This is a genomic window from Andreprevotia lacus DSM 23236 (assembly GCF_900176275.1).
Taxonomy (GTDB): domain Bacteria; phylum Pseudomonadota; class Gammaproteobacteria; order Burkholderiales; family Chitinibacteraceae; genus Andreprevotia; species Andreprevotia lacus.
In genome coordinates this window covers 1-57,671 of sequence record NZ_FWXD01000020.1, presented here as the reverse complement: position 1 = coordinate 57,671, position 57,671 = coordinate 1, and the positions used below count along the sequence as shown (strand labels likewise).

The window sequence follows — 57,671 nt, the reverse complement described above, 5'->3', positions numbered from 1 at the left end:
AGCACAAGCTGTGCGCCACGGTGCAGATGCCGCTTGCAAAATGCCAGCTTCGAACAGGGCGTGTGCATTTTGCATTTTCCAGCCACATCGGCCGAGCCCGCGACAGCCTTGCTGGCAACTGCTACGCTTGTCATTTCTGCTCGATGACCTGGATATATCGCATGGAAAACGCGCCGCTTGCGTTGTCTGGAAGAATTCGCCCGGAAGACCCCCGGCGCATTCGGGCATTTCGGGAAAAAACGGCAGGGCTGGATTGGGCTCCCTCGCAAGCCGAACAATCATTAAACACGCTCTTCGCTGCGGTTGACGATCTTGCAGAGGCAGAGGTTCTTTACTATTTCCGTCGCCGGGTCACCCGTGCATGGATTTCCGGCATTACCCGCTTCGGCGCATGGCTATTCGGGACCGTAGGCTTGCTGCTCCCGCTGCTGCCAGGAGGCCCTGGAGAATTCTTTGAGGGCTGGCAGCACTATGGATATGTGTCTCTCGTGACTTCGGCAAGCTTTCTGGCCGCCAATTCACTATTTGGCGGCACGGAGGGGCATATCCGGTTCGTATCGACCCAGCTCGAACTCGAGAAACTCATTACCGCATCGCGTGTTGGCTGGTGCAAGTATCGATCTGGCCAGCATGAAACCGACGCCCCTCTGACAGAGGGGTTCGGCATCATCCTTGCCTATGCCACTTCGCTGCACGCCGCCACCATCGGGGAAACGGGCCGTTGGGGGCAGACACTGTTGTCGGAGCTGGCTGCATATCAGAAATCGATCAAGACCAATCAAAGCCCGTCTTGACACGAGGGGCCGCGCCCATCGAGCGTCGGCCAATTCACATTGCTCGACCAGGCCCGGATGATGATGTTTTTGCGTTTTACGACGCAGGGTTGCCGAACACGCCGGGGGCAGATCAAGCCCCTTGTGCCGTGTTTTTGGTGCATGCCTCTGCATTCTTTATTCAAATGGCCATGCCGGGATTCAATCCCTCTGCAATCAAGTCTGCGGGCATGTTGGAAAAATAGAAGTTCAGCCATACGTTTTTGATAGGAGTTTTTATGAAATTGGGTAAATACCTGCTTTTTTGTACGGCTGCACTTTTGTGTTTTTCCCTTTCATCCTGGGCGCAAGGCAATGAGATGGCATTGCGCACCGATTTGGGCGAAACCATCGCCATGGTCCCCGTGGATGAAAATTTCATGGGCATGAAAACAAAGCTTGAAACCACCGTGTTCAAGCCCAAAGGTGACGGGCCGTTTCCGCTGCTGGTCATCAATGGTGGCAAGCAAAAGGGAAATCCTGCATTTCAGCCCAGAAACCGCTATACGATCCTGGTGCAGGAATTTCTGAAACGAGGGTATGCGGTTGCCCTGCCAATGCCGCGCGGATTCAGCAAGTCGGATGGCACCTTCAACCAGCCCAGCTGTGCGGTTCTGGCCACTGCCGAACAGCAAGGCAAGGACCTGGCCGAGTCAATCAGGTTTCTGCGCAAACTGCCCTACATCGATCAAGACAAGATTGTCGTGGCCGGGCATTCCTTTGGCGGGTTTTCCACGCTGGCCATGGCATCTGAAGCAGTGCCGGGGGTGCGTTTGGTGCTGAACTTCTCCGGTGGTGTCCGCTTTGATGATTGCAATTGGGAGGGTGCGCTGGTTGACGCTGCGGAAAAAGTCGGCGCGAGCGCGAAACTCGATTCAATCTGGCTCTATCCGGAAAATGACAAGATATTCCCCCCGGATATCGTCCGGAAAATGCATGCCGCCTATAGCAAAGGCCCCAAGAAGCCCGAGCTTGTGGTGCTTGAAAAATTTCGCGACGATGGACACATGCTGTTTGGCTCGCTCGAGGGATTCGACAAATACTGGTGGCCAGTTGTCGAGCGCAAATTGGCTGCATTGTCTCTGCCGACCAAAGAAGCCTATCCGGAGTATGGTTATAAAAAGCTGACCGGCAGCGGTTATGCGGCGCTCAATGATTTTTCAAAGCTGCCTGAATATGCCGTATCGGCATGCAAAGAAAAATACAAGCAATACGTATCTACCGCGGCGTCTCCGCGTGCTTTTGCATTTTCAGAGGGCGGCGGGTGCGGATTTGCTTCTGACTACGACGATCCACAGGCATGGGCGATGTACTATTGCCAGGCAAACTCAAAAGGCAAGCCCTGCCATCTCTATCTGGCCGATGACCAGGTCGTTTGGCCAGGCAGCACCCAGGCGCCGTGATAAAAGGGCGGCAGCTGGCACTGGGGGTGTTGAAATTGAGGGAGGTTCTGGATTTTGCGCCAAGCTAAATCCGAAGCATGGCGCAGACTGGGGCCATTGGGCCGCCCAGGACCTCAAGCCCTGCGCGCTATTTCCGGGCCAAATCGGTAGCCCCACAGCAGTATGCGCATCAGTTCGCCAAAGTCGTTGCCTGCGGCATACAGGCGCTCGTCCGGGTCGGTGAAAATATAGTAGCGCTCGCCCGCCCCGGCAAAGAGCATCATGTGGTCATGATGCGCGCAGGCAAACTGGCAGACCTCGCCGATTGCAGGCTGCCACGGCGCAAGGAAGCCGGATGGAAGCACGGGGACGGCGGCAAGAAAACGCACGTCACCTGCCGCTTGTTCGACGCCAGGGCCACAGCTGCCTACGCAAAGCCCGTTGAACTCGTCAACAATATGCCGTGCGGCATCGGCTGCGCTCAGTGCAGTATGGCCGCCGGCATGCCAGGCAGCAGAAGGCCGCCAGCCCGCGGTGCGAAAAAGAGGGATGATCAGTTCAGGCAGTGCCAGCATCGGCGGGGTATCCAGTGCTATGTCATGGTGCCGCGTGCCGCGTGCCGCGTGCCGCATGGCGCGCTGCGATGAGCGGATGATGAATCACGCCCCATCAAGTGCCGCTTGCGCGGCGAGGTGAACGTCCTCGGCCACATCTTGTGGTGTTGGGGCGTGGGCCAGCCGGGCCAATTCGTCGCCGAGCATGAGCCGGGCTGGCGTGGCAAGCTGCGTTGCCAGGTGCTCGATGCACGTACGCTTCCACGCGCCGTCGCTGCCGCGCAATACGTCCAGCAGATGGGGCACGACGGGCTCGCCCACCGTAGCCAGCAGCCGGGCAAGTGGCAGGGCCACCGGCCAGTTCGGGTCTTGAAGCCATTCCAGCAAGCCCGGCAGGGCGGGCGCAATGGCTGGATAGCCCAAGTGCGATAGCGCGTCCACGCCTGCCATATCGTGTTTGTCCTGGATGATCATGCTGTGCCTGCTTGCCTTGGGGGAGGTGGGGCGATTCGCCTTGCCTGCACCCGTTACCGAATAAACCAGCCCTGATTTTAGCGACAGCTGCGCGCGGGTGGCTGCTTTGGCAAGATTACACGGCCGCGCCAGCCAGCCATTGCCTGACCCAGGCATGGCGGGCCAGCGCGGGCGTCATGTGCTGCAGTGCGTGCATGAACGCATCGCTGGCGTTTTGCAGCATCTGCTCAAGATCGGCGCGTGCGATTGTCATGCTGGCCGGCGCGGCTTGCCAGGCAGTCCAGCTGGTGCAGGTGGCCAGATACAGCTTGCCCATGGGCGTGAATGAAATCGTGCGCTCAATGCCCTGTTCGTAAAAATCCAGGCCAGCGCCGGTACCTTGGCGCACCGCGCTCAGCACTGCCGGCAACTGCTCAAGAAAGACCGGCAGATCGGTTGGCACATCAAGCGGCCAGCGTGCCTCGCCAAAGCCGGAAACCAGAAAATCGCCTTGCGTCCCGATTGTCCGGCACACATCCACCAGCATGGAACGAATGTCATCCAGATCGGGATCGTAGGTGCGCGCTGACATGCGCGGCACTGCGTGAAGGTGTAGTTTGATCTGCATGGGGAGTCGGTGCGGTCTGCCGCCGGGTATACGGCAAAATCGAGGATCAGGCTTGGTATTTTGCCTCGTTCCAACGGGGCAGGAAGGCAAAATACAAGACTTGACCGTCAATGTGTTTGCTCAATATGTTCGAAACACAGGCAGGACAAGGCGTACGGCAAGTGAGCGTAACGCGGCCAGCCGGGTTTTGTTCGCGGCTCTAAACCCAGACATCATTCTGCGCGGTATAGGCGCCACCCGCCTCACCGGTGTTGACCACCCCGCGTGGCTCCACCAGCATGATGCAGCATTCCTGTTCCGCCGACGGTCTGTGTTCCACGCCCTTGGGCACGACATACATTTCCCCGGCGGCCAGAGCGACGGTTTTGTCCCTGAACTCGATCTGCATTGCGCCGGCCAGCACGATGAACACCTCGTCGGTATCCGCATGCGCATGCCAGACGAACTCGCCCTGAATCTTGGCGAGCTTGAACTGGTAGTCATTCATTTCGGCGATCACGCGGGGTGACCAGTGATCCGCAAAGCGGGCCAGTTTGTCCTGCAAATTGATGGCTGGTTCTGACATGGGGCCCTGCCGTGAGTCGTTAACAAAACCCTGCTGGCGGCGTTACGCGCACTTGCCGCGCGGTTTGGGGCATCCAAGCTTGATCTGGTTGGCGCGCCAAGCCTAGTGATTTTTCATCGCCAAATCAGTTGATTGGCAGCAGGAAAGCCGGGGTCAGTCTTGGCGTTTTGCGTGGTTCCAGCGGGGTGGGGATGCAAAATACAAGACCTGTCCCTGAATTTTCGATACCTATACCATCAGCATCATCGAGAAAGTGAAGGAGCGCATGACATGCCCCGCATGAAATGGCTGGTACTGGCGGCGTTGCTGCTTGCCAACCTCGCTGCTGCAGCGGGAATCCGGGTGCCGCCGCTGTTTACCCCTGCGCAGGTGGCTGCATCCGGCCTTACCGAAGCACAGGCCGAGCAACTGGCGCTGTTGGCGGCCCGGCATGATGGATTCAAGCTGGGCAAGCACGGCATGTTCATCGAGAAGAATGCCGCACCCGTTGAGGGCGTGTACTCGTTCACGCTGCAGTACGACTCGACACAAGCGCTGGCGACGCAGGTACTGGGCTGGTACCTGGTCAGCCGGAGTACCGGCAACGTGATCGAGGGACATAAATGCACCCGGTTTGATTTTGCCGGGCTGCGGAAAATACAAACAGGCATCAGCCAGAGAACAGGCAAGCAGATTGGGGATGAAAGCGGCTTGCTTGATCGGCTTTGTTAGTGGGGGCGTCGGGAAGCAGGACGCAATGCGCCGCAGCTTGCTCCGGACAAGGTCCGTGGTTGTCTGTTGTATTTGCCCCCACATACGCTGTCAGCTTCTACCGTTCGTCGGGTTGGTATAGGCGTTTTTCTTGCGCATAGGTAAAACCCTTCCCAGACAAATGCTGACTTTTTTCTTACTGAATTTATTTGTTTTTTTTAAGGGTGTGATCTGGTTTTCCATCGTCAATCCTGGCGCAGCTTGTCCGCTGGAGGTTTTGAGCAGAAGTCGTGCGCTCTAAGGTTGCCAAGTATTTGTATGAACCTATGCGCTGCGCAGTCGAGAGGTTGGGGCCGATTGTCCTCATTCCCGCCGTCCGAGCCGGAGGACAGCGTTGGTCAACGGGGCTGCCTTGCTGGGCCGTCCTCAGAAACATCTGGGCGCTCCATGTTCGAATGGGATTGCGCCGGGAAGTTTGAATTTAAATTGGATTTGAAGAGAAATGAAAAAAAACTTCCTATTTGGAATGGCCGCATCCGCATTGATTTTTTCTGCCAGCCCCGTTTATGCGGTGACTGTACCACCCATTGACTTTTGGGCTCATCCAAATGTCGAAAACAGTACTAACGATAGTCCTTGTGCGGTTGCCGGTGGAATCATTGTTCCGCAGACTTTATTCTTTAGAGATCCCGTCGCGGCGGCATATTTTTTGCATGAAAATGGAGCTTATGGAGGGTGCGTCGATACCTGGGTTACTGCGGACGCAGATCTGGCGTTTTATCGACTGGAATACCAAACTGACTACCCTGCCTATGATATTTATTATAGCTATAAACCTGATCATGTTCTCTCAATAGATCCTCCATATGATGCGAAGCTTCGTGGCATTGATTTCTGGAGTATGGCATATCAATGGATATTGGGGCCGCGTGGTGATAGCGGGCATTACTTTCTAATTCGCCTGATGTCCTGCCCGATCGGCTTTACATCTAGTCCGGATTCAGACGTCTGCGTTTCGGATACCGCGGTCGTTGCGGATGAATTGCCTGGGGACTGCGGTTGCGATGGGGAGGGGGATCCTATAGATGCCACTAGCGGGAATGTATTTGAGAGTGAGGTCGATTTTCGTTCTCCCCATTTCAATATAGAGCGTAATTACAATAGTAGTATTTCTAGCGATCTTGCTGGCACCATGCATCAAAATCCGCTCACGCTTGATGAAGTTCTCAAGTATCCAAAGTTTCTTGGTAAAGCCCCTAAAGTGCCTGCTGACTATACGCTGCAGGTATACCCCAGTGCGGGGACTGCGATTGATCGTAGCCGAGTTCCGGTGGGCTGGATTTTTGACTTTCAAAGCACTTTGATTGCTCCAGATGGCCGGAATATCGCACTCTTGGTTTTGGGGAATGGGCGCCGGGTATCCTATTATCCTTCGAGCAAGACGAGCAGCTATGAAACGTGGACGGCTGGCGGGAGGCATGCGGAGCAGCTAATTCGCAATATCGACGGATCTGGGGCAACGACAACATGGGAATATCGAGAGCTTAACGGTGATAGCCGGACGTACGACTCTGGAGGACGCTTGATCTCTGTTAATAAGGCGGGTGTTCCCGTGCTTCAAGTCAATTACAGGAAAGACTATTGGCAACAAATTGATAATATTGTTGATTTGGTCGGCGCGAGAACGTTCACGGTAGCATATGCAAACTCGTATTCTCGCGCAATTATGTCAATTACTACACCTGACGGTGGCGCGATCAACTACAGTTATGATGCATTAGGGAATTTGTCGACGGTGACCTACCCAGATCGTGCCAGCAAAACCTACTTGTATGAGGATAACAGCCATCCTTCGGCATTGACCGGCGTGATGGATGAAAACCGGCAGCGTTATGCGACCTGGAAATACGATACGCAAGGCCGTGGTGCGATATCGTATCAAGGCGATGGACGAAACCAAGTCACGGTATCGTTTGATACCGACGGGCAGTCCGTGACGACGGATAGCTTGGGAGCAGTACGAACACGCGTATTGCAGGTGGCGGCGGGGGTGCCCAAGGTTAATGTTTATCGGGAAAGCTATGGTATTGGGAATGTGCGCTCGCAGTCATTTACTTACGATGTAAACAGCAACGTGGCCAGTCATACAGACTTTAATGGCGTCACCACAACCTACATCTACGACTTGACGCGTAATCTGGAAACCAGTCGCACCGAAGCGAAGGGTTCGCCACGGGAACGCACCATTACGACAATTTGGAACTCAACGTGGGCCCTGCCTGATACGGTCACCGAGCCGAATCGCAAAACCAAGTACGACTATGATACGAGTGGCAATTTACTGACGAAGACAGTGACTGCCAGTAATGGTGCGAAGCGCGTTTGGAGCTGGACGTATGGTAGTTATGGATTGGTGCTTACCGCCACCAATCCGGATAGCAAGACCACCACCTATACCTACGACACCAGCCGTAACGTCGCCACCATCACCAATCCTGCCGGGCAGATCACGCAATTCACCAAGTACGATGACAACGGCAATCTGCTGAGCATGATCGACATCAATCAGCAGACCACCACATTTGGCTATGACCCGCGCGGTCGCCTGAAGACCCGTAAAACCGGCAGCGAGCAAACCACGTTTGATTACGACCTGGCCGGTCAGCTCAAGGTGGTGCACTTCCCGGATGGCAGCACGCTCAGCTACGACTACGACGCGGCGCACCGCCTGACCGACATTCGCGATAACCGCAACGGCCGTATTCATTACGACTTGTTTGACGATGGCAACATCAAGCGCGAAGACCGCTATGACCCGGATGGCACGCTGGCTAATGCGCTGCAGCAGGCCAAGGCCCAGCGTACGCCGCCGGCCCAGCAAGCCAAGGCCCAATAAAAAATCAAAATCGAGACCTGATTCATGCAAAAGCGTTCTTCGCCGCGCCGCTTGGCGCACCAATTGGGCCGTACCACAGCTGCCGCACTATTGAGCGGGCTGTTGCTTGGTACCACGGTTTATGTCGCTAGTGGTGCTGCTGCACCAGTCGCCTGGCAAGACGGCGGCACCTACACTGCTGGACAGCAAGTGACTTATAACGGTGGCCTGTACCAGGCTACCGTCAACCAGACGGATTATGCCGGTGCAGGCTGGAATCCCGCCTCAACTTCGTCGCTATGGACCTATATCGGCCCCGCTCCGGCTGGAACGCCGCAGCCGACTGCAACACCGGCACCTGCAGTTACGCCTACACCGAAGCCCACCAGCACCCCGGTGCCGACGGCTACGCCAGTTCCTACTGTCACTCCCTCGCCGAAGCCGACTTCTACCCCAGTGCCAACTGGCACCCCGACTCCCACGGTGACGCCGCAGCCGACGGCAACGCCAAAGCCCACCAGCACCCCGGTGCCAACGGCTACGCCAGTTCCTACTGTTACGCCGTCCCCAAAGCCGACATCCACTCCGGTGCCCACCAGCACGCCAGCACCCACTGCGACGCCTACACCATCGTCAGGTTGCTATAGCGCATGGAGCAGCAGCACGGCCTACAACGGTGGTGCCCAGGTCAGCTACAACGGCCGCAACTATCAGGCCAAATGGTGGACGCAGGGTAATATCCCTTCATCCAACGCGGGCGATGGTTTGCCGTGGACCGATGTTGGTCCATGCGGGAATGCCACGCCCAGCCCGAGCAGCACGCCAAGCCCGGCCCCAACGGCGACACCAGTACCCACAAGCACCCCGGTGCCAACTGCAACCCCCGTTCCGACCTCAACCCCGGTCCCTACGGCGACGCCCACTCCGCTGCCCACTGCCACCCCGGTACCCACTGCCACACCGGTACCCAGCGCTACCCCGGTTCCGGGAAGCTTCCCCACGCATGTCCCCATCGTCAGCACCTTCTACACCTACGACGGGCTGGGCCGTGTCAAAACCGTGATGGATGCCAATGGCTTTGTGACCAGCTTTGAATACGATGCCAATGGCAACCGTATCAAACGCACTGATGCCTATAACCGGGTTACCAAATACGGCTATGACGAACTGAACCGCCTGGCCAGCATCACCGATGCCAAGGGCAAGCTCACCACACTGGGGTACGACGCCAACGATCACCTGGTCAGCGTCAAAGACCCGGAAGGCTTCACCACCACCTACGTTTACGATGGTCTGGACAACCTGCGCCAGCTGATCAGCCCGGATACCGGCACCACCAGCTACACGCCGGATGCTGCCGGCCGCACCGCCAGCAAGACCGATGCACGCAACAAGACCGCCACCTATGGCTACGACAACCTCGGCCGCATCAAGACCATCGCCTACGGTGACCAGACTCACACCTTCAGCTACGACACTGCCCCCAACGGCATCGGCCGCCTGGGCAGCTTCAGCGATGCCGACGGCAGCACCAGCTACAGCTACGACACCCTGGGCCACATCACCCAAGTCAGCCGTACCGCCACCGTCAGTGGCGCCAGCCTGATCCAGAAGGTCGGCTACGGCTGGGGCAACAACAACACCCTCACCAGCATCACTTACCCGTCTGGCGCCACCATCAGCTATGTGTGGACCAACGGCGCCATCAGTGCGGTACAGGTGAATGGCAAAAACCTCATCAGCAATATCGCCTGGAGCAACAGCATCGGCGCACAAAGCTGGACCTGGGGCAACGGCCAACTCTGGGGCAGGGCAGCCGACCTCACCGGCCGCATTGCCGGTGCCACATCAGGCGACACCATCGTCACCCATGGCTATGACAACGTCGGCAACATCAGCAGCATCACCGACACCAGCCACGACAGCCTGAGCCAAGCCTATGGTTACGACGAACTCGGCCGCCTCACTCAAGGCACCACCGTCGGCGTTACCCGCAACTACAGCTACGACGATAACGGCAGCCGCACCAATGAAAACCACGGTGCCAGCAATACTGATTATCACCACGACGCCAACAGCAACAAACTGCTGAATACCACCGGCAGCAACGCCAACAGCTACAGCTACGACGCCAGCGGCAACCGTGCCAACGATGCCGGCATGGTCAACACCTACAACAACGCCGGCCGCCTTACCCAACTGCAACGCGGCACCGCCATCACCCAGTACAGCTACAATGCACTGGGCCAGCGCCTGCAAAAGAGCAACAGCAACGGCACCTTCCGCTACGTCTACGACGAAGCCGGCCACCTGCTGGGCGAATACCAGGCCAACGGTAGCGCCATTCAGGAAACCATCTGGCTGGGCGACACGCCGATTGCAGTGATCAAACCGAGCGCCGACCCGCAAAACCCGGCTACGTACTATGTCTGGGCCGATCATCTCGGCACCCCGCGCCAGATCACCGACTCCACCAACAACCAGCTGGTATGGCGCTGGGACAGCGAAGCGTTTGGCGATACGCTGCCGAACCAGGACCCGAGCAATACCGGCAGCACCTTTGCCTACAACCTGCGCTTCCCCGGTCAGTACTACGATCAGGAGAGCGGGCACTTCTACAACTACTTCCGGGATTATGATCCAGCGACGGGGCGGTATGTTGAGAGTGATCCGATTGGGTTGGCTGGGGGGAGCTATTCGACGTATGGGTATGTTGGTGGAAATCCGCTTGCTCATAAAGATCCAAGCGGACGTTGCATTGAAGATGCATGTATTGGCGAAGGTTTGCTGGCCACTGCGATTGCCACAGAGGCTCCCGCAATAGAGGCTGAAATTCCTGTAATAGAGTCAGAGGTTGCGGCTGTTGCCACTGAAGCACAAGCATTTTTTGGGCGTGCAGCGCAAACGGCAGAATATTATATTTACCAAGGGTATAAAAATGGTCAGGCCGTCTATACGGGCATTACAAATGATATTGCACGTAGGGCGACCGAATGGGGTGATAAGTTCAAAATTGAGGCTCTTAATTCAGCTTGTCCAGTAACGCGAGATCAAGCACGTGCTGTTGAGCAAGTCCTTATCGAAAAAAATCCAGACTTTCTAAACAAAATCAACTCGATTGCACCAACCCGTCTTTGGTACCCTCAAGCCATTACTTGGGGGCAAAATTGGCTTAAATCTAATGGGCTCATAAAATGAAAATACCTCCGACTAACATTGTTAAGGGTAAAGGTACTCGGCGAAATCCTGAAGCAGGCGATCTCTTTGTGTTTCGGATGGAGCAATTTCCTGAAAGATTTTATTTTGGACGAGTTGTGGCAACGGATACCAGTATTGGCAATATGCCAGGAGGGGTTATTCTTATTTATATATATAGAAATTTCTCTTCTGAGAAAAAAAATATCCCATTGCTGAATCCTGTCGACTTGCTAGTTCCCCCTGTTGGCACCAATGCACTGCCTTGGACACGTGGCTATTTTGAGGTAATTAAATCTGGATGCAACGAAGAAGGAGATTTGCTTCCGCAGCATTGTTTTTTTGGGCCGCCTATTATTAAAGGAGGTGAACCTCGATATTTTGACGAATATAGTCGCAGGCTTTCCATGCCAGTTGAGCCCGTCGGGTTTTATGGTTTAAGCGGTATGGGAGCAATAGATGATGACATTAGCAAGGCGCTGGGTGTGCCTCTCAAGCAAAATCCAGTCTCACAATGAGATGACCCCAGAAAATCTGGGGTCAGGTCTCAATACTGTTTGGCTGGATCAATTACCGCTCATCTCATCCCAACGCAAATCCGGAATCAGATACCGTCTTGAAGGTCGAGCTCGGGCATTGCCATTTGTGCATTGAACGGCATGCCTGAGCGCACTATCCCAAAGATCAAGTGCGCCAGCTTGCGCATGGCCGCACCGACCACGGACTTGGGTGCCAGCCCGTTCGCGCGCAGCAGTGCGCCGAAGGTCAGCAAGTAGGGCGCAATGAGCTTGGCGAATTGCGCCGCAGCTTGCCCCTGGCAAGGGTCGTGGTTGTCATGGTGCAATAGGCTGCGCTATTGCACCTTACTGGCTGCACGCGGCGTCGTGGGCTGTTGCAGACAATGTAGCAGCCAAGCCCACACGCATGCAGCACAACAAAAAAGGGCGCCCCAACGCGCCCCCTTTTTCCGTAGTCAGCCAACCCCGCTCAAGACCCCAAAAACAGCTGATACGCCGGGTTGTCGCTTTCCAGCCAGTAGGGGTAGCCCAGCTTTTGCAGGAAGGCGGTGAAGGCGTCGTCGTCTTCGGCGGGCACCTGGATGCCGACCAGGATGCGGCCGTAGTCGGCGCCGTGGTTGCGGTAGTGGAACAGCGAGATGTTCCAGCCCACGTTCATGCTTTGCAAGAAGTTCAGCAGCGCGCCCGGGCGTTCGGGGAATTCGAAGCGCAGCAGGCGTTCGTTTTGCGCTTGCGGGGCGTGGCCGCCCACCAGGTGGCGGATGTGCAGCTTGGCCAGCTCGTTGTCGGTCAGGTCGATGGCGGGCAGGCCGTGCGCGGCCAGCTTTTCGATCAGCTCGGTTACTTCGCTGCGCTTCTGGATGGAGAGGCCGACAAACACGTGTGCCTGGTCATCCGCGCCATAGCGGTAGTTGAATTCGGTGACGTTGCGTGCGCCGATCAGGCTGCAAAAGTTGCGGAAGCTGCCCGGTTCTTCCGGCACGGTGACGGCAACGATGGCTTCGCGCCCTTCGCCCATTTCGGCTTGTTCGGCCACGTAGCGCAGGCGGTCGAAGTTCATGTTGGCGCCCGAGGCAATCGCCACAAAGGTCTTGCCTTCCTGCTTTTCACGCGCGGCCCACAGCTTGGCGCCGGCAATGGCCAGCGCGCCGGCCGGCTCCAGGATGGAGCGGGTGTCTTCGAACACGTCCTTGATCGCCGCGCACATGGCGTCGGTATCGACCAGCACCACGTCGTCGACCAGATCGCGGCACAGGCGGAAGGTTTCTTCGCCCACCTGCTTGACCGCCACGCCATCGGCAAAGATGCCGACTTGCGCCAGGTTCACGCGCTCGCCCAGTTTCAGGCTCAGGTACATGGCGTTGGCGTCGGTCGGTTCCACGCCGATGATTTTTACCTCGGGGCGCAGGCGCTTGATGTAGGCGGCCACGCCGGCCAGCAGGCCACCACCGCCCACCGGGATGAAGATGGCGTCGAGCGGATCGGGGTGCTGCATGAGGATTTCCATGCCCACCGTGCCCTGGCCGGCAATCACTTCCGGGTCGTCATAGGGGTGGACGAAGGTCATGCCGTTTTCTTCGCACAGCTTGATGGCGTGCGCATAACAGTCGGAATACGATTCGCCGATCAGCACCACCTCGGCGCCACGGCGCGCTACCGCATCCACCTTGATCTGCGGTGCGGTGGCCGGCATGACGATGATGGCGCGGCAATCCAGGTATTCGGCCGAAAACGCCACGCCCTGCGCGTGGTTGCCGGCCGAGGCACAGACCACGCCGCGATCGAGTTCGGCACGGGTGAGCTTCACCATCTTGTTGTAGGCGCCACGAATCTTGAAGCTGAATACCGGCTGAATGTCCTCGCGCTTCAGGTAAATCTGGTTGCCAATGCGGCGCGACAGATTGGGCGCGAGTTCCAGCGGGGATTCGACCGCCACGTCGTAGACGCGGGCGGTGAGGATGCGTTCAAGATAATCGTTGGGCGTCTGGGCCATGGGGAAAGCCTTATAAATCAATGGCAGGACCTAGGACTTTAACGCACGAAGGGCTGCGCGGGCCAGCTTAAATATCCGGGCAGAACCGGGGGGCATGCCTGCGCGCCGTCCACGGCAGGACGGGGGATGGGGCAGGGGCTATTGTTTTGCCCGCCCAAACGGCAAAAACCCGGCCGGGCCGGGTTCTTGATGCGGGCGATCCATCACGGCAGCTCTAAGGGCGCTGCCAGGCTCACGTGCCGTCGCGGTACAGCATGCGTACCGCCTCGATCTCGTGCAGGATGTTGAAGAAGGTATCCACCACCCCCGGGTCAAGGTGGGTGCCGCGCAGGCGGCGGATTTCGTCCAGCACCTCGTCGGTGGGCCATGCTTCCTTGTAGCAGCGCTTGTTGGCCAGCGCGTCGTACACATCGGCCAGCGCGGTGATGCGGCCGGCGATGTGGATGTCCTCGCCCTTGAGGCCGCGCGGGTAGCCGGTGCCGTTCCACTTTTCGTGGTGGGTGTGCGCAATGGTGGCGGCCATTTTCAATATGCGCTGGCGCGCGCCCTTGAGCATGTCATAGCCGATTTCGGCATGGCGGTTCATGATCACGCGTTCGTCGGCGGTCAGCGGGCCGGGCTTGAGCAGCACCGCATCGGGTATGCCCACCTTGCCGATATCGTGCAGCGGCGCGGCAGTGCGGATGATGCTGGCTTCTTCCTCGTCCAGCCCCATGGCGCGGGCAATCAGATAAGAATATTCGGCCATGCGGCGGATGTGATGGCCGGTGTCCTGCGAGCGGTATTCCACCACCTCGGACAGCTGGTAAATGATGGCGCGTTGTGTTTCTTCGATCTCGCGCGTCATCAGCAGGTTTTCGTAGGCAATGCTCACGTTGCTGCAGAACATCTCGATCAGGTCGCGGTCGCCGTGCGATAGCGATACCGGCCCCTCGATGATGAACAGGTTGACCGGGCCGTGCGGTGTCTTGAAAAAGCCGACGAAATGGTCATCGGCATAGGTGCTGTGCGCTTTCTCGATGGCCTCGTCGATGGAGGGACGGAAGCGCGCCAGATCGGCCTCGGGCAGGGTCTTGCCGCGCAGCTCGGAGTACCCACCGGTGGCATACAGCACGCGCACCGCATCGTGGTCGCTCAGTGCGGCCACGCCGCCGTTTACCACCACGTACAGTGCATCCTGCTCGAAGAACAGCAGCGACTGCAGTTGTTCCAGCACGCCCTGCGCCAGCTCTTCGATCGACGGTTGCTGGAAGATGGCGCGCGAGGCTTCGATCACCTTCAGCAGCCCGCGCCGGTTGGCGTCCAGCATCTGCCGCTGCTGCTCGATCAGCATGATGTCGTTGTAGGAGCGCAAGGTGCCCAGCACGGCGGTATACAGCTTGTCGCGCGTCAGCTCGGTCTTGGCCTTGTAATCGTTGATGTCGTAGCTCTCGATCACCTGCCGTTCCGGCGCCACGCCCGGCTGGCCGGTGCGCAGTATGATGCGCACCTGGCGGTTGCCCAGCTGCTCGCGGATAGCGCGCGCGGTCTTCAGGCCGGCATCTTCGCTCTCCATCACCACGTCGAGCAGGATGAGCGCGATGTCCGGCGTCTTGCTCAGGAACTCCAGCGCTTCCTTGCCGGAGTAACACGAATGCAGCTTGAGTGGCCGGCCCAGGAAATCAATGCCGGACAGCGCCAGCTGGGTGACGCGGTGGATGTCGGGCTCGTCGTCAACGATCAGCACATGCCATGCGCCGGCGGCATCCTGCTCGGCGGCTTCTTCGCTATCGTCTATCAGCCAGTCATCGTCTTGGGACATGGTCTCGCGGTCTCGAGGTATCGGGCACGGATTCACTATAGCCCAGCCGTGCGCGCCTTCGTAAGCAGAAAATGGTGGGCACCCGCGTGGCAGGTGCCGACAGCCTTGGCCGCATGGCCATGCTATTCAAACATCCGCCGGCGCAGCGCAGCTACCTCGGCCAGATAGGCGCTGTTGTCGTGGTCGGCATAACGGCGTTCCAGCTCGGCCAGCGCGCTTTGATAGGCCTGCACGCGCGCCTGCTGGGCACCGGCTTGCGCATCCTGCTGCGCCTGGGCCGTGGCGTCGGCCGGGCTCAGGTATTTGTTGCGCAGCGCGTTGCGCAGTGCAGTGTCGGCCGTCACATCCTTCACGTCCAGTTTGGCCAGGCCGTATTCCAGCGCATACGCGGTTTGCGCGCCCTCGGCAGCTTTCAGCTCGGCGTAGTAGGGGCCGTAGTACTGCTGGCGCAGTGCCTCGACTTGCGTCATGCGCTGCGCCAGCGCCACCTTGCGCGCATCGCCCTGCGCATAGGCGTTGACTGCTGCGGCAAAGCCGATGGCGGCCTCGTCGCGGCCGTACCAGGCCTGCGCGGCCTCGTCGCCCATCAATGACTTGCGCAGTGCGCTCAGTTTGCCCAGCCGCTCCAGCAGCGGCGTGTTCATGTTTTGCACCAGATGCGTTTCGGCGTCGGCCACGGTGCTTTGTTTGTCGAGCGCGGCAGCGGCAATCGCGGCGGCCTTGCGGTCGCTCCAGCTGGCCAGTGCATCGCGCAGCACGCGTTCGCAATCGCTGCCGCCCAGCTGGCGGCACTGTGCCAGCCCGTTGCGCCACCAGTTTTGCAGATCGCCATGCCGTACCGCTTGCGGGCCGGTGGTGTTGATCTCTTTGAGCATGGCTTGCATGCGTTCCTGCCGGTCGGGCGGCGGTGCTGCCTCGCCCCACTTTCGCGCAAAGAAGCCGCTGGCGGCCGCTGGCCGGGCGCTACTGCTGTCGTTCGCTGCCGCTGTCACGGCTGCCGGTGCAGACGGTGCGGCGCTGCCGCCAGGCCAGAACAGCCAGGCGGCAGCGCTCACAGCGCAGCCGGCCAATGCGAGAAGGATTCTCTGACGCATCGGCGGCTACGCTCAGAAGCCGAACAGGCCGGCCACCGGGAAGTGGTCGGACAGATCGCGCACCGACCACAGGTCCTCGCGCAAGGTGCGCAGGATGCGTACGTCGTTGACGGCGCTCAGCGGTTGGCGGTTGTCGTTGCCGACCATGATGTAGTCCAGGTATTCCACGGTGCCGCCCGACAGCGGGTTGGTGGCATTGGCGTTCACATCGGCGTCGAAGGTGTTCTTGTAGCCGGTGCTGGCCGGTACCCTGGCACGCAAGATGGTCTGCATTTGCGCGTAGTCATCCGGGAACTTGTACTTGTTCACGTTCATGTCGCCGGCGATCAGCAGCGTCTCGGTGGCCGGGATGCGCTTGCTGTCGAGCAAGGTGCGAATCTGGCCGAACGCAACGCGGCGCATCTGGCGTGCTTCATCGCTGTCGAACGACGGCGCGTGCGTGGTGCTCAGGTGGTAAACCACGCCCTGCTTGAGCACCTGCACATACTTGGCGCCCTTGTTGGCCAGGCAATCGGTGCCGGTGCACTGGTCAAACACGATGGTGTCGTCCGCCAGGATGGGCCAGCGGCTGATCAAAATGGTGCCGCCATTCATCAGGATGTTGCTGGGGATGTCGACCAGGCTGGATTGATACGGAAAGCTGCTGCGCACCTTGGTCAGAAAGGCTGCGCGACAATTGTTGTCGAAGATTTCCTGCAGCGCCACGGCATCGTAACCGGCCAGGTTGTTGGCCAGCTCGTCCAGGCGGGCACAGTTGTTGGTCGATACCGGCGGGGTGGCCCACACGTTGTAGGTCAGCATCTTGAACTGGTTTTGCGCGCTGGCCGGCTCTACCGCGTTCTTGTTGTGGATCACGTAGTAGATATCGTCGTAACCGCTGGTAGCCTGTGCGCGGTAAGACATCACCGAGGCCAGGCCGTTATAGGTGGTGTCGCGGTTGTGGATGCTGCGGTCGCCATACCACGGGTCATCGAAATTGCTGCCGCGTGCGGCCTGCCAGATGTTGCTGGATACCAGCGTGCCGGTCAGCTTCTGGCGCAAGGTCACGGTGCTGCCGCCACCGGTCACGGTGGTATCGAAGTAAAAGCTCTTGCCGTTGGTGATGCCGATATTGCGGTTCATCCACAGCACGCGGCGGGTGGCGTAGGGCGGAATGCTGGTGGCTTCGGCATCCCAGCTCTTGCCGCGCGTCAGCGTGGCATCGCCGCTTTGCTTGGTTTGCAGCGTAACGGTGTTCGGGGTGGTGTTGGTGACGTAGATATACGTTTCCGCATGGGCGGTAACGGCAAAAAATGCGAGCAGCAGCAACGCAAGGCGCAGCAGTTTCGACATGTCCGTAGTCCTTGTTGTCATGGGCGTGGGTACAGCGCCGCAAGGCTACAAAGTCATTGTGACGTATAGATCAATACCCGATGAACCCTGCGTGGCAGGGGCATGACATCGGGATGGCAGGCAGATGAAGGCTTGTAACAACAGACTAACGAGGGCGGGGCGTGGACTAAAACAGAGGAGCACCAATGCCTCACCTGCCAAAGCAGGTACGAACCCGGCTTTGTCGGGTTCTTGATGTCGATTGATTGACAGCAGAGGTAGCTACCGCCGATGCGCGACCGCCAACAAGATCACCCCGGCCAGCACCACCCCCATCCCCGCCAGCATGGGCCAGCTCAGATGCTCGCCGGCCAGCAGCCAGCCCAGCAGCACCGCCACCGGCGGGTTCACATAGGCATAGCTCGACGCCAGCGCCGGCCGCGCATGTGCCAGTACGTAGACAAAGGCGTTGTAGGCCACCAGCGAGCCGAACACGATCAGATAAGCCAGTGCCGCCCAGCTATGCCAGTGCACATCGTGCGGCCACGGTTCGCCGCGCAGCCGGCCCAGCAGCAACAGGATGACGCCGGCGCTGCTCATCTGCACCGCGGCCGACATTGCGCCGGACGGCATGTCCAGCTTCTTTTGCCACACTGCCGCGAATGACCAGCTGAGCGATGCCGCCAGGATCAGCCCGAACGCCCACGGGCTGCCAGCCAGCCGCGTGTCCTGCTGCAACAGCGCCACGCCGACGAGGCCCAGCCCCACGCCCAGCCATTCGGCCCGGTGCGGCGGCGAGCCAAAGGCCCAGGCGAACAGCACCGCAAACAAGGGGGCGACCGCCAGCAGCAGCGCGGTCAGCCCCGACGGCACCGCTACCTCGGCCACGCTGACGCCGCCATTGCCCACTACCAGCATCAGGCTGCCGATGGCCACCGCCGAACGGACTTGCCGCCAAGACGGCCACGGCGTGCCGCGCCAGCGCAGCCACAGCAGCATCCCGCCGCCGGCCACCAGAAAGCGGAAGGCGGCCATGGTCAGCGGCGGAATTTCGGCGACGGCAATGCGGATGCCAAGATAGGTAGAGCCCCACACCAGATAAATGGTGGCAAGGCCAAGCAGCAAACGGGAACGGAGCATGGGGCACGGACAGCGGGATGAGCCGGATCAGCATACGCCGCCGTATGTGTTTGCGCAGGGTACAGCCGGCGCCGATTGTGGACGGAACAGCGGTGTGCGCTGTTCGATGCGGGCCAGGTATCAACGCGCCGGGTCGACGCCTGGTGCATCCTGCACGTGGGCATCACCGGGCCGCTCCGGTGCATTGCGCGGGATCACCAGTACAAAGCGCGTGCCCTTGCCCGGCGTGGATTGCACGGTCATCACCCCGCCCAGCTGCGCTACCACCAGGTTGTAGACGATGGACAAGCCCAGCCCGCTGCCGCCCCGGCCGCGCTTGGTGGTAAAAAAGGGCTCGAAAATGCGCTTTTGTTCGCCCTCGGGGATGCCGATGCCGTCGTCGGCAAACTCCAGCACCACGTGATCATGCCCGCGCGCCGCCACCGAAATGGCCAGCACGCCGGCCGGTCGGCCTTCAAAGGCATGCAGCAGCGCATTGGTGATGAGATTGGTAAAGATCTGCGTGAACGCGGCCGGGTAGCTGTTGAGCTCCAGCGTGGCCGGGCAGCGGAAATCATAGCGGTAGGGCGTATGGCGGAACTTGGGCGACAGACTGGTGAGTATGTCGCGGAAATACTCGGCCGGCCGGAAGCGCCGCCGCTCGTCCACACTCTGGTCCACCGAAATCTGCTTGAACGAGCGGATCATGGTGGCCGCATGTTCCACATGCTTGAGCAGCAGCGTGGCAGTCTCGTGGCCGTGGGCCAAAAAAGCTTCCAGCTCGCTTTTCTTCATCTGGTTGGCGGCCAGCAGCTCCAGCAAGCGGCCGGTTTCTTCCTTCAGCGTGGAGGCCGCGGTGACGGCAATGCCCAACGGCGTGTTTACCTCGTGCGCAATGCCGGCCACCAACCCGCCCAGCGCGGCGAGTTTTTCCGATTCCAGCATCTGTTGCTGCGTGGTTTGCAGGCGCAGCAGCGCATCCTGTGCTTCGTCGCGCGCGGCGATCAGCTCGGCCTCGGCCTGCTTGCGCGCGGTGATGTCGGTTTGCGTGCCGATCACGCGCAGGACATTGCCGCCGCTGTCGCGTTGCGCGCTGCCGCTGCTCAGCACCCAGTGCCAGCTGCCATCGCGGTGGCGAATGCGGAATTCGATGCGATAGTCGGCTGTCGCGCCTTCGACAAAACGGCGATAGGCGTCAAGCACTGCGTGGGCATCGTCCGGGTGCAGGCGCAGCGCCCAGCTGTCGAAATCGCTGGTCAGCTCGTCGTCGGCGTAGCCCAGCTGGCTTTTCCAGCCTGGTGAAAGATACACGCGGTTGCGCAGCAGATCGTGCTCCCACAAACCGGATGAGGTGGCGGCAATGGCCAGCTGCCAGCGTGCTTCATTGGCCTGCAGCGCAAGCTGTGACTGGCTCAGGTCACTCATGGCGGTCGAGAGCGCGTCGTTCTGTGCGTGCAGCTCGTCCCATTGGCTGCGGATGCGCTCGTACAGCGCCAGCAGGTTGTTGTGCACCTCGCCCAGTTCGTCGCGGCTGTCCAGCGCTGCCGGGATATCCGGATCGTTGCGGGCTATGGCTGCGGCCAGCGCCTGCACCGCCTTCACGCGCCGGATCAGGTAGGCGGCCAGTGCGCTGCCGGCAAAGGCGGTCAGGATATAGGCGGCAATCGCCGTGTTGATGGCCTGTGCACGTTCCTCGCGTACCTGTTCCCGGGTTTGCTGCAGGATGGTGTCGGTGCGCATCACCTCCTGGCGCATCTGTTCTTCTGCCAGCGTGGTGAATGGATCGGTGGCCGGGTAAAGCGATTGCTGGATGAACTGGCGAAATGCCGTCTTGTCCTCGGCGGCCAGAATGGCGCTCAGCTGTGCAAACACGCGGCGGGTGCGCGCCTGTGCTGCGGTCAGTTGCTCGCGCTGGGTAAACGGCACCCGTTCGGCATAGCGTTGCCATGCGGCGTCGCTGCGCTTGAGTTCGGCCTGCAGCCGAAAGCGCACCGTCACTGCATCGAGTATGCCCAGGTTGAGTTTGTGGGTCAGGTCGACCATGGGCACGGCATAGGTCCATGCCGTCTGGCGCAGTGCCTCTTCGCTCTGCTGGCGGGTATCGATGATGCTGCTGAGCGTGGCCAGCCCGTTGCTGTCGATGCGGTCTATGCGCATGGCCGTGAGCGCACCGATCAGGATGCTGACGGCCAGCAGCGCAAGCAGCAAAAGGGCAAAGCGATGGCGCATGGCCTCTACCGGGCAGAATGGTCAGTATTACAACTATAGCCGGCGCTTTAAATCCGGCGCGGCGGCATCATCTTGCAGCTATCGTTCCCGATGGATGCCCCTCATGAGCACCATGACCCCGCAGGAAATCGTCCACGAGCTGGACAAGCACATCGTCGGCCAGGCCGATGCCAAGCGCGCCGTCGCCATTGCGCTGCGCAACCGCTGGCGTCGCCAGCAGGTGGCCGAGCCGCTGCGCCACGAAATCACCCCCAAGAACATCCTGATGATCGGCCCCACCGGCGTGGGCAAGACCGAGATCGCGCGCCGGCTGGCGCGGCTGGCCGATGCGCCCTTCATCAAGGTGGAAGCCACCAAGTTCACCGAGGTGGGCTATGTGGGCAAGGATGTCGACAGCATCATCCGTGATCTGGTCGAGATTGCCATCAAGGGCGCGCGCGACATCGCCATCAAGCGCAACCGTGCCAAGGCCGAAGATGCTGCCGAAGAACGCGTGCTGGACGTGTTGCTGCCGCCGCCGCCCAAGAACCCCTATGCCTCGGTCGGCGATATCGAGCAGGGCAGCGAAACGCGGCAGAAATTCCGCAAGATGCTGCGCGAGGGCAAATTCGACGACAAGGAAATCGAAATCGACGTGGCCGCTGCAGCACCGAGCATGGAAATCTTCAGCCCGCCGGGCATGGAGGATTTTTCCAGCCAGCTGCAAGGCATGTTCAAGAACGCCTTTGCCGACAAGAAAAAGCCGCAAAAGCTCAAGGTGCCCGAGGCACTCAAGCTGTTGACCGACGAGGAAGCAGCCAAGCTGGTCAATGATGAAGACCTCAAGGCCGATGCACTGCACGCGGTCGAGCAGAGCGGCATCGTGTTCATCGACGAAATCGACAAAGTCACCAGCCGCGCCGAAGGCAGCGGCGGCGAAGTCAGCCGCCAGGGCGTGCAGCGCGATCTGCTGCCGCTGGTGGAGGGAACCACGGTCAGCACCAAGTACGGCATGGTCAAGACCGACCATATCCTGTTCATTGCCAGCGGCGCGTTCCAGCTAGCCAAACCGTCTGACCTGATTCCCGAGCTGCAGGGCCGCTTGCCGATCCGGGTGGAATTGTCCTCGCTGACCGTGGAAGACTTCGGCCGCATCCTCACCGGCACCGACGCCTGCCTGACCCGGCAATACCAGGCACTGCTGGCCACCGAGGGGGTCGGGCTGGAGTTCGCCGACGACGGCGTACGCCGCCTGGCCGAGATCGCCTATCAGGTGAACGAAAGCACCGAAAACATCGGCGCCCGCCGCCTGCACACGGTGATGGAAAAGTTGTTGGAGGATGTGTCGTTCAGCGTCAAAAGCGGCACGGTGACAGTGGACGCGGCCTATGTGGAAAGTCGGCTGGGGGCGCTGGCGCAGGATGAGGATCTGGCGCGGTACGTGTTGTGATGGGGCTGGTTTTGAGCTCAGTTGGTAGGGCGCAATAAGCAACGCGCATTGCGCCGTATGCCTGCGCTGTCGAGGTATAAGTTCCATGTATTAGCGCCTGCGGCGCGGTGTTTTGGGTGCCGGCTCCGCCCGGCAGGCAGGTTAAGGGGGCGTCTCGCCACCCCCTTAACAATCCCGTGCGACCCTGCTAAGAGCCGCTAACAAAACCCTGCTGGCGGCGTTACGCTCACTGGCCGTACGCCTTGTACTGTCTGCGTTTCGCGTGCCTTGCCAGCACCGCTTCACTTGGTTTTGTTAGCGGCTCTAAAGCGCTACCCGCCTTTGCTGGCGCAAAGCCAGGTAGTGCCTTGCGCTGCTCGCCCGCCACGGCGGGAATCGAACTCGGCCTTGCAGGCCTCAAACATGCGATTCCCGACGGCCCCGTGTCGTGCTGTGCTGCTCAGCGCTTTAGAAGGGGAAGGGCGCTCCGTCGCAAGCAGTCCGGCAACGCTGCACATTGAAGTTCAACCATATCGATATTCCGCAATCATCTCGGTTTGCCACGGCAAGTCGCAAACCACCCTTATCCCTTCTGAAGCGCCGAGCAGCAAAGCCAAGCCCGGGCTAAGGGGAGGGATGTTTGAGGCCCGCAGGGCCGAGTTACCGACCCGCCGGGATAGTCTTGCAGCGCAGGGCACCGCTTGGCTTAGCCAAGTGACGCGTAAGCAGCGAGTAGGGCGCAATAAGCGCAGCGCATTGCGCCGTATGCCCCGGCTGGCCGAGCATACGCGGCGGCAAATGAATGCTTGCTACGGCGCATTACGCATACGCTAATGCGCCCTACTCGCTGGAAAGGCCACTGATCAAGGGGGCACTTGGCAGCAAGTAGGGCGCAATAAGCAACGCACATTGCGCCGCATGCCCCGGCAGGCCGAGCATACGTGGTGGCAAACGAATGGTTGCTGTGGCGCATTACGCTGCGCTATTGCGCCCTGCGCGAAGCATGGCAATCTTGTGGGTGGCGTCACAAACGATCAGGGCCGCATGTGCGGCCCTTGAAGCTGGAAAGACGCGGGCCTAGGCCCGGACATCGATATTGTTGCCCTTGTTCGGCTCGGGCGGCGTCGGGGCCTTGACCGGGGCTTGCGCGGCCTGGTCGATACGGCGCTGCTGCGCCTGATTTTCTGTGGCTTCGGCATTGCGGCGGCGCTCTACGGTGCGTTGTGCGTCCACCTGCGTTTGCGTATTGGCCTGCTGGGTGCGGGCGTTGGCGTTGGAACGATTGATATTGCTCTCGGCCTGCAGCCGTTGCTGGCCTTGCTGCGAGATCGTCACCCGGTCTGCCTGCTGCTTGCTGACCGTCAGCGATTCCTGCCGGTTGCTGCGCGCCTGCTGCGTTTGCCCGTTGCGCTCCACCGCTGTCTGGGTGGTTTGCGTGGCGGTGGTGCGCTGTATATTGCCAATGTTGGCCATGTCACGACTCCATCACGACATTGTCTCTATCATACGCGTGAAGAATGCCTTGCTGCTGTCAGGCAGACCGGCGGAAACTAGGGCCTGTTAACACTTATTTCACGCTTGCGTTCGGGGTAGTTCGGGATGGAGCGCAAGGCGCAGAACGCGCCGCGGTACGGGTACCGCAAGCGGTTTGCAACGCAGCGAACCGCCCGAAATACCCCGAACCCGCAGGGCTGGGCCGCAAAGAGGCCATCTACGGCGTTACGCGCCTTGGCAATAACCGGTTATTGCCGCGTTGCGTGCCTTGTAGCTGACCTCTTTGCGGCCCAGCGCAAGCGCGAAATAAGTGTTAACAGGCCCTAAGACGACAAGCGGCAAATGCGTCGCAAATACAAGGAGCTGACTATGCATTTCCTGTGGTTTTTGCTGATCGGCATCGTGGCCGGCTGGCTGGCCGGCACGCTGGTGCGTGGCGGGGGCTTTGGCCTGCTGGGCAACATGATCCTGGGTGTGTTGGGCTCCATGGTCGGCGGCTCGGTGTTCAGCTTTCTGGGCTTTGGCGCCGGTAGCGGCACCCTGGGGCGCTTGATCGTGGCCACCTGCGGCGCGGTCTTGCTCATCGTGGTGGTACGCCTGATCAAGAAGGCGTGATCGGCATGTTGCCCGGCCGCTGGCCGGGCAATCGTTGTTACGCCAGCCAGGCTGCAGCGATGGCGGCACTGTCCTCATGAATTTGATAGGCGCGGATCAAGCCACCCTGCACCACAAAACGCATCACGAATTCCCCTTCGTATTCCCGCCCGTTGCGGTAGCGGTAGCCCAAGCGGCCGCGCAGCAGCGCTTCGTCCTCCCCCTCATACCAGCGCGTGGCGGTGAGGTGCAGCGGCGTGCCGGCAGCGGCCACTTCCCCCAGCCATTGGGTGACCTCGGCCTTGCCGTGCCGCTCGCCGGCCCACGGCACTTGCGCGCGGTCGCCCGGCACCTGCCAGTGCACATCGTCGCTCAACAGGTGCAACGCGGGCTGGCCGGTCTGCAGGCTGGCCACAAAGGCCCGTGCTACCGCCAGCGGCGCCAGCGGCGGGGCAGGCGGCTGGTGCTCGGCAAACACGTCGCGCGCGGCAAAGACCGCGTTCAGCGCGGCAGGAAAGCCCGCGTAGAGCGCGCACTGGATCAATGCTTCGATGATTTCCTGCTCGCTCAGCCCCACATTCAGCGCCGCGTGCAAATGCACCTTGAGCTGCGGCGTGGCCGTGCCCATGGCGGCCAGCATGGCCACGGTGGCCAGCTCGCGCTGGCCCAGGCTCAGCCCCGGGCGGCGGTAAATCTCGCCAAAGCCGAAATCAATGATGTAGCGCCCCAGATCGGGGGCGATGCCGGCCAGGCTGGCGATTACCTTTTCGCCAGCTTCGGCATCGACCTCGCGCAGCCGCGCCAGCCCGGCTTGGTAGCGCTCGGCGGCGTCAGTGATCGGGTTCGGGGTGTGCAGTGCTTGCATGCTGTGCTCCTTGCGATGGAAAAGAACACGATGCTTTCAGCTCGCCCGCCTGCGTGCGGTACAGCGCGATCTTGTCGTGCAGTACCGCCAGCGTTTGCTGCAGCTGACCGATTTCATCCTCCAGCCGCGCGGCGTGCTGCACCAGCAGGGCTTCGCGCTGCTGCACGCTCTGCAGCGTGGCACCCTCGCGGCGCAGCGTGGCGTAGCGCTGCATGTCGCGTATGCCCATGCCGGTGCTGCGCAGCCGCAGCAAAAACGCCAGCCAGTTGAGGTCGGCCGGGCTGTACTGGCGCTGGCCGCTGCGCGAGCGGCTGATGGGCCCCAGCAGACCGATGGCCTCGTAATAGCGCAGCGTATGGGCGGTCAGCCCGGTCTGCGTGGCAACGTCGCGAATTGAAAGCATCATGGTTTGCACAGCGTAAAAGTTGGAGTGCACTCTAACGCAAGCGCATCGTGCTGCGCCCCGTTTGCGGCGGTACCGCCGTACCTGCGGTCAGTTTGCATTGTTTTTACGGGGAAAAATGGCGCTGTCAGGTTAAAATGGTCGGCTATTTTGCTTTTGCCCCACACGCCCATGACCGCCACCACGCGCCAAGCCCAAATCCAAGCCCTGCTGAACGACCGCATCCTGATCCTGGATGGCGGCATGGGCACGATGATTCAGCAATACACGCTGGACGAAGCGGCCTACCGTGGCGAGCGTTTTGCCGACTGGCATTGCGACGTAAAGGGCAACAACGACCTGCTGGTACTCACCCAGCCCGACATCATCGGCGCCATCCACCAGCAATACCTCGATGCCGGCGCCGACATCATCGAGACCAACAGCTTCAACGGCACTTCCATCGCCATGGCCGACTACGAGATGGAAAGCCTGGTGTGGGAGCTGAACTACGCGTCTGCCAAGCTGGTGAAGGACCTGTGCGTGGCGCAAACGGCCAAAACGCCGCACAAGCCGCGTTTCTGCGCCGGCGTACTCGGCCCCACCAACCGCACCTGCTCGATCAGCCCGGACGTGAACGACCCCGGCTATCGCAATGTGACGTTTGACGAGCTGGTCACCAGCTATCTGGAGGCCATCGACGGTCTGGTAAAGGGCGGCGCCGATCTGCTGCTGGTCGAAACCATTTTCGACACGTTGAACGCCAAGGCGGCGGTGTTTGCCATCCACACCTACTTTGATCAGCACCCGGAAACCGAGCGGCTGCCCATCATGGTGTCCGGCACCATTACCGACCAGTCCGGCCGTACCCTCACCGGCCAGACCACCGAGGCGTTCTACAACTCGCTGCACCATGCCGACGCGATCTCGTTTGGCCTGAACTGCGCGCTGGGGCCGGACCTGCTGCGCCCGTATGTGGAAGAAATGTCGCGCATTTCCGATACCTATGTGTCGGTGCATGCCAATGCCGGCTTGCCCAATGCCTTTGGCGGCTATGATCTTGGCCCGGAAGAAATGGCCGACAACGTGCGCGAGTGGGCGCAATCGGGCCTGATCAACATCGTTGGTGGCTGCTGCGGTACCACGCCGGCGCATATCGCTGCCATCTACCAGGCGGTAAAAGACGTTGCACCGCGCCCGCTGCCGCAGATCGAGGCCAAGTGCCGCCTCTCCGGCCTGGAGCCGTTCAACATTGGCGACAGCGATCTGTTCGTCAACGTCGGCGAGCGTACCAACGTCACCGGCTCCAAGGCATTTGCGCGGCTGATCCTGAACGGCGATTACCCGGCCGCGCTGGAAGTGGCGCGCCAGCAGGTGGAAGCCGGCGCGCAGGTGATCGACATCAATATGGACGAGGGCATGCTGGATGCCCACAAGGCCATGGTGACGTTCCTGAATCTGGTGGCGGCCGAGCCGGATATCTCGCGCGTGCCCATCATGATCGACTCGTCCAAGTGGGACGTAATCGAGGCTGGCCTCAAGTGCGTGCAGGGCAAGTGCATCGTCAACTCGATCTCGATGAAAGAGGGCGTCGATCAGTTCATTCACCACGCCAGGCTGCTGCGCCGCTATGGCGCGGCGGTGATCGTGATGGCCTTCGACGAAGTGGGCCAGGCTGATACCTTTGCGCGCAAGGTCGAGATTTGCGAAAAGAGCTACCGCATCCTGGTCGATGAAGTGGGCTTCCCGCCGGAAGACATCATTTTCGACCCCAATATCTTCGCCGTCGCCACCGGCATTGAAGAGCACGCGCGCTACGGCCTCGACTTCATCGAAGCCACCGGCTGGATCAAGCAGAACCTGCCGCACGCCAAGATTTCCGGCGGCGTATCCAACGTATCGTTCTCGTTCCGTGGCAACAACAAGGTGCGCGAGGCCATCCACGCCGTATTCCTCTACCACGCCATCCAGCAGGGCATGACGATGGGCATCGTCAACGCCGGTGCGCTGGAAGTGTACGAGGAAGTACCGCAAACGCTGCGCGACGCGATCGAAGATGTCGTGTTGATGAAGAACCAGACCAGCGACCCGCTGGCCGCCACCGAAGCGCTGATTGCGCTGGCCGAATCGTTCAAGGGCGACGCCAACGCCGCCAAGGGCGAAGACCTGAGCTGGCGCAACGGCACCTTGCAAGAGCGCATTACCCACGCACTGGTGAAGGGCATCACTACCTTCATCGTCGAAGATACCGAGGAAGCCCGTTTGGCGGCAGAACGCCCCATCCACGTGATCGAAGGCCCGCTGATGACCGGCATGAACCACGTGGGCGACCTGTTCGGCGCCGGCAAGATGTTTTTGCCGCAGGTGGTGAAATCCGCCCGCGTAATGAAGGCGGCGGTGGCCCACCTCGAACCCTTCATCGAGGAAGAAAAAATCCGCATGGGCCTCGCCGATGCGCCGGCCAAGGGCAAGATCGTGATGGCCACGGTGAAGGGCGACGTGCACGACATCGGCAAGAACATCGTCGGGGTGGTGCTCCGCTGCAACAACTACCAGGTGACCGATCTGGGCGTGATGGTGCCGGCGCAGAAGATCCTCGATACCGCCAAAGAAATCGGCGCGGACATCATCGGTCTGAGTGGCCTGATCACGCCGTCGCTGGAAGAAATGGCCCATATGGGCAAGGAAATGGAGCGGCAGGGCTTTGATATCCCGCTGCTGATCGGCGGCGCCACCACCAGCAAGGTGCACACTGCGGTCAAGATCGAGCCCAATTACCCGAGCGGCCACGTGATCTACGTGCCGGACGCCAGCCGCGCCGTCGGCGTGTGCTCCAACCTGCTGTCGGACGAACTCAAGCCTGCTTTCGTCGGCAAGGTGCGCGACGAATACGCCAATATCCGCCACATCCACGCCAACAAGGACCGCAGCAAGTTCCTGCCGCTGGCCGATGCGCGCGCCAATGGTTTCAAGTTCAACTGGGCCAGCTACACTCCGCCCAAACCCAAGCAACTGGGCGTGTTCAAGTTTGAAAACGTGCCGCTGGAAGCCATCGAGCCCTATATCGACTGGAGCCCGTTCTTCAACGCGTGGGAGCTGTTCGGCAAGTACCCCAAGATTCTGCAGGACGAAGTAGTGGGCGAATCGGCCCGCGCGCTGTTTGCCGATGCACAAAAGATGCTGCGTGAACTGGTGGCCGGCAACTGGATTTCCGCCAATGGCGTGGTCGGCCTGTTCCCGGCTGCCAGCGTGGATGACGACATCGAAATCTACGACCCGGTCAGCGGTAACAAGCTGATGAGCTGGCACAACCTGCGCCAGCAAAACATCAAGGCCGCCGGCAAACCCAACTGGTGCCTGGCCGACTTCGTGGCCCCCAAGGACAGCGGCGTGCAGGACTATATCGGCGCGTTTGCCGTCACCGGCGGCATCGGCATCGACCCGCATGTAAAAGCCTTTGAAGACGCCAACGACGACTACAGCGCCATCATGGTCAAGGCGCTGGCCGACCGCTTTGCCGAAGGCTTTGCCGAATACATGCACGAAAAGGTGCGCAAGGAGCTGTGGGGCTACGCCGCCGACGAACAGCTCAGCGTGGACGAGCTGACCGACGAGCAATACAGCGGCATCCGCCCGGCCCCGGGCTACCCGGCCTGCCCGGACCATACCGCCAAGACCGGCCTGTTCGAAATCCTCGACGCCAACAGCATCGGCATGACGCTGACCGAAGGCTACGCCATGCTGCCGACGGCAGCGGTGAGCGGCTTCTACTTCAGCCACCCGCAGTCGCAATACTTTGCGGTGGGCAAGATCGACAAGGATCAGGTGGAAAGCTACGCGCAGCGCCGTGGGGTGACGGTGGAGCAGGCAGAGCGCGATCTGGCGCCGAATCTGGGCTACAACGCCTGATCAAGCGGCGGTGCGCAGTCACCGCCGGTTGCCTGGAAGTCTTGCGCTTCTTTGCAACAATTTTTGTGTTTGTTTTGTATTTGCTTTCTGCGTGAGAAATAATTCGGCCCTCACTTTATCTGGATGAATGGGTCATGCGCGCAATTGCACTCGCGGTACTGCTGCTTGCCGGGGCAGCACAGGCAGAAATCGGTCTTGGTCAGGAGCTGATTGGCAGCACCCAGGCGCAGGTGTCGGCCAAGGTCGGCAAACTTGGCGCACTCGAAGAATCGATGTATCAGGGCGCGTTTGAGGCACCGGTCAGCTATTTCCAGAAGACCTTGCCGCCGCAGCTGGCGGCGGACAAGATCAACGGCGCGTATGTCTATTTCGACAAGCAAGGCAAGCTGTGGGGCTACAAGCTCGAGTTTGCCTCGCGTCGTGGCGATGACGTTTACAAGACCTACTACGGCAGCCACGGCTACTTTACCCAGGCGGGCTATCCACTCGACAGCAAGCAGGGCAGCATTTACCCCGCGCCCACCGGCCGCGCGAACGTCAAGGAGTGCGGGAATTTTGATGTGGCCTCGGCCAAGCGCGCCTTTGGCAGCAAGGCATGGAATGCCTTCCTGAAGCGGGTACCGAGCATGCCGGAAGGCGACCGCACCGGCTGGGAAATCCTCTGTGGTTCCCACTCCTATCTGCAGCATGTGTTTGGCAAAGCGGGCAAGCCGCAATACGCGCTGAGCCTGGAAGTGGCGGTTGATGACTACAGCGACGCGGTTGGCCGTATCGTGAACGGCGAAGCGCCGGCTGCCCACCTGGCGTTGTTTGTCGCGGCAACCTCCAGCGCGCAAGCGACTGTTGAAGCAGCGCAACAGGCGCACGCCAAATAAACCGGCGGGCAGGGCTGCCAATGTGCAACTCGCCCGGGGTAAATCGCCGATCGGGCCAGGCAGGGCATCCATGATTTCATCGGGGCTCGACCTGCTTCCTGCTAGATTGCGATATGGGCCCTGTTTGGTGCATCAAGGTCAGCAATGTGCAATGAAGCTCGAGCCTCAAGCCCGCCATGCTGGCTGTAGCCCTGATTCCGCCACCGGGCCGGTGGTGGTACCGGCTTACCAGGCGTGAGCTACGCCATGTTGCCCACGGTAGCAGTGAGCGGCACCTATTTCAGCCACCCGCAGTACTTTGCGGCGTGCAAGATCGACAAGGAGCAGGTGTAAAGCTACGCGCAGCGCCGTGGGGTGAGCATGGAGCGGGTAGAGCGCGATTTGGCACCCAACTTGGGGTACAACGATTGAGTTTATTTGCCCTCTGTTGCAAATGAACAGTACCAAGGGCCTGGCACTGCCGAGTCCTAAACAGTTTGGGAGCGTGCGGTAATGGCGTTTCTTTGTTGAATCCACGCACCTGTTGCAGCGAGAGACCTTGCTGTTTTCTGAAAGTGGTACGATTGACATCTATTGGGCGTACTTCCAAAAACCAATTTCTCAATTCGGCCGATTGTATAGTAAACCGATTTAGGCCTTTAGAGTTCCACATAATTAGGCTTTTGGAAGTGCTCTTTGGGAGATGCGCGCAAAGAGTCGTATTGAATATCGATGAATGAGAGTTAGTTGTATGCCTAGATTTCTTGTGCGGACTATCTCTCCGTACCGTTTGGAAAAATATTTAGATGACTGCCGTTTTTTAGCTGAACGTCCCAGTGGTCATTATGCATTTTATCCCAGCACCATGAGCGCCCTGTTCGATCCACATATCCGTTGTCGGCTGAAGATCTTTGTGGACTTCCAGATTTATCCCAGTTTTTGGGGGGGGTAAATGGATTGGGGCCATCGGCTGGCAGCTCTATCGGATATATGAGATATATTGGGTATTTAATTTTTTTTAAATTTTCTTTGTCTTTTGGGAACCCGTGAATTAGTAACCCATTCCCACATTTTGGGTTTTCGGGGCAAGGGTTTGTTGCATATATGCTAAAAAGCGACTTCCCAAGAATTTTCGTTGAATCGGTATCAAGTTGTGAAATTAAATCCTTGAAGTGATTGTGTATATTTGTATCTGATATTTGGTCGCAAATATCTTCCGGGGGGGCTCCTCCGGTAAGAAGGTTTGTGCATTTTTGCAAAGGAACAATGATCCCGTTGTACCAGTCATTCAAATATGATCGAATATTCTCTTCTTGAGCATCCCAAGGAGCTTTTTCTGTTATTTCTCCAAGAATTTCTCTTGAGAAAACAAGAGAAATTCCAGCTTCTTCGCATGCCTCAATAAGCTCTAGTATTGGGAATAATTGAGTTTCTTCAAAATTTTGCGCGGATTTTTTGTTTGAAAGTGCATTTGTCATTAATTCTTTAGGGCACAGTGTTATTGCTGCCATTTTTACTCCTCCGCACTTTTGTTCTTTTCTGGCTTTGCGCGTGATGCTGCTCTCGCCTTAATGATACTTCTGGCCGATTTTTCCGACTCATCCAAGAATCCATTTGGCCATGCTGGAAATGCACCTTCCGCATCGATTTTAAATTGATTTGTCTTTGTTTTTGCCCCTTCGTTTTCGATAAATACGATATTAATTTTTTCTGCCAGTTCAGGGTTCTCAATTACGCGAAGACGAAGCCTGTTGATGAAGTCTTGGCTATGCGTTTCAATTAGAAATTTTCTATTGTCTTGAATGAGGCCGAGAAATAAATCTGCCAAATTTGCGCAGCTTGAAGGATGCAAATGAATCTCGGGTTGTTCAATTAGTATTAAATTGTCTTTCCCGTGCGTGAGCCCGGCTAGAATTGTTGGCAACACTTGCGAATAGCCAAAGCCAACATCTGCAATTGTGACGCTCTTTCCTGGGCTTGGTATTTCTACCATGATCTGATAGATCAACTTACCTGATTTTGCAGGACGAACCTTCTGGGTGAGCCCGACACATGAAATGCACTCGTTTACTGCATCTTGCAGTGAATATTGAGCGCCTCTCCATAAAACTTGCATTTTCCTGTTTGCCCAGAAGTAATGCGCGGCATTGCTTCCATCTTCAAGTATCTCTGAAACGTTTTCTGAGTAATGAACATAGGCCCTTTGTGGTGTTGCTCGTGTTGGGCTTAAGTATTTGATATTTTGAATTGTATTCGCTAATTCATTTATAGGATCATATAGGTCACTTAGTATTGAGAACGGGGCTACAATCGTGTCTCTACGGTCAGAGTCTGGCGGGTTGTGAAATGTAATTGTTTCTGGGATAAAATTTTTGTACACAATTTCATGGTTTTTATCCCTAAATAGATTGATAAAATCACTCTTTTTTAGTCTTTCTTTTACTTGGTCTCTATTTTGCAGATTTAGTGATCTCTCACCTGGTATTTTTATTTCGAAAGAATCTATTTTGGGTAGGTATGTTTCGTTGATGATTTCGTTTTTGAATTTTATTGAAATTGTTGTTTCTTTTTTGCCTTTTCCTTGGCTTTTGAATTCGTAGGCTATTTTTGCCTGCTTGGCAGTTGGCATGCCATATGCAAGTTCGCGAATGTTTGAGTATTTAAGATAGCGTCCCTCTAAGTTCAGTGCTTGCTGTTTGCTATTACTTTCCAGTGTTTGCTTTAGCAGCAAAAGGCTTTGGATAATCGAGGATTTTCCCGAGCTGTTCTTTCCCATTAAAATAGTTAATGAAGAAATATTTATTGCATCTAGTTTGTCGAAGGCTTTGAATTTTTTAAGGCCGATGCTCGTTATCATTTGCGTGGGGTCTGAATTTTGAGTGAATTATATTTTGCAGAGAATGATCTTCATCAACTCGATCTGCAGGGGTACGGTTCGAGCAGTGATTGCCCTTGACTCGCAAGCTAGCTCTTATAGTCCCATGAAAGCACATCAGTGTAGTTTTTTCTACTCTTGTCTGACGACATCCTTTTTTACAGCTTGTCATTTCCCAACCACTTGCTTATCAAGAGTACTCATTCCACCGCATGAGCACCCACAATGAGCAACACACCCGCACCCAACAGCACCTTTGCCAACCCCGTCGTGTTCGTCATCCCTACCGGTCCGGGCGGGGTGGGTACTGACCATACCGATGTCACCTTGTGGTATGTCACCGGCAACGGCCAGCCGGCGTCGATTCTGGATGCCAAGACCGGTGCGCTGACCGGCAGCGCGGTGTGTGTCGAGGCCAAGATGCATATCCGCGGCATGGCCACGGCATCACTCCCCAAGAAGCAGTTCTCGGTCAAGCTCAAGCATGAGCCGGCCAGCGGCAATTTTCTGGGTATGCCGGGCAAGGGCAAGCACTGGGTGTTCAATGATTGTGGCGCGATGGATTTCACGCTGGTGCGCAACCCGCTTACCTTCAGCGCGCAGAGCCAGCTCAAGCAGTACGCGCCGGCGTGGTGCTATTTCGAGCTGTTCCTGTGCGATCACACTGCCGATGTGACTACGGCGGCGGGCATGCAGGCGATTCTGGCCAACGATTATCATGGCCTGTATCTGAACCTGGACAAGGTGCGCTTTCAGACTTACCGCATCGATCTGCCCTACGATGGCGACAACATCACCGGCGATTACGCCATCCTGCAGCTCAATCAGCTGGAATCGAAGTACTACGCCTTCCCCGGCCCCAATCTCACGCTGACCGCCAATGTGCAGGTGTACGAGCCGGAGCAGGCCGACATCAGCAGCAGCAGTGATCCGGCCGCGATTACCACCTTGCTGGACAACTGGTATAACGGCTCGGGCGCCAACTGGGGCGGGGCGTTTGCCGCCATTTACGACAGCTACAACAGCGCGCCGCTCACCGTGCCCGAATCCAGCTGGCAAACGGTGCGCCCGTATACCGATTACCAGTCCTTCGCGGTGTATTTCCTGCTCAATGAAATCGCCCGCGATGAAGATGGCTACCACAAGAGCACCTTCATGGTGAAAAACCAGAACACGTGCCAGGCCGGCCCGCTGTGGGACAAGAACAAGTCCTACGGCAACGTGGCTAGCCTGGGTACCAGCTCGCCGTATCCGTCGCCGGATGGCTGGCTGTTCGAGATCACCGGCCAGTGCCCGGTGTGGTGGGTGGTGCTGCCGTGGGATCAGCAGTTCTGCCAGACGGTGTGGGATCTGTGGCAACAGCACAGCGCAAAGGGCGGCGTGCTGACGGCAGACTGGTATACCGATTTTGTGACCACGCAGGTGGCGGCCATTACCAGCTCGGGTGCGCTGGCGCGTGATTGTGCACGCTGGCCCAGTGCCTATAACCAGCCCATTGCCAACTACACGGCAGAGGTTACCCAGCTCACCAGCTATCTGCAGGCGCGCCTGACCTGGATCGGCGCCAATCTGGCGGCCATGCTCAAGGCGCAATCGGGCTTTGTGCCGACGCCGGCCCCGTCGCCGACGCCCGCACCATCGCCGTCAGCGGCCTGAACGACCGCGAGCAAGCTGCCCGGCCCAGCCGGGCAGCCACAGGCGCTGTTGCCTGCTGTGAGGTCGCGCGCAGGTTATAAGGAAATCATTCAAATTTCATTCCGCGATTGCCATCCTGCTGTTAGATTGCTTGCCAGCTTACCCGCTGCGCAGAATTCAACTCAGGAGGTCGTCATGAAGTTCGAGTCCCAAGCCATCCACGCCGGCTACAGCCCGGATCCCACCACCAAGTCGGTGGCGGTGCCGATCTACCAGACCGTGAGCTACGCCTTTGACGATACGCAGCACGGCGCGGATCTGTTCGACTTGAAAGTGGCGGGCAATATCTACACCCGCATCATGAACCCTACCAACGACGTGCTGGAAAAGCGCGTGGCCGCGCTGGAAGGCGGCATTGCCGGCCTGGCGCTGGCATCGGGCCAGGCGGCGATCACCTATTCGATCCTGACCATTGCCGAGGCGGGCGACAACATCATCGCTACCCCCACCCTGTATGGCGGCACCTACAACCTGTTTGCGCACACGCTGCCGCAGTACGGCATCGAAGTGCGCTTTGTCGATTACCGCGACCCGGAATCGCTAAGCCAGCTGGTCGATGCGCGCACCAAGGCGGTGTTTGTGGAATCCATCGGCAACCCGCTGGGCAATGTGGTCGATTTCGGCGCGTTTGCCGATGTGGCGCACCGCAACGGCCTGCCGCTGATCGTCGACAACACCGTACCGTCGCCGTACCTCACCCGGCCGATCGAGCACGGCGCCGACATCGTGGTGCATTCGCTCACCAAATACATTGGCGGCCACGGCAACAGCGTGGGCGGCATCATCGTCGATTCGGGCAAGTTTCCATGGGCCGAGCACAAGGCGCGCTTCCGCCGTCTGAACGAGCCGGACGTGAGCTACCACGGTGTGGTGTATACCGAGGCCCTCGGCCCGGCCGCCTATATCGGCCGTGCGCGCGTGGTGCCGCTGCGCAATACCGGCGCGGCGCTCAGCCCGTTCAACGCCTTCCTGATTCTGCAGGGGCTAGAAACGCTGGCGCTGCGCCTTGAGCGCCACAGCGAAAACGCACTGAAAGTGGCGCAATACCTGCAAGGCCACCGCGCGGTGGAATGGGTGAACTACGCCGGCCTGCCGGGACATGAATCCAAGCCGCTGATCGACAAATACTTCGGCGGCAAGGCATCGGGTCTGCTGACCTTTGGCGTGAAGGGCGGCCGCGAGGCCGGCGCGCGCTTCCAGGATGCGCTCAAGCTCATCACCCGCTTGGTGAACATTGGCGATGCCAAGAGCCTGGCATGCCACCCGGCCAGCACCACGCACCGCCAGCTCTCGCCGGAAGAACTGAAGAAAGCCGGCGTGACCGAAGAAACCGTGCGCCTGTCGATCGGCATCGAGCATATCGACGATATCCTGGCCGATATCGAGCAGGCATTGGCTGCAGCCGGCTGATTGCCGCATCATTCCCATCGCCGGGGGCATATTCCCCGGCTGTGGGATGGCAGCCAGAGGGAGCAATCGAACAGGCATGCGAGCGGGCTGGATCAGTATTGCAGTGCTGGCACTGGCGGGTGGTTTGCTGGTGAAGATCATGCTGCCTGTGGTGCAGGAGGATGCGCAGCGCAAGCTGGCACAGCTCGGCCGGCGCGGCAGCGATGCACAGATCGTGCTGCTGGATGCCTGGTACCGCCAGCACGGCCGCTGGCCCGCTACGCTGGCGCAAGCCGGTGGCAGCGCCGAACTCTATGAACCCGAATACGACGCGCATGCCCAGCTGGCGTGGGATGCCGGCAAGGCCGAGCTGACCCTGCCGGTAGGCAAGGGCCAACTGCGCCGCCATGCCACTTTATCCGCATCCGGCATCCCGCAATGGGATTGCCACGCCAGCGGCCTGCTGCCGCAAGCGCAACGCTGGCATCTGGATTGCACCTTGCAGTGAGTGTGGCAGCAAAGTCCCGGGGACGGATGCTTTGCTGCCCAGCTTCGTCGCATCCATGTCCGCATTCTGTATGCGCCAAAGCAGGCGCCACTGACGAGCGTCAGCGAGGCGCCCTCGCGGTGGCGAGGGTGTGGGGTCAATCAGGCCGGGCCGTGGTTTCAATCGCCACAAAAGACAAGAACCCGGCTGGGCCGGGTTCCTGATGTCGGTCGGTTTGCAGCAATGGTGCTCGGGCCAGCAAGGCCTTAGCAGCCGCCATCCTTGGTGCCGTTGAAGGTGCCGCCCGCGGTGGTGCCATAGAAGACCCAGCTGCCGTAGGTCGAGCAGCTGGTGCTGGTGTTGATCGACCCGCTGAAGTTGGCGCTACCCGCGATGCCGGTTGCAGCGGTTACACTGAGCTGGCCCGACGGCGAGATTTGACCGTATGCGGCGTAGCTGCCGCCGTATTTGCCCGAATACACATTGCCGGAAACGCGACCATAAGCGTCCACCTGAACAAGGAAGGTGCCGTAGTCCTGGCCGCTGTAGTTACCGCGGTAGGTACCCGGTATCTTGGCAGATACGCCATTGGCGCGCGCGCGGCATTCCTGGCCAGCCGCCAGCCCGCCAAACGAGAAGCGCTGGATTTGCGTGGTGGGCATATTGCTCAGGTGCACACTACCCACACACGGGTCGCTGAAATCAATGTCGAACTGCGTGCCGTCTATGACCTGGGTGGGGGCTTTGTAGCTGCTGCTCAGCGTCTGCCCGTTGTAGTAAGTCTCGAAGTTGGCGCGCATTGCGCCGGTGCTCAGGCCACCCTGAACGATATTCCAGGTGGGCGAGCCATCGCTGGCGTAGTGGAACATGGCCAGGAAAACCTTGCCGTTCTGCACTTCAATGGCGTAGCCACGGCCGCCTTCTTGCGGGTTCCAGTACCAGCCAACTTCGGGCTGCGATGCATTTGCGCCCACGCTGATGCCGTTGAAGTCATAGCGCGTGGCCTGCATGGTGCGTGCCGGCAGATAAACGGTGGCATTGTTGCCGCTGCCAAAGTCGATGCGCACATTGCCCACCGTGCTGGCCGTCGGCGTGCGATACGTTGTCGAGTTTGCCGGCTGGCCATTGCGGAATTGCTGCAAGGTGCCCTGGAACGTGCTGATGCTGCCATTGGTGGCGATGGTACCGCTGGCCACATACCAGACCGGCTTGCCACTATCGTCATACAGGAAGAAACCGGCAAAGCCCGAGCTGCCCTGGGTTTCGAACATGAAGCCGGTACCGCCTTCGCTGGGGTTCCAATACCAGCCGGTGGTCGCCGCAGCCAGCGCAGGGCCGGCCAGCAGACTGGCCAGCAGGCCGGCTGTAGCAATATATTTTTTCATCAGGTGTCTCCGGGCAAGGCTGGCATTCGAAATGGTCAGCGCATCGTAATATTGTGCTGGATGATAAACAAGGTTGCCGGGTCACCTTAACAAGCGCGCGTGCGCGCCCCGCCGGCCGCGTTCAATAGCAGCTACCGCCATCCTTGCCGCCGCTGAACGTGCCGCCGCGACCGCCCGCACTAGTCCAGGTGCCGACCAGTGTGCAATTGTTCATCAGCCTGATGGTGCCGTTGAAGCTTGCTGTGCCGGCGGGCCCCAATGTGGTGGTGAGGTTGAGTTTGCCATCGGGCAGGCTGGTGCCGCTGGTGCTCCAGGTGCCTCCTGTCCTGCTCGATTGCATGGTGCCGTTGACGCGCCCGTAGCTGTCGAGCACGAGCGTGAATGATCCGCTGTCCTGGCCGCTGTAATAGCCGCGGTAGGTGCCTGGCAACCCGATGGCGTTCGGCGTGTTGCGTGCCCGGCATTCAGCACCGGCCGGCATGCCGGCGAACGAAAAGCGCTGGATGGACGTGGCCGGCATGTCGCTGCGATGCACGATGCCCAGGCACGGGTCGTTGAATGCGATATCGAACTGGGTGCCATCGTTGACCTGAGCGGGCAAGCGGTAAGTGCCTGTCAACGTCTGGCCGTTGGAATAAGTTTCGAAGTTGGCGCGTAGCGAGCCACTGCTGAGGTCGCCCTGCGCGATGTTCCAGGTGGGCGAGCCATCTTTGGCGTAATGAAACATGGCCATGAACACCTTGTTGTCCTGCACCTCGATGGCATAGCCACGGCCGCCCTCCTGCGGGTTCCAGTACCAGCCGGTTTCGGGCTGTACATTGCTGGGGCCTTTGCTGCTGCCGCTAAAATTGAAGCGGGTGGCTTTCAGGGTGCGCGTGGGCAGATAAACCGTTGCGGTGTCATTGGCATCGAAATCGATGCGCACGCTGCTTACCGTACTGGCCGTGGGGGTGCGATAGACGGTTGAATCGGCAGGCTGGCCGTTGCGGTATTGCAGCAGTGTGCCCTGGAACGTGGCTGTACCGAGCGTGCGCACCAGCGGCCCCGTTGCTACATACCAGACCGGCTTGCCGCTGTCGTCGAAGACGAAGAAGGCCACAAAGGCGACGTGCGCCTGCCCTTCAAACATGAAGCCGGTACCGCCTTCGCGCTGGTTCCAGTACCAGCCATCCGGCGCATCGGCCAGGGCGTGGCCGGCGAGCAGGCAGGCCAGCAGGCCGAACAGGGCAAGATATCTTTTCATTGGTGTGTTCAAGTGGCGCTTGTGCTTCAAAAAGTCAGCATATCGTAATCAGGCGTTGGAAAATGGACAAGGTGCAGGAATCCCTGATTTGTAGTGCACCGCCGGACGTTACAGACCGCTTGCAATGGCAGGCGCCGCCAATGAAGCATGGGAAAATGCAACATCAATCCACGACGAACTTGCCGGAATTGCCTGTACACTGATATCTTCTGAAAGTTTTAAGAAATTCATAGGGCGGCTGGCATGCCACAAGCAAGCCGTGTCGCTATCACGTCGAATGAAAGGACTGGCAGATGAGTAAAGTGATTGGCGCCATTGCGGCGGTCGTGGTGCTGGGTGCAGGCGGTTTTGCCGGTGCAACCTGGTATACCGGGCAACAAGTGGATGGCAAGCTCGATTCGGTTGCCGCGCAGCTCAAGGGCTATGAGCTGATCAAGGTGAGCAAGCGCGATTTCCAGAAGGGCTTCTGGACCTCGACCGAAACCGTCACCTACCGTTTTGGCTGTGACGCTGCGGCTGCCGAGGGCAAGTTCCTGCCCGCTGGCGCCGAGATCACCGTGCGCAACGTGGTGCGTCACAACCCGTTTGCAGCCGGCATCGACACCGAATTCGTCTACAGCGCCGAGGCCAAGGCAGAGCTGGACAAGGTATTCAAGGGCAAGGCCCCGCTCAGCATTCACACCACCATCCCGCTCAGCGGCGATATCACCACCAGCTTCAGCAGCCCTGAAGCGACCTATACCGAGGCCGGCAAGGGTGACTTCACCTGGAAGGGCATCAACGGCTCGGTGCAATATGATCGTGATCTGAACAAGGTCAAGAGCAAGGTGACTTTCGCCGGTTTCGAGATCAAGGACAAGGACAAGGGGGCGATGCAGTTCGCCGCCGTTGATCTTGAAAGCGATCAAACCCGCGCCGCAGAGGGTGTCTATCTGGGCAAGCAAACCATGACCTGGGCGGGCGTCAACGCCAAGTTCACGGACAGCAATGGCGAGCCGCTTGATTTCTCGCTGGGCAAGTCCGTGCTGACCAGCAGCAGCCAGTTGAAGGACGGCCTGATCGAAGCAGGCGTCAACGTGGCGGCGAACGATCTGGTGGTCAAGGGCAAGCCGGTTGGCGCGCTGACGGTGGATTATGGTTTCAACCGTATCGACCCGGCTGCGCTCAAGAGCTACAACGACCTCACGCTGAAGGAAGGCCTGTTGCAGTGCAAATTCGATCATCAAGCCGATGAAGCCAAGCTCAAGAGCCTGGTGATCGCCCTGCTCAAGCATGATCCGGCGATCAAGCTGGCGTTCAAGCTCAAGACCCCGGCTGGTGAAGGCAGCTATCAGATTGACCTGGCCGGCAAGGGCATCCAGGAAGCCGATCTGGCGGTGCCGAACCCGATGGCGCTGCTGCCCAAGCTGGATGCCGCCGTGGTGGTGAACCTGCCGCGCGCCGTGGTGGAAAAGCTGATCGACGACTTTGTGCCGGCTGAAGAGGCTGAAATGCAGAAAGCCACGTTTGCTGCCGGTCTGGAGCAAGGTGTGGCGCGTGGCCTGATCGAGCCGGACGAAAAAGTGATCAAGGCCAAGCTGGCACTCAAGGGCGGCAAGTTCGAGATCAACGGCAAAGAGAAGACGATGGAACAGCTGATGATGGGCGAGTAATCGCCATCAAGCGCTGAGCGCCGGTTTGCAAACCGGCGCCCCAAAGAAAAGGGCTGTGGATTCCACAGCCCTTTTTCATTTTCGCCAGCGACTACCCCTGACGAGCGTCAGCGAGGCGCCCTCGCAGTGGCGAGGGCGGGGTGAGTGGGATAAAACCAGCGAGTGCCGCTGTTTCACCATCCACACATCATCAGAACCCGGCCGGGCCGGGTTCTTGATGCCGCTTGTTCATCCACTCCGGCTTGAGCAGGCAGCCGGCACTTGCACGCCAGCGACTACCCCTGACGAGCGTCAGCCAGGCTCCCTCGCGGTGGCGAGGGCGGGGTGAGTGGGATAAAACCAGCGAGTGCCGCTGTTTCACCATCCACACATCGTCAGAACCCGGCCGGGCCGGGTTCTTGATGCCGCCTGTTCATCCACTGCGGCTTGAGCAGGCAGCCGGCACTTGCACGCCAGCTACCTACCCCTGACGAGCGTCAGCAAGGCTCCCTCGCGGTGGCGAGGGCGGGGGGGAGTGGGATAAAACCAGCGAGTGCCGCTGTTTCACCATCCACACATCGTCAGAACCCGGCCGGGCCGGGTTCTTGATGCCGCCGCCTGTTCATCCACTCCGGTTTGAACAAGCGGCAGGCACTCACGCAGCCAGCGTCGGATAGTCGGTATAACCCTTTTCGCTGCCGCCGTAGAAGGTAGCCTGATCCGGCGTATTGAGCGCCGCACCCCGGGCAAAGCGCGCCACCAGGTCAGGGTTGGCGATGAAGGGGCGGCCGAAGGCGATGGCATCGGCGGTGCCGGCAGCCACCAGCGCTTCTGCTTTCTCTGCCGTGTAGTTGCCGCAGAAAATCAATGCGCCGCTGAACGCCTGACGCAGCGCGGTGCGGAATTCACCGGTCAGCAGCGGGCCGCCGGCCCAGTCCGGTTCGGCAACGTGCAGATAGGCCACTTTGCGCTGGCTGAACTGCATGGCCAGATACAGCGCCATGGCTTCCGATTCGGTATCGACGATATCGTGATAAACAAAGTTGGGCGACAGGCGCACGCCTACCTTGTGTGCACCGATTTCGGCGGCAACGGCATCGATGATTTCCAGCAGCAGGCGGGCACGGTTTTCCAGGCTGCCGCCATAGGCATCGGTACGCACATTGCTGCCGGTGGCCAGGAACTGGTGCAGCAGATAGCCGTTGGCCGAGTGGATTTCAACGAAATCAAAGCCGGCACGCACCGCACGCTGCGCAGCGGCCACATAGTCGGCAACAATGCCCGGCAGCTCGGCGGTTTCGAGCGCGCGCGGGGTTTCGCAATCGACATTGCCGGCGGTGCCATCTGCTTGCACGGTAAAGGTGTGCGAGCTGCTGGCGCGGATGGCCGACGGCGCCACCGGGGCCTGACCGTTTTCCTGCAGGTGGTGGTTGGAGATGCGGCCGACGTGCCACAGCTGCAGCGCAATCGCGCCACCGGCGTGGTGCACTTCGCTGACCACGTGTTTCCAGCCGGCTTCCTGCGCATCGGTGTGGATGCCCGGGGTGAACGAATAGCCCTGGCCTTGCTGCGAAATCTGCGTGGCCTCGCTCACGATCAGGCCGGCGCTGGCGCGCTGGCGGTAGTATTGGGCGTTAAGCTCGGTGGGGATGTTGCCGGGCTGGCCGGCGCGGGTGCGGGTGAGCGGGGCCATGAAAACGCGGTTGGCCAGTTCGAGATTGCCCACGCGTACGGGGGTCAGCAGTTTATCCAGTGCCATTTCCTGATGCTCCTTGATTAGACCGGTCGTCTATATTTGCTGCACAAAAAAACAGCCGCTTGGGCTGGGTTACTGGGGCTGCGGTTTGCGCAAACCCAAATTCAAAGGAACAAGCCGCCAACAAAACCCAGTGCAACGGTGCTGGCAAGACGCGCGAAGCGCAGACAGTACAAGCCGTACGGCAAGCGAGGGCAACGCAGCCCAGCAGGGTTTTGTTGGGGGCGACTATTGGCCGCGGGCGCGGCGCGCGGTGATGCTCTCGCCGGCTATGCCCCAGTTGTCGGTATCCACTTCGTCTATCACCACCACGGTGGTGGCCGGGTTCTTGTTCAGCACCCGCTGCAGCAGCTCGGTCACGCCAGCGATCAGCTCGGCTTTTTGCTCGGCGTTGGCGCCTTCGCGGGTGATCTTGATGTTCACATAGGGCATCAGTTGCTCCGTGGGTCGAGCAGCGCGGCGGTGGCCAGCCGTGCTGCGGCATAGGGTTGCGTGCTGTGCTGCACCTTGCTGGCCAGGGCTGCGCCCAGCCAGAGCTGGTACAGCGCGGCCGCCAGCTGGCCGGCATCGCCGCCCTGCGGCACCGAGCCATCGGCGCGGCCGATCAGGATGAAGGCAGCCAGTCTTTCCACCGCCTGCGCCATGCCGCGCTGCAGGGTGGTGCGCATGTCGGCCGACAGGTCACAGACTTCGCCGCTGAGCTTGACGGCCAGGCAGCGCGAAGTGGCCAGTTCGCCTTCCTCGCCATGCGGCTGCCATGCGTCAAAATAGGCATCCAGCTTGGCGCGGCCGTTGAATTCACGGTTGGCCAGCAGCCGGTCTACCTCGGCCAGGTAATCATCGAAGTAACGCTGCAGCAGCGCCACGCCATAGCCTTCCTTCGATTCGAAATAGTGATAGAACGAGCCCTTGGGCACGCCGGCCGTGCTCAATATCTCGGTCAGCCCCACGGCGGCAAAGCCCTTGCCGAGCATGATGGCCGCGCCGGTGGCGAGCAGATGGTCACGAGTGTCTTGGGTGCGCTTGTTCATGGTGATTCCAGCATAAAACAAAACTAGACCAGTCGTCTAGTATCTGCGATAGTGTTGATGAAATATCAACATACCGGGGCTTTGCCATGACGACTACGCTCAAGATCGACTTTGTTTCCGATGTATCGTGCCCCTGGTGCATCATCGGGCTGAAATCGCTGCAGCAAGGCGCGGCGCAGCTGGGCGGCGAGGTCGCGCTGGATCTGCACTTCCAGCCGTTTGAGCTGAACCCGCAAATGGGCCCGACCGGGCAAGACATCGGCGAGCACCTGGGCGAGAAATACGGCCTGTCGCCGCAGCAGCTCACGCAAAACCAGGAAGCCATCCGCCAGCGCGGTGCGGCGCTTGGTTTTACTTTCGACATGCACGGCCGCAGCCGCATCTACAACACCTTCGATGCGCACCGCCTGCTGCACTGGGCCGACACGCAGGGCAAGCAGCTGGCACTGAAAGAAGCGCTGTTCGCTGCCTATTTCACCGAGGGCAAAGACCCGAGCGACCACGCCACGCTGATCAAGGTGGCTGCAGCGGTCGGGCTGGACGCTACCGACGCGCACGCCGTGCTGGCCAGCGGCCGCTACGCCGACGAAGTGCGCGAGCAGGAACGCTTTTACCAGCAGCAGGGCATCTCGTCGGTGCCGGCCATCATCATCAACGAGCAATACCTGATCTCCGGCGGCCAGCCGCCCGAGGTATTTGCCAATGCCTTGCGGCAGATTGCGGCGCAGGAAGCGATCTGAAGATAAGAACGTAGTTGGTGTCTGTGCCATGCATGGCGGCTGCTGAAGTGTTTTCTTGCAAGAAGGATTCTGGCAGGCTTGCGGAATGGATATAGCAAGCATCGAAAACAAGTTGGTTGTGGCAAGCAGTCCGGTGGGAGTCGGAAGTTATGATTTCAACTTCGAACTTCATTTCCAGTGCGGGCACCCCTACACATTTGATGAAGAGTGGCCATGTGTCCTGCGCATTGGCGGTATCGCGGACTATGACGGCATGTATGCCGAAATGCTCGAAATGGGCTTGCGGCCTGTAAATTCGCCTCAGCAACACAGGCTGGCAAGCGAGTTGGAAGCTTGGTATCCGCAGATTGCCGATCTGACCCCTCGAAGCGAGGTATTTGAGGCCCTCCCGGATGTTGGAGAAATTGAGCGGCGCTTCAGCTGGCCGGTTTTTATCAAAGGGTCGCGCCAGACCAGCAAACATAACCCAGAACTGGCCGTTGTCCGGGATGCGGATCATTACGGCGCGGTCAAAACGCAGTATCGCAATGATCCCATCCTGCATTGGCAATCGCCGGTAGTGCGTGAGTTTGTACCGCTGATGCCCATTGAAGGTGAGGTGGTTGGCAAAGTCAGGCCATCGATGGAGTTTCGATCTTTCTGGTGGCGTTGTCGTTGTGTCGGGTGGGGACCTTATTGGTTTCAGGTGCCCACCTATGCATGTCCGGATATCGCGGATGGTCTTGCCATCGCGCAGACTGCGGCAAGCCGCCTTAATGTGCCGTTCCTCGTAATTGATCTCGCGAAAACGCTGGATGGACGCTGGATCATCATTGAGTGTAACGATGCTCAAGAGTCAGGCTATACGGGCGTTGTGCCTCAGCTCATGTGGCGTAGTGTTTTGGCGGGAAACGTCTGTTAAAGGCGGGCTATGCTGGCTGCGGGTGCAGCACCATGGTGGCCAGATGATGCAGGTCCAGCAGGTTGAGCATGCGTTCGTCGCCGGCCTGTGCCACCAGCACGCGGCCCCAGCACTGGCGTACGTCCTTGCTGGCCTCGGTCTGCTTGGCGTGGCGTGCCAGGGCGTCGATGTCTTCTTGCGGCGCCCATGCGGCCTCTTCGATGCTGATCAGATGCGGCACGGTAAAGCCGATCATGCCGCCTTGGTTTTCCACCACCAGCACGCTGGCGGTGGGCGTGAGCGGTGCGCGCGGCTGGCCGGTGAGCGTGCTGAGGCAAAAGGTGGGAATGGCGTTGCCGCGATTCATCATCAGCCCCAGTGCCGGCCCACCCTCACCCAGCAAGGTGGTGGCTTCCGACCACGGCAGGATTTCGCTGATCTGCTCGATGGGCGTGGCAATCGCGCCGCCGCCCAGATCGTAGGTGAGCATCTTGCCGTGCATGCCGCTGTCGCGCGGCGTGTCGTCCTGGTTGTCGCCGCGCAGCACCACCTTGCCGTCCGGCGTGGTGTTCATTTGCGACAGCGTGATCAGCTTGGCATGGTTGGCCAGCGCCTCGCCGCTCAGCAAAAAGTAAAAACCGTGGCTGGCGGCGGGCAGTTGCGCGGTATCTGCCGGCAGCACGCTGGTAGGTAGCACGCCGTCGAAAAACTCGGCATGCGGCAGTGATTGCGGCGGCACGGCGGTGGCCAGCCTGGGGTCGGCGCTCACCACATCCATGATTTCTTCAACCATGAAGGCCACCAGCCCCTGCGGGTACTGCACCACGAAGGCCTGCGCCGGTTTGCCGCGCACACCCAGCCCACAGAGCTGGGTGAGGTCGACCGCAGGCACCAGCAAGTCGGCATATTCGATGCTGCCCAGGCAATAACCGCTGGCCAGCGTAGACGGGTGCACATGCGGGTTGAGCACGGTGCTGTGCACGCGGGTCGAGGCCATGGCCAGCGGCAGTCCGCCGCAGCGCATCAGCAGGACATATGATTCGTGCGCGGCGCCTGTCTCGGCAACCGGCGCATCGGCAGGCGGCGCCGCATCGCTGTCCTGGCCTTGCTGCGGGTCGTCCACCAGCGGGGTATCGGGCAGTGCGGTGATGGCGGCCGGGTTGAGGATGCTGATCGGCACCGCGGTCTCGATGTGCGAGAAACTGCCGGTCAGCAGCGTGTTGTGCCCGTCGGTGGCGTCGATGGCGTGCAGTTCGTCGGCTGCGCAGCTGAAGACCCCCGTCACGCTCTCGGCCAGCAGGCCCAGCAGCCGCCCCTCATGCGTCATGATCACCACGGTTTGTGCCGGCGTGGTGCTGTCCATCTGCAGCTGGCGGCGCAGGTCCAGCATCGGCACCAGCAGGCCGCGCAGGTCGATGCCGCCAATCACCGCCGGATTGCCGCAGGGCAGGTTGATCAGTGCCTGCCGTGGCACCACCTCGCGCAGCGCATCCAGCGGCAGCGCCAGCTGCATGCCGGCCAGACTGAATACGCCGTAGCAGCCGGCGCCGGGGGCGGCATCCATCATGTCAGTCCGAGACCGACTGGCTCAGCTCGCGCACAAAGGCGCTCACTTCGCCGGTAGTGCTGCGCTGGCCATCTGCCGCCTTGCCGATCTCATCCACCCGCGTCGCCGTGCCGCGTACCGCCTGGATGATGTTTTCCAGCTGGCGCGTGGCCTGGTCGTTGACCTCGGCCCCCGCGTTCACCTGCTGCACCGAGGTTTCGATCAACTGGCTGATTTCCTTGGCCGCTGCCGCGCTGCGCTCGGCCAGCTTGCGTACTTCGGCCGCCACCACCGAAAAGCCCACGCCATACTGGCCGGCGCGGGCCGCCTCGATGGCGGCGTTGAAGGCCAGCAGATTGGTCTGGTTGGCAATCTCGCTGATCACGCGCACGATTTCCGACACCTTTTGCGCGCTGGCCTGCACCTGGTTGATATTGGTGCGCGACTGGCGCACGGCCTCGAAGCCGGCATTGGCGGCCTGTGCGCTGTCCTGCACCGTTTGCGCGGCCTGGCCGGCGTTGTCGGCGATCAGTTCTATGCTGTCGGACAACTGCCGCAAGGTGGCTGCCACGGTATCCGAGCGTGCGGTGATCTGCCGCTGCAGCTTCACCTCGCGTGTGACGTCATAGGCGTATTTCACCACCTTGACCACCTTGCCGTTCAGGTCGCGGATCGGGTTGTACGAGGCTTGCAGCCACACATCGCGGCTGTATTTGCCCACGCGGTGGAAACGCCCGCTGATGAACTGCCCCTCGCCCAGCTTGAGCCAGAACTCGCGGTATTCCGGCCCCTGCGTGTATTCGCTGGTGCAGAAAATGCTGTGATGATGGCCAAGAATCTCGCGCATGGTGTAGCCCATGGCGGCCAAGAAGTTGCGGTTGGCGGTCAGCACATTGCCATCCAGATCGAATTCCACCACCGCCTGCCCCAGATCGACGGCCTCGATCTTGGCGGCCGATTCTGCGCCGCGCAGCTTGAGCTCGGTCACATCAGTAGCAAACTTCACCACCTTCACCGGCTTGCCGCCGGGGTCGAAGATCGGGTTGTAGGTGGCCTGCAGCCAGACCTCGCGCCCGCCGCGGCCAATGCGGCGGTATTCGGCCGCCTCGCGCTCGCCGCGCGCCAGCCGTTCCCAGAACGCTTGATAATCGGCCGATGCGGCAAAGGCCGGGTCGACGAACATGCGGTGGTGCCGCCCCAGCACTTCTTCAATGCGGTAATCCATCAGCTTGAGGAAGTTTTCGTTGGCACTGAGTACCTTGCCGCTGAGGTCGAACTCGATCATGGCCTCGGAGCGGTCTATGGCCTTGAGCTTGCCTTCGTTGTCCAGCCGGGTGCGTTTGTCCTCGGTGATGTCCTGCGCGATCACTACTACCTTGGTCAGCAGGCCATCCAGCCCCAGCACCGGGTTGAAGGTGGCGCCGAACCACAGCTCGCGCTCGCCGCTGCCCTTGCGGCGGAATTCGCCGCTCAACGGCTTGCCCTCACGCAGCCGGTTCCAGTTGTCCTGGTGGTTGGGGTTGCCGATGTCCTCGGCAAACATGATGGCTGATTCATTCTTGCCGATCAGCTCGCTGCGGCTGTAGCCCAGCGCGCGTTCCAGCAGATCGTTCATGCCCAGCACTGTGCCGTCGCGCCCCAGATCGAGGATGCAGCTGCTGACCGAGACCGCATCCATGCGCGCCTGCGTTTCGATATTGGCCAGCTTGGCGGCGGTGATGTCGCTGCAGAATTTCACCACCTTTACCGGCCGGCCTTCCAGATCGAGTATCGGGTTGTAGGTGGCCTGGATCCAGATGCGCTTGCCGTTCTTGCCCAGCCGCAGGTATTCGCCGCTGTCGAATTCACCGCGCCCCAGCTTTTGCCAGAAGGCGCGATAGGCCGCGCCGGCGGCCTCGTCGCGCTCGACGAACATGCGGTGGTGCTGGCCTTGTACCTCGCCCAGTTCATAGCCCATCAGCTGCAGGAAGTTGTCATTGGCGCTGATGATGTTGCCGGCCATGTCGAACTCGATCACGCCTTGCGAGCGCTCGATGGCAGCCACCTTGCCGTCGTCCTCGATGGACTTGAGCTTGGTGGCGGTGATGTCGCTGGCGTACTTCACGATCTTGAGCGGCTTGCCGTCCAGCCCGGCCACCGGGGTATAGGTGGCCTGCAGCCACACCGGCTCGCCCTTGCTGTTCACGCGCATGAACTCGCCTGCGCGCGCCTTGCCTGCGCGCAGCTCGTCCCAGAACAGGCGGTATTCATCGCTGTCGGCATAGCCCTGTGGGCAGAACATGCGGTGGTGCTTGCCGCGTATCGCGTCCAGCCCGTAACCCATGGTGCGCAGGAACAGCGGGTTGGCATTGAGGATGTTGCCGTCCAGGTCGAACTCGATCGCCGCCTGCGTGCGGTTGACGGCAGCGAGCTTGCTATCGTCCTCCAGCGCCTTTTGTTTGGCGGCGGTGATGTCCTGGCAGAACTTGACCACCTTCACCGGCTTGCCGTCCACGCCCAGGATGGGGGCGTAGGTGGCTTGCAGCCAGATGGTTTTGCCGTGTTTGTCCAGCCGCATGAATTCGCCGCTCTTGGGTTCGCCGGCGCGCAGGCCGGCCCAGAAGGCTGCGTATTCGGCGCTGGCCGCGTAATCGGGCAGGCAGAAGATGCTGTGATGCTGACCGATGATCTCGTCCAGCGGGTAGTGCACGGTGTCAAGAAACAGCGGGTTGGCCGTGAGTATGGTGCCGTCCAGTGCGAATTCGATGATGGCCTGTGTGCGGTTGATGGCGGCCAGCTTGCCTTCGTCCTCCAGCGTCTTGCGCTTGGCGGCGGTGATGTCGCTGGCGAACTCGATCACTTTGTAGGGTACGCCGTTGGGGCCCTTGATCGGTGTATAGGTGGCCTGCAGCCACACAGGCTCGCCCTCGCGGTTGACGCGCAGGAACTCGCCCGATTTGGCATAGCCTTGCGCCAGCGCGGCCCAGAAGGCGGCGTATTCGGGCGATTCGGCATAGTCGGGCAGACAGAACATGCGGTGGTGCTGGCCCACCACTTCGTCCAGCGCAAAGCCCATGGAGTCGAGGAATTGCTCGTTGGCATACAGGATGTGGCCACCCAGATCGAATTCGACCACCGCCTGCGTATTGTTGATGGCGCTGACCTTGCCGCTGTCTTCGATATGCGCACGCGACAGCGCCGTGTGGTCGTCGATCACCAGCAGCGTCAGCCCGCCGTCGAGCGGATAGGCGTCGATGCGCAAGAACAACGGCTCGCCGCTGTCGGTGGCGCTATGGCTTTCCAGATGGCGCAATTCGCCCTGTGCCAGCGCGGTCAGTGCTTCAAGCGGCGCATCGGGGAACAGGTCGCCCACGCTCAGGCCGGGGGGCTGGCTGGCCCCGAGATTGAACAGCGTCAGCAGCGCCGGGCTGGCATCCTGTACCAGGCCCTGCGTGTCTATCATGGCCAGCGCGCGATAGCGCGTGAGCACCGCCAGCACGCCGACCACGTCGGCCATTTTGTCGCTGGTGATGGATTTGCCGGCCAGCGCATCGGGCAGCAATGTGTCGGAAATCGTATCCAGAAGCATGAGGGCCTCCCGCGCCGGCGTGCTCGTCTTACCTTTAAAGACAGTAAAAATGACGAGGTCAAGACAAGAAGCGTACGGGCAGATAAGGGGCTCGCTATCGAGCCGAGCCCATGATTTGCAAAGGCACGGTCAGGAATGCTGCGCGGCAACAACTTGATGCCATGGCGGGTGCTACGCCCCGGCAGGAGCTGCCGTCATGGCGGAGGCATGCAGTTGAATGCGGTTGCGCCCGGCCGCCTTGGCGGCATACAGCGCCACGTCGGCGCGGCTGTAGGCCGCGGCGAAGTCCTCGTCGGCAGCCAGCGTGGTCAGCCCGGCGCTGATCGACAGCGGGCGGCCGTCGTCGGTGTGCAAGGTGCGCACCTGCTCGCGCAGCCTGTCGGCAATCAGCTGGGCGGCGGTCAGCGGGCAGTCGAACAGCAGCACGGCGAATTCGTCACCCCCCAGCCGGCCCACCAGATCGCCCTGGCGCACAAAGCCTGCGGTCAGCCCGCCCAGTGCGCTCAGCATGGCATCACCGGCCTGATGGCCCAGCTCATCGTTGATCTGCTTGAAGTGGTCAATGTCGAACAGCAACAGTGCCATGGGCAGCTGCCGGCGCTGTGCATTGGCCTGCAGCAGCGGCAGCGCCGATTCAAAATGGCTGCGGCTGGCCAGCTGGGTAAGCGCATCGACATTGGCGCGTTTTTCCAGCGCGGCCTGCGTGTGGCGCAACTCACTCTCGATACGGCCATGCACCAGCATCAGCTTGGCGCAAGTGCGGCCAATGCCGCAAAACACCGAAGCCAGGATCAGCCAGGCCAGCAGCACGTCATTCATCAACTGGTAGCCCGGGTTGCCGCCCTGCAGCAGCGGGGCCACGCGCAGCAGATACACCACCATCTGGATCGCCACACCCAGGATCAGCAGGCCCAGCGGCACGCGCGTGGCCGGGGTGAGGCAGCGCACGAACAGGCTCAGCCCCCAGCCATATTGCAGCAGATTGCCGATGCTGATGATCTGCACGCGTGTGACGGTATCGGCACCGTTCAATAGCGCACCCAGCCACACCGCGAACACGGCGGTGGCCAGCAGCCAGCTCACCGTCATGCCCGGTTGCAAGCGGCGGCGCAGGAAAATGCGCAGGCCCAGCTCGATCATCGGCACGCAGAAAATCAGCGCGGCATTGGAGACGATGGCGGTTGGCGCCAGCGGCAGCCATTGCCGCGCCAGCAGCGCAATCAGCCCGATGGCCACCAGTGCCTCGTTCCATACCCACCAGCCAAAGCCGGGGCCGGTATTGCGGGTGAGCCAGAACAGCAGCAGCACACCTGCCATCATGGTATGGCAGGTGCTGGCAAACAGCAGCATGGTAGGAGTATCGAGCGTAGCCAATGTCATGGCATTGTATGTAAAACAAACGTCAGCTATTGGTCAACGCATATTTGACAGATGGCAAAAGTGCGCGAAAAAATGGTGAGTTATCGTCAGATAAATATGCAGACCTTGTATCACATACATATAGGCATGCGAAATTGCTGACGCCATCTGCCTCGGCAGCAGCCCACGACCCGGCATGGCGGCAGCTGGTTTGCCGCTGCGGGTGCATCGCCTTGCTGGCGGCCGGGCTGCTGCTGTCTGCACCGGCTATGGCAGCGGGCATCGTGCTGCATTACGGCACGCACCCCGTGCAGTCGGGCAACCTGTACCTGCCCGCCGGCAAGGGGCCGCACCCTTTGCTGATGTTGCTGCACGGCGGTTGCTGGCAGGCGCGCATTGCCACGCATGAGTATCTGGCGCGCTGGTCCGGCGCACTCGCGCAGCGCGGCTGGGCGGTGTGGAATGTGGAATACCGCAGCGTTGATAATGGCGGTGGCTGGCCGGCCACCTTTCTGGATGTGGCCGCCGCAGCCGACTATACCCGCACGCTGGCAGCGCGCTATCCGCTTGATCTGCGCCGGCTGGTGTTTGCCGGCCACTCTGCCGGCGGGCACCTGGCCTTGTGGGCAGCCGGGCGGGGGCGCATTCCGGCCGGCAGCGTGCTGCACGCCGTGCAACCGCAACTGCCGCACAAGGTGATCGCGCTGGCGGCGATTACCGATCTGGCCGGTTTCATGCGTGACGGAGGCCCCTGCGGCAGCGTCATCCCCGCGCTACAGGGGCCGGCCACGCTGGCCGAGGTCTCGCCATTGCAGATGTTGCCGCTGCCCATGCCGGTTACGCTGATACAGGTGGCCGACGATGCGGTGATCCCCGCTGCGCAGGCGGCCAGCTACCGCCAGGCCGTACAGGCGCTGGGCATGACGGTGCGGGTGCGTACGCTGGCGGGCGGCGGGCATTTTGCCGCCGTTGCCACCGACGGAGAGGGCTGGCAAGTGTTGCTTGATGAGCTGGCACAGCTGCCGCCAACGGCCCATCCGCCTTAAACTGCTGTTTTCTGCTGCCTTGCTTGCCCATGAAGATCATCGTTGTTTTCCCCACGCGCACCGAAGCGCGGTATTTCAGCCACGACGCGGTGGAGACGGCCATCTGCGGGGTGGGGCTGACTGCGGCGGCCTATACCACCGGCAAGCTCATCCATGAGCGGCGGCCCGATGTGCTGATTCTGGCGGGCATTGCCGGCGTGTATGCCGGATCATCGCTGAAGATCGGCGATACGGTGCTGGTGGCCAGTGAGCGTGAGGCCGATCTGGGCTTCTTTACCGCTGGCGGTTTCCGCCATCTGTCCAAACTCGATCTGGACATGGATTTCGACGTCAATACCGTGCTGCACTGCCCGCACCTGCCCGCGCAGCCGCCCTTGCCGCTGGCGCACAGCAATTCGATGAATGCGGCGCTGGCCCCGTTCATCGACACCGACGGCATCGATATCGAAAACATGGAAGGCGCAGCGTTCTTCCACGCCTGCCTGCAGGCTGGTCAGCGCTTTTACGAGCTGCGCTCGGTATCCAACCGCGTGACGCTGGAAGACGAAGCGTGGGATTTCGATGCCTCGATCCGCAACCTTACCGACGGCCTGCATGTGCTGATCAACTGGCTGCAGGCCGAGCCGGCGCAGCCATGAGCATTCCGTCGCCGTGCACGCAGCAGTGCCGGCTGGATGCGGCCACGCAGACCTGCAGCGGCTGCCGCCGCACGCTGGACGAGATTGCCGCCTGGTCGCAGCTGGATGATGCCGGCAAGGCTGCAGTGTGGCAGCGCCTGCTGGCGCTGCCCATGGCGCCAGCGCGCAAGACCTGTGCACGCTGCGGCGCGGTGTTTGAGTGCGGCAGTGGCGGACGTGATGGCGGCTGCTGGTGCGCCGATCTGCCGCCCGTGCATGCCTTGCCCTCGTCGGCCAACGAGGGCGGTGATTGCCTGTGCCCGGCGTGTTTAGAGGCAGGGGTATTGCGGTGAACGTGCAACAGGCGCATGGCTGACAACATGAATCAGACAGCCAAGCCGGCGGTAGCGGGGTATTCTTGCGCATCACCCGAACAATACGTCAGGCAGGGAGTACAACGATGAGCAGCCCCGATCTCCACAGCAACCCCTATGCCGCAACGCAGGTGTCGTTGCAGCAGCCCATGTACGATCAGGACAGTGACTATGTCGAGGGCGGGCAGGGCGTTGCGCTCGGTGAGGTGTTCGGCTGGTTTGGCGAGGGCTTCAACTACTTCAAGGCTGCGCCGGGCAAGTGGATGCTGGTGGTTATCATCTGGGGCATCCTCAGCGTGATGCTGGGCATCGTGCCCTTTCTGGGGGCATTGGCCGGCGAGCTGGCGCGGCCGGTATTTCTCGGCGGCCTCGTCATCGGCTGCATGGCGATCGACCATGGCGACAGTTTCGAGGTCGATCATCTGTTTGAGGGCTTCAAGCGCAACTTCGGCTCGCTGGTGCTGGTGGGCCTCTTGCTGTTGGCCGGCCTGATTGCGGTGTTCATGGTCATTGGCGTCGGCACTGCCATCGTCGGCGTGTCGATTTTCTCGGCCAAATCGTCGCTGGCGCTGCACCCGGCCCTTTGGTTGCTGCCTTTTGCCGCACTTCTGCTGTTCATCCCGCTGGGCATGGCCTATTACTTTGCGCCAGTGCTGGTGGTCACGCAGGGTCTGCAGCCGTTCGAGGCGATGAAAGAGAGCTTTCGCGGTTGCGCCAAGAACATCCTGCCTTTCCTGCTGTTTGGCGTGGTTGCCGTAGTGCTGATGGTGCTGGCCACCCTGCCGCTGTTCCTTGGCTGGCTGGTGTTCTTCCCGCTGATCATTGGCGCGCAATACGCCGCGTACAAATCCATTTATCTGCGTCAGGATTGAGTACGGCCTGCCGCGCAGGGGCTCGCCATGATCCTCACCATCACCGCATTTGAGCACTCACCCGATGGCGGTCGTGGCTTGGCGCGCGATACGCGCGTGCGCTGGGCGCTGGAGGAGGCGGGCCTGCCCTATCGCGTGCGCCTGCTGTCGTTCGATGCACTGAAGCAGCCGGCGCATCTGGCGCTGCACCCCTTTGGCCAGATCCCCACGCTTGAAGACGGCGATCTGGCGCTGTTCGAAACCGGCGCCATCATCCTCTATCTGGCCGAGCGTCATGCCGGCCTGCTGCCGGACGACGCGCATGCCCGCGCCCGCGCGATCAGCTGGATGTTTGCTGCGCTCAATACGGTGGAGCCGCCCATTCTCGATCTGGCCATTGCCCGTCTGCAAGAAGGCGATGCCCCGTGGCGGCAGCAACGCATGCCATTGGTGATCGAGCGCTTGCGCACCCGGCTGGCGCAATTGGCTGCCCGGCTGGGGGCGGCCGACTGGCTGGATGGCGCATTCAGCGCCGGTGATTTGCTGATGGTATCGGTGTTGCTCAGGCTGCGGCCATCGGGCCTGCTGGATGAATATCCCGCACTGGCGGCTTACGTGGCCCGTGGTGAAGCGCGGCCGGCGTATCAGCGGGCATTTGCGGCGCAGCTGGCTGCTTTTCAGGCGGGGCAGGCGGAGTAGGGCAATCGCGCGGCGCCTTGCGCCGGCACGCCAAGTACCGCTATGCCGGCCCTCACGCTGCAGGCAAATCAAGCCCCCAAACACCCCAACACGGGAAAGCCCGTGCCGCGCCGGCCGGCTACTCTGGCGATAATGCAACGTCACGCCGCATCCGGCAGCAACGGGGGATTCATGCTCGACATCATCGAACACGCCGACGGCATCCGCGAGTTGCGCATTGCCGCGCCGCCGGTCAACGCGCTCAACCCGGCGCTGATCCGCAGCATCCGCCAGGCCATCGAGGCTGCGCCGGGCGATGGCGTGCAGGCGCTGGTGCTGTCCGGGGCGCCGGGCATTTTCAGCGCCGGGCTGGACGTGCCGGCCTTGCTGGCGCTGGGGCGTGATGAACTCCCTGCCGTGTGGGACGACTTTTTCGGCATCTTCGGTGCGTTGGCGCGCTCGCCCATCCCCGTCGCGGCGGCCATCACCGGCCACAGCCCGGCCGGGGGCGCAGTGATGGCGGTGTTCTGCGACTACCGCGTGATGGCTGACGGACCGTTCCGCATCGGCCTGAATGAAGTACAAGTGGGGCTGGTAGCGCCCGACTGCGTGCAGATCGGCCTGCGCCGGCTGGTGGGCGCCTACCGTGCAGAGCGGCTGCTGGTGGCCGGGCAGATGATTACCGCGCAGGAAGCGCACGCCATCGGCCTTGTGGACGAACTGCTGCCGCCCGATCAGGTGTTGCCGCGCGCCATAGTCTGGCTGCAGCAGTTGCTGGCGCTGCCACGCCGCGCCATGCTGGCCACGCGGGCGATTGCCCGCGCCGACATCATCGCCGCCTATGCCGACCCGGCCGCATTGCGACTCGACCAATTTACCGAAGACTGGTTTGCGCCGGCCACGCAGCAGGCGCTGCACGCGATGGTGGCGCGTGTGAAAGCGCGCTGAGCGCAGCTGTTCCTCCACGCGTGCAGCCGTGGGGGCGTATCGCTGACGCGCGTTACCAGTTCACCGCCCGTCATTCCGTCGGCTGTTGCGCCATGTCGTTGCCAAAAAGCCCCGCGCGGTGGTCTAGCCTCAAAGGATGCCGGCACATCCCGGCTGCGGCAGGCCGCCGCGACACGGCGCCCGCGGGGCGCAGGAGGCATCCACCATGGCCAAGAGTCAGCTACGCAGTCACCGCGAAGCCAAGAAGCCCAAGAAAGTGAAGGTGCCGGCTGCACCGGCAGTCGGCGCTACGCCGCCGGCCTTCCAGACCGTCAAGGGCAGTGATATGGGCAAGCACCGGCACTGAGCGCCTGTCCGCCCTCGACCGTCATCTGTGCGTATACCGGCATCAAGCACCCGGCAAAGCCGGGTGCTCACCGTTTGCTGAAGGTGAAACAGCGGCGCTCGTCCGTTTGATCCCACACCCCCCTCCCTCGCCGCCGCGAGGGGGCCTCGCCACGCTCGTCAGCGGCACGAATCGGGTCGTTGCAAGTGTAGTGGTCAACAAATCCTGGACAGTGATTTGAGTTGCTGTTCTCGTACTGCCGGTGGCAAGCCCCCATTGGCCGCATGTGGGCGCTGCCGGTTGTAGTACCCCATCAGATATGCACCAATGTCCTGCTTGGCCTGTGTAAACGACAAGTACCCCAGCTCCGGGAGCCATTCTGTTTTCAAGCTGCGGAATAGCCGCTCCATCGGCGCATTGTCCCAACAGTTGCCGCGTCGGCTCATGCTCTGACTCATCCGGTAACGCCACAGCCGTTGCCGGAACAACCTGCTGCCGTACTGGCAGCCCTGATCACTGTGA

General features: G+C 60.5%; 49 protein-coding genes. 24 read left to right on the top strand and 25 right to left on the bottom strand.

All coding sequences use genetic code 11. The annotated features are described in order from the left end of the window. Positions 1-161 precede the first annotated feature (161 nt). Positions 162-794, top strand: a complete 633-nt coding sequence (locus B9A19_RS15570) for an SLATT domain-containing protein (RefSeq protein ID WP_176216964.1) — start codon at positions 162-164, stop codon at positions 792-794. Positions 795-1,051: 257 nt separating this feature from the next. Continuing rightward, positions 1,052-2,215, top strand: coding sequence for an alpha/beta hydrolase family protein (locus tag B9A19_RS15565; RefSeq protein ID WP_084091880.1), 1,164 nt, complete (start codon positions 1,052-1,054; stop codon positions 2,213-2,215). A gap of 113 nt (positions 2,216-2,328) precedes the next feature. Here the strand turns inward: B9A19_RS15565 and B9A19_RS15560 are convergent, their stop codons facing one another. The 4 genes from B9A19_RS15560 to B9A19_RS15545 all read right to left on the bottom strand — a co-directional run bounded on the left by B9A19_RS15560 (position 2,329) and on the right by B9A19_RS15545 (position 4,394). Beyond that, positions 2,329-2,769: a hypothetical protein gene (locus B9A19_RS15560; RefSeq protein WP_139798893.1), complete on the bottom strand. Its 441-nt coding sequence runs from the start codon at positions 2,767-2,769 to the stop codon at positions 2,329-2,331. Positions 2,770-2,853: 84 nt separating this feature from the next. Beyond that, on the bottom strand, positions 2,854-3,222 hold the full coding sequence (locus B9A19_RS15555; RefSeq protein WP_139798892.1) for a DUF5071 domain-containing protein: 369 nt from the start codon (positions 3,220-3,222) through the stop codon (positions 2,854-2,856). Positions 3,223-3,337: 115 nt separating this feature from the next. Beyond that, on the bottom strand, positions 3,338-3,793 hold the full coding sequence (locus B9A19_RS15550; protein ID WP_084091875.1) for a hypothetical protein: 456 nt from the start codon (positions 3,791-3,793) through the stop codon (positions 3,338-3,340). Positions 3,794-4,028: 235 nt separating this feature from the next. Further along, positions 4,029-4,394, bottom strand: coding sequence for a cupin domain-containing protein (locus B9A19_RS15545; RefSeq protein ID WP_084091873.1), 366 nt, complete (start codon positions 4,392-4,394; stop codon positions 4,029-4,031). A gap of 270 nt (positions 4,395-4,664) precedes the next feature. On the opposite strand from B9A19_RS15545, the gene B9A19_RS15540 reads away from it, so the two are divergent. The 4 genes from B9A19_RS15540 (at position 4,665) to B9A19_RS15525 (ending at position 11,672) form a co-directional block, all read left to right on the top strand. Beyond that, positions 4,665-5,105 (top strand): Tgi2PP family T6SS immunity protein, encoded by a 441-nt coding sequence (locus B9A19_RS15540; protein ID WP_139798891.1) that lies wholly within the window; start codon positions 4,665-4,667, stop codon positions 5,103-5,105. Positions 5,106-5,586: 481 nt separating this feature from the next. Next, positions 5,587-7,980, top strand: coding sequence for an RHS repeat protein (locus B9A19_RS15535; protein WP_084091869.1), 2,394 nt, complete (start codon positions 5,587-5,589; stop codon positions 7,978-7,980). Positions 7,981-8,004: 24 nt separating this feature from the next. Then, positions 8,005-11,157, top strand: a complete 3,153-nt coding sequence (locus B9A19_RS15530) for a carbohydrate-binding protein (protein ID WP_084091867.1) — start codon at positions 8,005-8,007, stop codon at positions 11,155-11,157. Further along, complete coding sequence (locus B9A19_RS15525) at positions 11,154-11,672, top strand: Imm26 family immunity protein (RefSeq protein WP_084091865.1); 519 nt, start codon at positions 11,154-11,156, stop codon at positions 11,670-11,672. The genes B9A19_RS15530 and B9A19_RS15525 overlap by 4 nt, the downstream gene beginning before the upstream one ends. Positions 11,673-11,758: 86 nt before the next feature. Here B9A19_RS15525 and B9A19_RS22650 read toward each other — a convergent pair whose 3' ends face one another. The 7 genes from B9A19_RS22650 to B9A19_RS15490 form a co-directional block, all read right to left on the bottom strand. Beyond that, a complete protein-coding gene (locus B9A19_RS22650) occupies positions 11,759-11,926 on the bottom strand; it encodes a hypothetical protein (RefSeq protein ID WP_176216963.1) in 168 nt (55 codons plus the stop codon). A gap of 215 nt (positions 11,927-12,141) precedes the next feature. Continuing rightward, positions 12,142-13,665 (bottom strand): threonine ammonia-lyase, biosynthetic, encoded by a 1,524-nt coding sequence (ilvA, locus tag B9A19_RS15515; protein WP_084091861.1) that lies wholly within the window; start codon positions 13,663-13,665, stop codon positions 12,142-12,144. Positions 13,666-13,897: 232 nt separating this feature from the next. After that, entirely contained in the window at positions 13,898-15,466 is a 1,569-nt protein-coding gene (locus tag B9A19_RS15510; protein ID WP_084091859.1) for a response regulator, read from the bottom strand. 122 nt (positions 15,467-15,588) lie between these two features. Continuing rightward, the gene (locus B9A19_RS15505) at positions 15,589-16,521 is read right to left on the bottom strand and encodes a lipase secretion chaperone (protein ID WP_176216962.1); all 933 of its coding nucleotides are present in this window, start codon (positions 16,519-16,521) and stop codon (positions 15,589-15,591) included. 51 nt (positions 16,522-16,572) lie between these two features. Next, positions 16,573-17,892: a sphingomyelin phosphodiesterase gene (locus tag B9A19_RS15500; protein ID WP_084091854.1), complete on the bottom strand. Its 1,320-nt coding sequence runs from the start codon at positions 17,890-17,892 to the stop codon at positions 16,573-16,575. A 261-nt stretch (positions 17,893-18,153) separates the two neighbouring features. Then, entirely contained in the window at positions 18,154-19,011 is an 858-nt protein-coding gene (yedA, locus tag B9A19_RS15495; protein ID WP_084091852.1) for a drug/metabolite exporter YedA, read from the bottom strand. Between the two features lie 120 nt (positions 19,012-19,131). Further along, complete coding sequence (locus B9A19_RS15490) at positions 19,132-21,219, bottom strand: sensor histidine kinase (protein ID WP_084091850.1); 2,088 nt, start codon at positions 21,217-21,219, stop codon at positions 19,132-19,134. Positions 21,220-21,322: 103 nt separating this feature from the next. Between B9A19_RS15490 and hslU the strand changes: the two genes are divergently transcribed. Next, entirely contained in the window at positions 21,323-22,648 is a 1,326-nt protein-coding gene (hslU, locus tag B9A19_RS15485; protein ID WP_084091848.1) for an ATP-dependent protease ATPase subunit HslU, read from the top strand. 1,056 nt (positions 22,649-23,704) lie between these two features. Here hslU and B9A19_RS15480 read toward each other — a convergent pair. Continuing rightward, complete coding sequence (locus tag B9A19_RS15480; protein WP_084091846.1) at positions 23,705-24,100, bottom strand: hypothetical protein; 396 nt, start codon at positions 24,098-24,100, stop codon at positions 23,705-23,707. A gap of 390 nt (positions 24,101-24,490) precedes the next feature. On the opposite strand from B9A19_RS15480, the gene B9A19_RS15475 reads away from it, so the two are divergent. Further along, complete coding sequence (locus tag B9A19_RS15475; RefSeq protein WP_084091844.1) at positions 24,491-24,736, top strand: GlsB/YeaQ/YmgE family stress response membrane protein; 246 nt, start codon at positions 24,491-24,493, stop codon at positions 24,734-24,736. 37 nt (positions 24,737-24,773) lie between these two features. Here B9A19_RS15475 and B9A19_RS22645 read toward each other — a convergent pair whose 3' ends face one another. Next, positions 24,774-25,580 (bottom strand): carboxymuconolactone decarboxylase family protein, encoded by an 807-nt coding sequence (locus B9A19_RS22645; protein ID WP_084091843.1) that lies wholly within the window; start codon positions 25,578-25,580, stop codon positions 24,774-24,776. Further along, a complete protein-coding gene (locus B9A19_RS15465; RefSeq protein ID WP_139798890.1) occupies positions 25,546-25,986 on the bottom strand; it encodes a MerR family transcriptional regulator in 441 nt (146 codons plus the stop codon). Before B9A19_RS15465 ends, B9A19_RS22645 begins: the two co-directional genes overlap by 35 nt. Positions 25,987-26,154: 168 nt before the next feature. On the opposite strand from B9A19_RS15465, the gene metH reads away from it, so the two are divergent. The 3 genes from metH (at position 26,155) to B9A19_RS22200 (ending at position 31,079) form a co-directional block, all read left to right on the top strand. Next, a complete protein-coding gene (metH, locus tag B9A19_RS15460; protein WP_084091839.1) occupies positions 26,155-29,871 on the top strand; it encodes a methionine synthase in 3,717 nt (1,238 codons plus the stop codon). Positions 29,872-30,005: 134 nt separating this feature from the next. Then, entirely contained in the window at positions 30,006-30,746 is a 741-nt protein-coding gene (locus B9A19_RS15455) for a hypothetical protein (protein WP_084091837.1), read from the top strand. Positions 30,747-30,980: 234 nt separating this feature from the next. Then, positions 30,981-31,079 carry a vitamin B12 dependent-methionine synthase activation domain-containing protein gene (locus B9A19_RS22200; protein WP_139798889.1) on the top strand — a complete coding sequence of 33 codons (99 nt, stop codon included), beginning with the start codon at positions 30,981-30,983 and terminating at the stop codon, positions 31,077-31,079. Between the two features lie 419 nt (positions 31,080-31,498). Here the strand turns inward: B9A19_RS22200 and B9A19_RS22195 are convergent, their stop codons facing one another. Both B9A19_RS22195 and B9A19_RS15450 read right to left on the bottom strand, forming a co-directional pair. Then, a complete protein-coding gene (locus B9A19_RS22195) occupies positions 31,499-32,236 on the bottom strand; it encodes a polymorphic toxin type 37 domain-containing protein (protein ID WP_139798888.1) in 738 nt (245 codons plus the stop codon). Between the two features lie 2 nt (positions 32,237-32,238). Beyond that, positions 32,239-33,582 carry an AAA family ATPase gene (locus B9A19_RS15450; RefSeq protein WP_084091833.1) on the bottom strand — a complete coding sequence of 448 codons (1,344 nt, stop codon included), beginning with the start codon at positions 33,580-33,582 and terminating at the stop codon, positions 32,239-32,241. Positions 33,583-33,825: 243 nt separating this feature from the next. Here B9A19_RS15450 and B9A19_RS15445 point away from each other — a divergent pair, with 243 nt between their 5' ends. The 3 genes from B9A19_RS15445 (at position 33,826) to B9A19_RS15435 (ending at position 37,192) form a co-directional block, all read left to right on the top strand. Continuing rightward, positions 33,826-35,256 carry a CotH kinase family protein gene (locus B9A19_RS15445; RefSeq protein WP_084091820.1) on the top strand — a complete coding sequence of 477 codons (1,431 nt, stop codon included), beginning with the start codon at positions 33,826-33,828 and terminating at the stop codon, positions 35,254-35,256. A gap of 174 nt (positions 35,257-35,430) precedes the next feature. Further along, positions 35,431-36,705 (top strand): O-acetylhomoserine aminocarboxypropyltransferase/cysteine synthase family protein, encoded by a 1,275-nt coding sequence (locus B9A19_RS15440; protein ID WP_084091818.1) that lies wholly within the window; start codon positions 35,431-35,433, stop codon positions 36,703-36,705. Positions 36,706-36,781: 76 nt separating this feature from the next. Beyond that, on the top strand, positions 36,782-37,192 hold the full coding sequence (locus tag B9A19_RS15435; protein WP_084091816.1) for a hypothetical protein: 411 nt from the start codon (positions 36,782-36,784) through the stop codon (positions 37,190-37,192). Positions 37,193-37,437: 245 nt separating this feature from the next. Here the strand turns inward: B9A19_RS15435 and B9A19_RS15430 are convergent, their stop codons facing one another. Further along, a complete protein-coding gene (locus tag B9A19_RS15430; protein WP_084091813.1) occupies positions 37,438-38,556 on the bottom strand; it encodes a hypothetical protein in 1,119 nt (372 codons plus the stop codon). Positions 38,557-38,677: 121 nt separating this feature from the next. After that, entirely contained in the window at positions 38,678-39,799 is a 1,122-nt protein-coding gene (locus B9A19_RS15425; protein ID WP_084091811.1) for a hypothetical protein, read from the bottom strand. A gap of 293 nt (positions 39,800-40,092) precedes the next feature. Between B9A19_RS15425 and B9A19_RS15420 the strand changes: the two genes are divergently transcribed. Then, the gene (locus B9A19_RS15420; RefSeq protein WP_084091809.1) at positions 40,093-41,451 is read left to right on the top strand and encodes a YdgA family protein; all 1,359 of its coding nucleotides are present in this window, start codon (positions 40,093-40,095) and stop codon (positions 41,449-41,451) included. Between the two features lie 634 nt (positions 41,452-42,085). On the opposite strand, the gene B9A19_RS15415 is transcribed toward B9A19_RS15420, so the two are convergent. From B9A19_RS15415 to B9A19_RS15405, 3 genes are all read right to left on the bottom strand, one after another. Then, complete coding sequence (locus B9A19_RS15415; RefSeq protein ID WP_084091807.1) at positions 42,086-43,189, bottom strand: alkene reductase; 1,104 nt, start codon at positions 43,187-43,189, stop codon at positions 42,086-42,088. A 225-nt stretch (positions 43,190-43,414) separates the two neighbouring features. Then, a complete protein-coding gene (locus B9A19_RS15410; protein ID WP_084091805.1) occupies positions 43,415-43,618 on the bottom strand; it encodes a 2-hydroxymuconate tautomerase family protein in 204 nt (67 codons plus the stop codon). Next, positions 43,618-44,217 carry a TetR/AcrR family transcriptional regulator gene (locus B9A19_RS15405; RefSeq protein ID WP_084091802.1) on the bottom strand — a complete coding sequence of 200 codons (600 nt, stop codon included), beginning with the start codon at positions 44,215-44,217 and terminating at the stop codon, positions 43,618-43,620. Before B9A19_RS15405 ends, B9A19_RS15410 begins: the two co-directional genes overlap by 1 nt. Before the next feature lie 86 nt (positions 44,218-44,303). On the opposite strand from B9A19_RS15405, the gene B9A19_RS15400 reads away from it, so the two are divergent. Together B9A19_RS15400 and B9A19_RS15395 are read left to right on the top strand one after the other, a co-directional pair. Next, on the top strand, positions 44,304-44,957 hold the full coding sequence (locus tag B9A19_RS15400; protein WP_084091800.1) for a DsbA family oxidoreductase: 654 nt from the start codon (positions 44,304-44,306) through the stop codon (positions 44,955-44,957). A gap of 85 nt (positions 44,958-45,042) precedes the next feature. After that, the gene (locus tag B9A19_RS15395; RefSeq protein WP_084091798.1) at positions 45,043-45,858 is read left to right on the top strand and encodes an ATP-grasp domain-containing protein; all 816 of its coding nucleotides are present in this window, start codon (positions 45,043-45,045) and stop codon (positions 45,856-45,858) included. A gap of 7 nt (positions 45,859-45,865) precedes the next feature. Here B9A19_RS15395 and B9A19_RS15390 read toward each other — a convergent pair whose 3' ends face one another. The 3 genes from B9A19_RS15390 to B9A19_RS15380 all read right to left on the bottom strand — a co-directional run bounded on the left by B9A19_RS15390 (position 45,866) and on the right by B9A19_RS15380 (position 52,331). Continuing rightward, a complete protein-coding gene (locus B9A19_RS15390; RefSeq protein ID WP_084091796.1) occupies positions 45,866-47,404 on the bottom strand; it encodes a chemotaxis protein CheW in 1,539 nt (512 codons plus the stop codon). A 1-nt stretch (position 47,405) separates the two neighbouring features. Next, on the bottom strand, positions 47,406-50,951 hold the full coding sequence (locus B9A19_RS15385; RefSeq protein WP_084091794.1) for a methyl-accepting chemotaxis protein: 3,546 nt from the start codon (positions 50,949-50,951) through the stop codon (positions 47,406-47,408). Positions 50,952-51,122: 171 nt separating this feature from the next. Beyond that, positions 51,123-52,331: a GGDEF domain-containing protein gene (locus tag B9A19_RS15380; protein WP_084091792.1), complete on the bottom strand. Its 1,209-nt coding sequence runs from the start codon at positions 52,329-52,331 to the stop codon at positions 51,123-51,125. Positions 52,332-52,465: 134 nt separating this feature from the next. Here B9A19_RS15380 and B9A19_RS15375 point away from each other — a divergent pair, with 134 nt between their 5' ends. The 7 genes from B9A19_RS15375 (at position 52,466) to B9A19_RS22640 (ending at position 57,170) form a co-directional block, all read left to right on the top strand. After that, positions 52,466-53,356 carry an alpha/beta hydrolase family protein gene (locus tag B9A19_RS15375; RefSeq protein ID WP_084091790.1) on the top strand — a complete coding sequence of 297 codons (891 nt, stop codon included), beginning with the start codon at positions 52,466-52,468 and terminating at the stop codon, positions 53,354-53,356. A 29-nt stretch (positions 53,357-53,385) separates the two neighbouring features. Beyond that, positions 53,386-53,994 carry a phosphorylase family protein gene (locus tag B9A19_RS15370; protein WP_084091788.1) on the top strand — a complete coding sequence of 203 codons (609 nt, stop codon included), beginning with the start codon at positions 53,386-53,388 and terminating at the stop codon, positions 53,992-53,994. After that, the gene (locus B9A19_RS15365; RefSeq protein WP_084091786.1) at positions 53,991-54,326 is read left to right on the top strand and encodes a cysteine-rich CWC family protein; all 336 of its coding nucleotides are present in this window, start codon (positions 53,991-53,993) and stop codon (positions 54,324-54,326) included. Before B9A19_RS15370 ends, B9A19_RS15365 begins: the two co-directional genes overlap by 4 nt. 107 nt (positions 54,327-54,433) lie before the next feature. Continuing rightward, on the top strand, positions 54,434-55,219 hold the full coding sequence (locus B9A19_RS15360; RefSeq protein WP_084091784.1) for a BPSS1780 family membrane protein: 786 nt from the start codon (positions 54,434-54,436) through the stop codon (positions 55,217-55,219). A 27-nt stretch (positions 55,220-55,246) separates the two neighbouring features. Next, a complete protein-coding gene (locus B9A19_RS15355) occupies positions 55,247-55,897 on the top strand; it encodes a glutathione S-transferase family protein (protein ID WP_084091782.1) in 651 nt (216 codons plus the stop codon). A 171-nt stretch (positions 55,898-56,068) separates the two neighbouring features. Beyond that, positions 56,069-56,824 (top strand): enoyl-CoA hydratase/isomerase family protein, encoded by a 756-nt coding sequence (locus B9A19_RS15350; RefSeq protein ID WP_084091780.1) that lies wholly within the window; start codon positions 56,069-56,071, stop codon positions 56,822-56,824. Positions 56,825-57,029: 205 nt separating this feature from the next. After that, positions 57,030-57,170 carry a hypothetical protein gene (locus B9A19_RS22640; protein ID WP_176216961.1) on the top strand — a complete coding sequence of 47 codons (141 nt, stop codon included), beginning with the start codon at positions 57,030-57,032 and terminating at the stop codon, positions 57,168-57,170. Between the two features lie 194 nt (positions 57,171-57,364). On the opposite strand, the gene B9A19_RS15345 is transcribed toward B9A19_RS22640, so the two are convergent. Continuing rightward, positions 57,365-57,671: integrase core domain-containing protein (locus B9A19_RS15345; protein WP_139798887.1), on the bottom strand; the 307-nt coding region annotated here is incomplete at its 5' end.

Bases quoted from the DNA above. Each gene is read 5' to 3' on its own strand.
- B9A19_RS15570 (WP_176216964.1), top strand. From the start codon at position 162: ATGGAAAACGCGCCGCTTGCGTTGTCTGGAAGAATTCGCCCGGAAGAC.
- B9A19_RS15565 (WP_084091880.1), top strand. From the start codon at position 1,052: ATGAAATTGGGTAAATACCTGCTTTTTTGTACGGCTGCACTTTTGTGT.
- B9A19_RS15560 (WP_139798893.1), bottom strand. From the start codon at position 2,769: ATGCTGGCACTGCCTGAACTGATCATCCCTCTTTTTCGCACCGCGGGC.
- B9A19_RS15555 (WP_139798892.1), bottom strand. From the start codon at position 3,222: ATGATCATCCAGGACAAACACGATATGGCAGGCGTGGACGCGCTATCG.
- B9A19_RS15550 (WP_084091875.1), bottom strand. From the start codon at position 3,793: ATGTCAGCGCGCACCTACGATCCCGATCTGGATGACATTCGTTCCATG.
- B9A19_RS15545 (WP_084091873.1), bottom strand. From the start codon at position 4,394: ATGTCAGAACCAGCCATCAATTTGCAGGACAAACTGGCCCGCTTTGCG.
- B9A19_RS15540 (WP_139798891.1), top strand. From the start codon at position 4,665: ATGCCCCGCATGAAATGGCTGGTACTGGCGGCGTTGCTGCTTGCCAAC.
- B9A19_RS15535 (WP_084091869.1), top strand. From the start codon at position 5,587: ATGAAAAAAAACTTCCTATTTGGAATGGCCGCATCCGCATTGATTTTT.
- B9A19_RS15530 (WP_084091867.1), top strand. From the start codon at position 8,005: ATGCAAAAGCGTTCTTCGCCGCGCCGCTTGGCGCACCAATTGGGCCGT.
- B9A19_RS15525 (WP_084091865.1), top strand. From the start codon at position 11,154: ATGAAAATACCTCCGACTAACATTGTTAAGGGTAAAGGTACTCGGCGA.
- ilvA (WP_084091861.1), bottom strand. From the start codon at position 13,665: ATGGCCCAGACGCCCAACGATTATCTTGAACGCATCCTCACCGCCCGC.
- B9A19_RS15510 (WP_084091859.1), bottom strand. From the start codon at position 15,466: ATGTCCCAAGACGATGACTGGCTGATAGACGATAGCGAAGAAGCCGCC.
- B9A19_RS15500 (WP_084091854.1), bottom strand. From the start codon at position 17,892: ATGTCGAAACTGCTGCGCCTTGCGTTGCTGCTGCTCGCATTTTTTGCC.
- yedA (WP_084091852.1), bottom strand. From the start codon at position 19,011: ATGCTCCGTTCCCGTTTGCTGCTTGGCCTTGCCACCATTTATCTGGTG.
- B9A19_RS15490 (WP_084091850.1), bottom strand. From the start codon at position 21,219: ATGCGCCATCGCTTTGCCCTTTTGCTGCTTGCGCTGCTGGCCGTCAGC.
- hslU (WP_084091848.1), top strand. From the start codon at position 21,323: ATGAGCACCATGACCCCGCAGGAAATCGTCCACGAGCTGGACAAGCAC.
- B9A19_RS15480 (WP_084091846.1), bottom strand. From the start codon at position 24,100: ATGGCCAACATTGGCAATATACAGCGCACCACCGCCACGCAAACCACC.
- B9A19_RS15475 (WP_084091844.1), top strand. From the start codon at position 24,491: ATGCATTTCCTGTGGTTTTTGCTGATCGGCATCGTGGCCGGCTGGCTG.
- B9A19_RS22645 (WP_084091843.1), bottom strand. From the start codon at position 25,580: ATGCAAGCACTGCACACCCCGAACCCGATCACTGACGCCGCCGAGCGC.
- B9A19_RS15465 (WP_139798890.1), bottom strand. From the start codon at position 25,986: ATGATGCTTTCAATTCGCGACGTTGCCACGCAGACCGGGCTGACCGCC.
- metH (WP_084091839.1), top strand. From the start codon at position 26,155: ATGACCGCCACCACGCGCCAAGCCCAAATCCAAGCCCTGCTGAACGAC.
- B9A19_RS15455 (WP_084091837.1), top strand. From the start codon at position 30,006: ATGCGCGCAATTGCACTCGCGGTACTGCTGCTTGCCGGGGCAGCACAG.
- B9A19_RS22195 (WP_139798888.1), bottom strand. From the start codon at position 32,236: ATGGCAGCAATAACACTGTGCCCTAAAGAATTAATGACAAATGCACTT.
- B9A19_RS15450 (WP_084091833.1), bottom strand. From the start codon at position 33,582: ATGATAACGAGCATCGGCCTTAAAAAATTCAAAGCCTTCGACAAACTA.
- B9A19_RS15445 (WP_084091820.1), top strand. From the start codon at position 33,826: ATGAGCAACACACCCGCACCCAACAGCACCTTTGCCAACCCCGTCGTG.
- B9A19_RS15440 (WP_084091818.1), top strand. From the start codon at position 35,431: ATGAAGTTCGAGTCCCAAGCCATCCACGCCGGCTACAGCCCGGATCCC.
- B9A19_RS15435 (WP_084091816.1), top strand. From the start codon at position 36,782: ATGCGAGCGGGCTGGATCAGTATTGCAGTGCTGGCACTGGCGGGTGGT.
- B9A19_RS15430 (WP_084091813.1), bottom strand. From the start codon at position 38,556: ATGAAAAAATATATTGCTACAGCCGGCCTGCTGGCCAGTCTGCTGGCC.
- B9A19_RS15425 (WP_084091811.1), bottom strand. From the start codon at position 39,799: ATGAAAAGATATCTTGCCCTGTTCGGCCTGCTGGCCTGCCTGCTCGCC.
- B9A19_RS15420 (WP_084091809.1), top strand. From the start codon at position 40,093: ATGAGTAAAGTGATTGGCGCCATTGCGGCGGTCGTGGTGCTGGGTGCA.
- B9A19_RS15415 (WP_084091807.1), bottom strand. From the start codon at position 43,189: ATGGCACTGGATAAACTGCTGACCCCCGTACGCGTGGGCAATCTCGAA.
- B9A19_RS15410 (WP_084091805.1), bottom strand. From the start codon at position 43,618: ATGCCCTATGTGAACATCAAGATCACCCGCGAAGGCGCCAACGCCGAG.
- B9A19_RS15405 (WP_084091802.1), bottom strand. From the start codon at position 44,217: ATGAACAAGCGCACCCAAGACACTCGTGACCATCTGCTCGCCACCGGC.
- B9A19_RS15400 (WP_084091800.1), top strand. From the start codon at position 44,304: ATGACGACTACGCTCAAGATCGACTTTGTTTCCGATGTATCGTGCCCC.
- B9A19_RS15395 (WP_084091798.1), top strand. From the start codon at position 45,043: ATGGATATAGCAAGCATCGAAAACAAGTTGGTTGTGGCAAGCAGTCCG.
- B9A19_RS15390 (WP_084091796.1), bottom strand. From the start codon at position 47,404: ATGATGGATGCCGCCCCCGGCGCCGGCTGCTACGGCGTATTCAGTCTG.
- B9A19_RS15385 (WP_084091794.1), bottom strand. From the start codon at position 50,951: ATGCTTCTGGATACGATTTCCGACACATTGCTGCCCGATGCGCTGGCC.
- B9A19_RS15380 (WP_084091792.1), bottom strand. From the start codon at position 52,331: ATGACATTGGCTACGCTCGATACTCCTACCATGCTGCTGTTTGCCAGC.
- B9A19_RS15370 (WP_084091788.1), top strand. From the start codon at position 53,386: ATGAAGATCATCGTTGTTTTCCCCACGCGCACCGAAGCGCGGTATTTC.
- B9A19_RS15365 (WP_084091786.1), top strand. From the start codon at position 53,991: ATGAGCATTCCGTCGCCGTGCACGCAGCAGTGCCGGCTGGATGCGGCC.
- B9A19_RS15360 (WP_084091784.1), top strand. From the start codon at position 54,434: ATGAGCAGCCCCGATCTCCACAGCAACCCCTATGCCGCAACGCAGGTG.
- B9A19_RS15355 (WP_084091782.1), top strand. From the start codon at position 55,247: ATGATCCTCACCATCACCGCATTTGAGCACTCACCCGATGGCGGTCGT.
- B9A19_RS15350 (WP_084091780.1), top strand. From the start codon at position 56,069: ATGCTCGACATCATCGAACACGCCGACGGCATCCGCGAGTTGCGCATT.
- B9A19_RS22640 (WP_176216961.1), top strand. From the start codon at position 57,030: ATGGCCAAGAGTCAGCTACGCAGTCACCGCGAAGCCAAGAAGCCCAAG.